The sequence below is a fragment of the Exiguobacterium sp. SH5S4 genome, from assembly GCF_004337045.1.
Classification (GTDB): Bacteria; Bacillota; Bacilli; order Exiguobacteriales; family Exiguobacteriaceae; genus Exiguobacterium; species Exiguobacterium aurantiacum_A.
On the sequence record NZ_SJUQ01000017.1, the window covers coordinates 1 to 55856 of the forward strand.

Annotated in this window: 63 protein-coding genes, 2 tRNA genes, 3 rRNA genes and 1 pseudogene (1 of these 69 running past the window's edge); 50 read left to right on the forward strand and 19 right to left on the reverse strand. The window is 47.3% G+C overall.

All coding sequences use genetic code 11. The features are described from left to right. The 5 genes from EVJ32_RS10230 to EVJ32_RS10250 form a co-directional block, all read left to right on the forward strand. A 23S ribosomal RNA gene (locus tag EVJ32_RS10230) occupies positions 1–123 on the forward strand; the annotation flags it as partial. 50 nt (positions 124–173) lie between these two features. Further along, positions 174–289: ribosomal RNA gene (rrf, locus tag EVJ32_RS10235) — 5S ribosomal RNA — on the forward strand. A gap of 117 nt (positions 290–406) precedes the next feature. Next, positions 407–522, forward strand: a 5S ribosomal RNA gene (gene rrf, locus EVJ32_RS10240). 106 nt (positions 523–628) lie between these two features. Further along, positions 629–1501: a GNAT family N-acetyltransferase gene (locus tag EVJ32_RS10245; RefSeq protein ID WP_131458168.1), complete on the forward strand. Its 873-nt coding sequence runs from the start codon at positions 629–631 to the stop codon at positions 1499–1501. Continuing rightward, positions 1494–2432 (forward strand): coiled-coil domain-containing protein, encoded by a 939-nt coding sequence (locus EVJ32_RS10250; protein WP_131458170.1) that lies wholly within the window; start codon positions 1494–1496, stop codon positions 2430–2432. The genes EVJ32_RS10245 and EVJ32_RS10250 overlap by 8 nt, the downstream gene beginning before the upstream one ends. Positions 2433–2441: 9 nt before the next feature. Here the strand turns inward: EVJ32_RS10250 and EVJ32_RS10255 are convergent, their stop codons facing one another. Further along, complete coding sequence (locus tag EVJ32_RS10255) at positions 2442–2819, reverse strand: HIT family protein (RefSeq protein ID WP_131458172.1); 378 nt, start codon at positions 2817–2819, stop codon at positions 2442–2444. Between the two features lie 51 nt (positions 2820–2870). On the opposite strand from EVJ32_RS10255, the gene EVJ32_RS10260 reads away from it, so the two are divergent. Continuing rightward, positions 2871–3515: a uridine kinase family protein gene (locus tag EVJ32_RS10260; RefSeq protein ID WP_131458174.1), complete on the forward strand. Its 645-nt coding sequence runs from the start codon at positions 2871–2873 to the stop codon at positions 3513–3515. On the opposite strand, the gene EVJ32_RS10265 is transcribed toward EVJ32_RS10260, so the two are convergent. Next, positions 3510–4292 (reverse strand): sporulation protein, encoded by a 783-nt coding sequence (locus EVJ32_RS10265; RefSeq protein WP_016509933.1) that lies wholly within the window; start codon positions 4290–4292, stop codon positions 3510–3512. The two genes, EVJ32_RS10260 and EVJ32_RS10265, sit on opposite strands and share 6 nt — an antisense overlap. Positions 4293–4433: 141 nt before the next feature. Between EVJ32_RS10265 and EVJ32_RS10270 the strand changes: the two genes are divergently transcribed. From EVJ32_RS10270 to EVJ32_RS16495, 9 genes are all read left to right on the forward strand, one after another. Then, positions 4434–4510, forward strand: a tRNA-Met gene (locus tag EVJ32_RS10270). A 25-nt stretch (positions 4511–4535) separates the two neighbouring features. Beyond that, positions 4536–4612 (forward strand) — tRNA-Met (locus EVJ32_RS10275). 105 nt (positions 4613–4717) lie between these two features. Then, positions 4718–5167: a tRNA (adenosine(37)-N6)-threonylcarbamoyltransferase complex ATPase subunit type 1 TsaE gene (gene tsaE, locus EVJ32_RS10280; protein ID WP_070328987.1), complete on the forward strand. Its 450-nt coding sequence runs from the start codon at positions 4718–4720 to the stop codon at positions 5165–5167. Continuing rightward, positions 5164–5820, forward strand: a complete 657-nt coding sequence (gene tsaB / locus EVJ32_RS10285; RefSeq protein WP_131458176.1) for a tRNA (adenosine(37)-N6)-threonylcarbamoyltransferase complex dimerization subunit type 1 TsaB — start codon at positions 5164–5166, stop codon at positions 5818–5820. The genes tsaE and tsaB overlap by 4 nt, the downstream gene beginning before the upstream one ends. Continuing rightward, positions 5813–6274: a ribosomal protein S18-alanine N-acetyltransferase gene (rimI, locus tag EVJ32_RS10290; protein WP_070328989.1), complete on the forward strand. Its 462-nt coding sequence runs from the start codon at positions 5813–5815 to the stop codon at positions 6272–6274. Before tsaB ends, rimI begins: the two co-directional genes overlap by 8 nt. Then, on the forward strand, positions 6271–7293 hold the full coding sequence (gene tsaD / locus EVJ32_RS10295) for a tRNA (adenosine(37)-N6)-threonylcarbamoyltransferase complex transferase subunit TsaD (protein WP_070328990.1): 1023 nt from the start codon (positions 6271–6273) through the stop codon (positions 7291–7293). Before rimI ends, tsaD begins: the two co-directional genes overlap by 4 nt. 13 nt (positions 7294–7306) lie before the next feature. After that, entirely contained in the window at positions 7307–7873 is a 567-nt protein-coding gene (locus EVJ32_RS10300) for a hypothetical protein (protein WP_131458178.1), read from the forward strand. 572 nt (positions 7874–8445) lie between these two features. Beyond that, a complete protein-coding gene (locus tag EVJ32_RS10305) occupies positions 8446–8952 on the forward strand; it encodes a hypothetical protein (RefSeq protein ID WP_131458180.1) in 507 nt (168 codons plus the stop codon). Positions 8953–9063: 111 nt separating this feature from the next. Further along, positions 9064–9420, forward strand: a complete 357-nt coding sequence (locus EVJ32_RS16495) for a DUF2599 domain-containing protein (RefSeq protein WP_370276258.1) — start codon at positions 9064–9066, stop codon at positions 9418–9420. Positions 9421–9800: 380 nt separating this feature from the next. On the opposite strand, the gene EVJ32_RS10315 is transcribed toward EVJ32_RS16495, so the two are convergent. After that, entirely contained in the window at positions 9801–10208 is a 408-nt protein-coding gene (locus EVJ32_RS10315) for a hypothetical protein (protein ID WP_233589699.1), read from the reverse strand. Next, on the reverse strand, positions 10205–12106 hold the full coding sequence (locus tag EVJ32_RS10320) for an ABC-F family ATP-binding cassette domain-containing protein (RefSeq protein ID WP_131458182.1): 1902 nt from the start codon (positions 12104–12106) through the stop codon (positions 10205–10207). Before EVJ32_RS10320 ends, EVJ32_RS10315 begins: the two co-directional genes overlap by 4 nt. A 149-nt stretch (positions 12107–12255) precedes the next feature. Here EVJ32_RS10320 and EVJ32_RS10325 point away from each other — a divergent pair, with 149 nt between their 5' ends. From EVJ32_RS10325 to EVJ32_RS10345, 5 genes are all read left to right on the forward strand, one after another. Further along, positions 12256–12912, forward strand: a complete 657-nt coding sequence (locus EVJ32_RS10325; RefSeq protein ID WP_131458184.1) for a redox-sensing transcriptional repressor Rex — start codon at positions 12256–12258, stop codon at positions 12910–12912. Continuing rightward, positions 12912–13130: a twin-arginine translocase TatA/TatE family subunit gene (locus EVJ32_RS10330; protein WP_016509907.1), complete on the forward strand. Its 219-nt coding sequence runs from the start codon at positions 12912–12914 to the stop codon at positions 13128–13130. The genes EVJ32_RS10325 and EVJ32_RS10330 overlap by 1 nt, the downstream gene beginning before the upstream one ends. 3 nt (positions 13131–13133) lie before the next feature. Continuing rightward, positions 13134–13922 carry a twin-arginine translocase subunit TatC gene (gene tatC / locus EVJ32_RS10335; RefSeq protein ID WP_131458186.1) on the forward strand — a complete coding sequence of 263 codons (789 nt, stop codon included), beginning with the start codon at positions 13134–13136 and terminating at the stop codon, positions 13920–13922. A gap of 266 nt (positions 13923–14188) precedes the next feature. Further along, a complete protein-coding gene (locus EVJ32_RS10340; protein ID WP_131458188.1) occupies positions 14189–14482 on the forward strand; it encodes a hypothetical protein in 294 nt (97 codons plus the stop codon). A 192-nt stretch (positions 14483–14674) separates the two neighbouring features. Then, positions 14675–16021, forward strand: a complete 1347-nt coding sequence (locus EVJ32_RS10345; protein ID WP_131458190.1) for an FAD-dependent oxidoreductase — start codon at positions 14675–14677, stop codon at positions 16019–16021. A gap of 41 nt (positions 16022–16062) precedes the next feature. On the opposite strand, the gene EVJ32_RS10350 is transcribed toward EVJ32_RS10345, so the two are convergent. Together EVJ32_RS10350 and EVJ32_RS10355 are read right to left on the reverse strand one after the other, a co-directional pair. After that, positions 16063–16245, reverse strand: a complete 183-nt coding sequence (locus tag EVJ32_RS10350) for a PspC domain-containing protein (RefSeq protein WP_035386443.1) — start codon at positions 16243–16245, stop codon at positions 16063–16065. A gap of 84 nt (positions 16246–16329) precedes the next feature. Further along, positions 16330–17265 (reverse strand): ABC transporter substrate-binding protein, encoded by a 936-nt coding sequence (locus tag EVJ32_RS10355; RefSeq protein WP_131458192.1) that lies wholly within the window; start codon positions 17263–17265, stop codon positions 16330–16332. Positions 17266–17390: 125 nt separating this feature from the next. On the opposite strand from EVJ32_RS10355, the gene EVJ32_RS10360 reads away from it, so the two are divergent. The 5 genes from EVJ32_RS10360 (at position 17391) to EVJ32_RS10380 (ending at position 21384) form a co-directional block, all read left to right on the forward strand. Further along, on the forward strand, positions 17391–18371 hold the full coding sequence (locus EVJ32_RS10360; protein WP_131458194.1) for a FecCD family ABC transporter permease: 981 nt from the start codon (positions 17391–17393) through the stop codon (positions 18369–18371). Then, the gene (locus EVJ32_RS10365) at positions 18368–19414 is read left to right on the forward strand and encodes a FecCD family ABC transporter permease (protein ID WP_131458196.1); all 1047 of its coding nucleotides are present in this window, start codon (positions 18368–18370) and stop codon (positions 19412–19414) included. Before EVJ32_RS10360 ends, EVJ32_RS10365 begins: the two co-directional genes overlap by 4 nt. Then, positions 19411–20214, forward strand: coding sequence for an ABC transporter ATP-binding protein (locus tag EVJ32_RS10370; RefSeq protein WP_131458198.1), 804 nt, complete (start codon positions 19411–19413; stop codon positions 20212–20214). The genes EVJ32_RS10365 and EVJ32_RS10370 overlap by 4 nt, the downstream gene beginning before the upstream one ends. Positions 20215–20311: 97 nt before the next feature. Then, a complete protein-coding gene (locus EVJ32_RS10375) occupies positions 20312–20785 on the forward strand; it encodes a hypothetical protein (protein WP_131458200.1) in 474 nt (157 codons plus the stop codon). A gap of 14 nt (positions 20786–20799) precedes the next feature. Beyond that, complete coding sequence (locus EVJ32_RS10380) at positions 20800–21384, forward strand: NADPH-dependent F420 reductase (RefSeq protein WP_236639505.1); 585 nt, start codon at positions 20800–20802, stop codon at positions 21382–21384. 38 nt (positions 21385–21422) lie between these two features. Here the strand turns inward: EVJ32_RS10380 and EVJ32_RS10385 are convergent, their stop codons facing one another. Beyond that, positions 21423–21758 (reverse strand): TM2 domain-containing protein, encoded by a 336-nt coding sequence (locus EVJ32_RS10385; RefSeq protein WP_131458205.1) that lies wholly within the window; start codon positions 21756–21758, stop codon positions 21423–21425. 117 nt (positions 21759–21875) lie between these two features. Between EVJ32_RS10385 and EVJ32_RS16295 the strand changes: the two genes are divergently transcribed. From EVJ32_RS16295 to bsh, 3 genes are all read left to right on the forward strand, one after another. Continuing rightward, positions 21876–22034, forward strand: coding sequence for a hypothetical protein (locus EVJ32_RS16295; RefSeq protein WP_016509914.1), 159 nt, complete (start codon positions 21876–21878; stop codon positions 22032–22034). A gap of 14 nt (positions 22035–22048) precedes the next feature. Then, positions 22049–22444, forward strand: coding sequence for a hypothetical protein (locus tag EVJ32_RS10390; protein WP_131458207.1), 396 nt, complete (start codon positions 22049–22051; stop codon positions 22442–22444). Positions 22445–22576: 132 nt separating this feature from the next. Beyond that, positions 22577–23551: a choloylglycine hydrolase gene (gene bsh, locus EVJ32_RS10395; protein ID WP_131458209.1), complete on the forward strand. Its 975-nt coding sequence runs from the start codon at positions 22577–22579 to the stop codon at positions 23549–23551. Positions 23552–23801: 250 nt separating this feature from the next. Here the strand turns inward: bsh and EVJ32_RS10400 are convergent, their stop codons facing one another. Next, on the reverse strand, positions 23802–24254 hold the full coding sequence (locus tag EVJ32_RS10400; protein ID WP_070329004.1) for a Dps family protein: 453 nt from the start codon (positions 24252–24254) through the stop codon (positions 23802–23804). 290 nt (positions 24255–24544) lie between these two features. Here EVJ32_RS10400 and EVJ32_RS10405 point away from each other — a divergent pair, with 290 nt between their 5' ends. From EVJ32_RS10405 to EVJ32_RS10445, 9 genes are all read left to right on the forward strand, one after another. Then, positions 24545–25192 carry a peroxiredoxin gene (locus tag EVJ32_RS10405; RefSeq protein WP_070329005.1) on the forward strand — a complete coding sequence of 216 codons (648 nt, stop codon included), beginning with the start codon at positions 24545–24547 and terminating at the stop codon, positions 25190–25192. A gap of 196 nt (positions 25193–25388) precedes the next feature. After that, the gene (locus EVJ32_RS10410; protein ID WP_131458211.1) at positions 25389–26582 is read left to right on the forward strand and encodes an NAD(P)/FAD-dependent oxidoreductase; all 1194 of its coding nucleotides are present in this window, start codon (positions 25389–25391) and stop codon (positions 26580–26582) included. Positions 26583–26593: 11 nt separating this feature from the next. After that, positions 26594–27157 carry a hypothetical protein gene (locus tag EVJ32_RS10415; protein WP_131458213.1) on the forward strand — a complete coding sequence of 188 codons (564 nt, stop codon included), beginning with the start codon at positions 26594–26596 and terminating at the stop codon, positions 27155–27157. A 15-nt stretch (positions 27158–27172) separates the two neighbouring features. Then, the gene (locus tag EVJ32_RS10420; protein ID WP_131458214.1) at positions 27173–28555 is read left to right on the forward strand and encodes an MBL fold metallo-hydrolase; all 1383 of its coding nucleotides are present in this window, start codon (positions 27173–27175) and stop codon (positions 28553–28555) included. Between the two features lie 82 nt (positions 28556–28637). Continuing rightward, entirely contained in the window at positions 28638–29420 is a 783-nt protein-coding gene (locus EVJ32_RS10425) for a sulfite exporter TauE/SafE family protein (protein ID WP_070329009.1), read from the forward strand. A 35-nt stretch (positions 29421–29455) separates the two neighbouring features. Next, positions 29456–30859, forward strand: a complete 1404-nt coding sequence (locus EVJ32_RS10430) for a cytochrome ubiquinol oxidase subunit I (protein WP_070329010.1) — start codon at positions 29456–29458, stop codon at positions 30857–30859. Beyond that, a complete protein-coding gene (locus EVJ32_RS10435; protein WP_070329011.1) occupies positions 30853–31884 on the forward strand; it encodes a cytochrome d ubiquinol oxidase subunit II in 1032 nt (343 codons plus the stop codon). The genes EVJ32_RS10430 and EVJ32_RS10435 overlap by 7 nt, the downstream gene beginning before the upstream one ends. Further along, a complete protein-coding gene (locus EVJ32_RS10440; RefSeq protein ID WP_083274130.1) occupies positions 31881–32936 on the forward strand; it encodes a sensor histidine kinase in 1056 nt (351 codons plus the stop codon). Before EVJ32_RS10435 ends, EVJ32_RS10440 begins: the two co-directional genes overlap by 4 nt. Continuing rightward, positions 32933–33577, forward strand: coding sequence for a response regulator (locus tag EVJ32_RS10445; RefSeq protein ID WP_070329012.1), 645 nt, complete (start codon positions 32933–32935; stop codon positions 33575–33577). Before EVJ32_RS10440 ends, EVJ32_RS10445 begins: the two co-directional genes overlap by 4 nt. Positions 33578–33593: 16 nt before the next feature. Here the strand turns inward: EVJ32_RS10445 and EVJ32_RS10450 are convergent, their stop codons facing one another. Then, positions 33594–34574, reverse strand: a complete 981-nt coding sequence (locus tag EVJ32_RS10450; protein WP_131458215.1) for an arsenic resistance protein — start codon at positions 34572–34574, stop codon at positions 33594–33596. A gap of 207 nt (positions 34575–34781) precedes the next feature. Here EVJ32_RS10450 and EVJ32_RS10455 point away from each other — a divergent pair, with 207 nt between their 5' ends. Further along, positions 34782–35426 carry a response regulator transcription factor gene (locus EVJ32_RS10455; RefSeq protein ID WP_131458217.1) on the forward strand — a complete coding sequence of 215 codons (645 nt, stop codon included), beginning with the start codon at positions 34782–34784 and terminating at the stop codon, positions 35424–35426. A 55-nt stretch (positions 35427–35481) separates the two neighbouring features. Here the strand turns inward: EVJ32_RS10455 and EVJ32_RS10460 are convergent, their stop codons facing one another. After that, positions 35482–35760, reverse strand: a complete 279-nt coding sequence (locus tag EVJ32_RS10460; RefSeq protein ID WP_131458219.1) for a hypothetical protein — start codon at positions 35758–35760, stop codon at positions 35482–35484. Between the two features lie 120 nt (positions 35761–35880). On the opposite strand from EVJ32_RS10460, the gene EVJ32_RS10465 reads away from it, so the two are divergent. Beyond that, complete coding sequence (locus EVJ32_RS10465; protein ID WP_131458221.1) at positions 35881–36258, forward strand: hypothetical protein; 378 nt, start codon at positions 35881–35883, stop codon at positions 36256–36258. Positions 36259–36510: 252 nt separating this feature from the next. Further along, a complete protein-coding gene (locus EVJ32_RS10470) occupies positions 36511–36831 on the forward strand; it encodes a hypothetical protein (protein WP_131458223.1) in 321 nt (106 codons plus the stop codon). A gap of 13 nt (positions 36832–36844) precedes the next feature. On the opposite strand, the gene EVJ32_RS10475 is transcribed toward EVJ32_RS10470, so the two are convergent. Further along, positions 36845–37054 (reverse strand): YdiK family protein, encoded by a 210-nt coding sequence (locus EVJ32_RS10475; RefSeq protein ID WP_070329018.1) that lies wholly within the window; start codon positions 37052–37054, stop codon positions 36845–36847. A 16-nt stretch (positions 37055–37070) separates the two neighbouring features. Continuing rightward, positions 37071–37766: a CPBP family intramembrane glutamic endopeptidase gene (locus tag EVJ32_RS10480; protein ID WP_236635546.1), complete on the reverse strand. Its 696-nt coding sequence runs from the start codon at positions 37764–37766 to the stop codon at positions 37071–37073. Positions 37767–37979: 213 nt separating this feature from the next. On the opposite strand from EVJ32_RS10480, the gene groES reads away from it, so the two are divergent. The 3 genes from groES to EVJ32_RS10495 all read left to right on the forward strand — a co-directional run bounded on the left by groES (position 37980) and on the right by EVJ32_RS10495 (position 40285). Then, positions 37980–38264 (forward strand): co-chaperone GroES, encoded by a 285-nt coding sequence (groES, locus tag EVJ32_RS10485; protein WP_016510840.1) that lies wholly within the window; start codon positions 37980–37982, stop codon positions 38262–38264. Between the two features lie 42 nt (positions 38265–38306). After that, positions 38307–39947: a chaperonin GroEL gene (gene groL, locus EVJ32_RS10490; protein ID WP_070329019.1), complete on the forward strand. Its 1641-nt coding sequence runs from the start codon at positions 38307–38309 to the stop codon at positions 39945–39947. Positions 39948–40039: 92 nt separating this feature from the next. Next, positions 40040–40285 (forward strand): hypothetical protein, encoded by a 246-nt coding sequence (locus EVJ32_RS10495; protein ID WP_131458225.1) that lies wholly within the window; start codon positions 40040–40042, stop codon positions 40283–40285. Positions 40286–40442: 157 nt separating this feature from the next. Here the strand turns inward: EVJ32_RS10495 and EVJ32_RS10500 are convergent, their stop codons facing one another. The 5 genes from EVJ32_RS10500 to EVJ32_RS10520 all read right to left on the reverse strand — a co-directional run bounded on the left by EVJ32_RS10500 (position 40443) and on the right by EVJ32_RS10520 (position 48646). Further along, entirely contained in the window at positions 40443–43553 is a 3111-nt protein-coding gene (locus EVJ32_RS10500) for a type I restriction endonuclease subunit R (protein WP_131458227.1), read from the reverse strand. 3 nt (positions 43554–43556) lie between these two features. After that, positions 43557–44792, reverse strand: coding sequence for a restriction endonuclease subunit S (locus EVJ32_RS10505; protein ID WP_131458229.1), 1236 nt, complete (start codon positions 44790–44792; stop codon positions 43557–43559). Then, positions 44782–46302, reverse strand: a complete 1521-nt coding sequence (locus tag EVJ32_RS10510; RefSeq protein ID WP_131458231.1) for a class I SAM-dependent DNA methyltransferase — start codon at positions 46300–46302, stop codon at positions 44782–44784. The genes EVJ32_RS10505 and EVJ32_RS10510 overlap by 11 nt, the downstream gene beginning before the upstream one ends. Positions 46303–46591: 289 nt before the next feature. Next, positions 46592–46744 carry a hypothetical protein gene (locus EVJ32_RS10515; protein WP_236639506.1) on the reverse strand — a complete coding sequence of 51 codons (153 nt, stop codon included), beginning with the start codon at positions 46742–46744 and terminating at the stop codon, positions 46592–46594. A gap of 18 nt (positions 46745–46762) precedes the next feature. After that, a complete protein-coding gene (locus EVJ32_RS10520) occupies positions 46763–48646 on the reverse strand; it encodes an N-6 DNA methylase (RefSeq protein ID WP_131458233.1) in 1884 nt (627 codons plus the stop codon). Positions 48647–48888: 242 nt separating this feature from the next. Here EVJ32_RS10520 and EVJ32_RS10525 point away from each other — a divergent pair, with 242 nt between their 5' ends. The 4 genes and pseudogenes from EVJ32_RS10525 to EVJ32_RS10540 all read left to right on the forward strand — a co-directional run bounded on the left by EVJ32_RS10525 (position 48889) and on the right by EVJ32_RS10540 (position 52197). Beyond that, on the forward strand, positions 48889–51042 hold the full coding sequence (locus tag EVJ32_RS10525; RefSeq protein ID WP_131458235.1) for an ATP-binding domain-containing protein: 2154 nt from the start codon (positions 48889–48891) through the stop codon (positions 51040–51042). A gap of 212 nt (positions 51043–51254) precedes the next feature. Then, positions 51255–51467, forward strand: a pseudogene (locus EVJ32_RS10530) (DNA/RNA helicase domain-containing protein); the annotation flags it as partial. Beyond that, complete coding sequence (locus tag EVJ32_RS10535; RefSeq protein ID WP_131458237.1) at positions 51464–51772, forward strand: nucleotide pyrophosphohydrolase; 309 nt, start codon at positions 51464–51466, stop codon at positions 51770–51772. The pseudogene EVJ32_RS10530 and the gene EVJ32_RS10535, both read left to right, overlap by 4 nt. A gap of 14 nt (positions 51773–51786) precedes the next feature. Continuing rightward, positions 51787–52197 (forward strand): hypothetical protein, encoded by a 411-nt coding sequence (locus EVJ32_RS10540; protein WP_131458239.1) that lies wholly within the window; start codon positions 51787–51789, stop codon positions 52195–52197. 60 nt (positions 52198–52257) lie between these two features. Here EVJ32_RS10540 and EVJ32_RS10545 read toward each other — a convergent pair whose 3' ends face one another. Beyond that, on the reverse strand, positions 52258–52839 hold the full coding sequence (locus EVJ32_RS10545; protein ID WP_131458241.1) for a cysteine hydrolase family protein: 582 nt from the start codon (positions 52837–52839) through the stop codon (positions 52258–52260). Between the two features lie 146 nt (positions 52840–52985). Between EVJ32_RS10545 and EVJ32_RS10550 the strand changes: the two genes are divergently transcribed. From EVJ32_RS10550 to EVJ32_RS10560, 3 genes are all read left to right on the forward strand, one after another. Then, on the forward strand, positions 52986–53408 hold the full coding sequence (locus tag EVJ32_RS10550) for an Lrp/AsnC family transcriptional regulator (protein WP_131458243.1): 423 nt from the start codon (positions 52986–52988) through the stop codon (positions 53406–53408). A gap of 90 nt (positions 53409–53498) precedes the next feature. Then, the gene (locus EVJ32_RS10555; RefSeq protein ID WP_131458245.1) at positions 53499–54128 is read left to right on the forward strand and encodes a DUF3841 domain-containing protein; all 630 of its coding nucleotides are present in this window, start codon (positions 53499–53501) and stop codon (positions 54126–54128) included. 473 nt (positions 54129–54601) lie between these two features. Beyond that, the gene (locus EVJ32_RS10560; RefSeq protein WP_131458247.1) at positions 54602–55642 is read left to right on the forward strand and encodes a flavin monoamine oxidase family protein; all 1041 of its coding nucleotides are present in this window, start codon (positions 54602–54604) and stop codon (positions 55640–55642) included. Positions 55643–55683: 41 nt separating this feature from the next. Here EVJ32_RS10560 and EVJ32_RS10565 read toward each other — a convergent pair whose 3' ends face one another. Beyond that, positions 55684–55856, reverse strand: the 3' portion of a protein-coding gene (locus EVJ32_RS10565) for a MarR family winged helix-turn-helix transcriptional regulator (RefSeq protein WP_236634146.1). Its footprint extends 259 nt past the window's final position; 173 of the gene's 432 nt are visible here — the last part of the coding sequence; the start codon falls outside the window, past its right edge — the gene reads right to left on this strand; it ends in the stop codon at positions 55684–55686.

Sequence of the window (55856 nt, forward strand, 5' to 3'; positions counted from 1 at the left end):
GATGAGATTTCCCTTTGAGCAATCAAGAAAGACCCCTCAGAGACGATGAGGTAGATAGGTCATGGGTGGAAGCACGGCGACGTGTGGAGCTGAATGATACTAATCGGTCGAGGCTTTGATCTAGAAACGGTTTGAACTTGATGAGTCTTCAGTTTTCAGGGAACAATCCCTTGTCTGGTGGCGATAGCGAAGCGGCCACACCCGTTCCCATGCCGAACACGGAAGTTAAGCGCTTCAGCGCCGAAAGTAGTTGGGGGTCTCCCCCTGTGAGGATAGGACGTTGCCAGGCCATATGAAGGACGACCAAGCACACGCTTGGTCGTTCTTTTGTTTCATGTATAATAAAACAAACTATTTTTAGAAAAAGCGTTGACTTTTTAATTAAACAGCGGTATTATAATACTTGTCTGGTGGCGATAGCGAAGCGGTCACACCCGTTCCCATGCCGAACACGGAAGTTAAGCGCTTCAGCGCCGAAAGTAGTTGGGGGTCTCCCCCTGTGAGGATAGGACGTTGCCGGGCCATATGAAGGACGATCAAGCACATGCTTGGTCGTCCTTTTTTGTCGTTCATTTGAAACTTTTAAAGTTTTCCTTTCGTATGAAGTAATGAAAGTGGGGGTAACTTTATGCAGATTCGCTATGCAACAGCCGAAGATAGCAAGATATTAACTGAGGTTTCACGAGCCAGTTTCAAACAAGAGGCAGACCGCCTGCGGTTACCTTATCGTGATTTAAACGTTGAGCCACCTGGCTATGATGATGAGGCGATGAGTCTCTATTTGATTGAACAGTTGCCATGTTATGTGATTGAGCTCGATGGACAAGTGGTCGGGGGAATCGTCCTCACCTTGACGGGACAGGATTACGGGCGGATTGACCGTATTTTTGTGCATCCGGAAAGACAGGGCCAAGGGCTTGGTAGGAGTGCCTTACACGCCATAGAACAGCTTCATCCGAAGGTGCGCATCTGGGAGCTCGAGACTTCAGCAGCACAACCTCACAATGTGGCATTTTACAGAGCCGCAGGTTTCAAAGCCGTCTTCGAATCAGATGAGGAAGTCTGTTTCGTTAAACGAGTGAAACTCGAAACGAATAACACAATTCCATTACGTTATGAAGAACGCTCAATCAATGGGGCTCAAGCTTACGGGATCGATGCGAGTCAAGTCGCAATCACGAATAGTAACGTCTCAGAACTTCGGGCGAGCAACTGCAACTTCGCACAAAGTCAATTTCGTAATATCAATTTCCGTGAGTCAGAATTTGATGACTTGAATCTATCTGGGTCACAATATCGCTTTGTAACCATGTATGAGTCGGGTCTTCCTACCATTTTCTTTCATACGGAGCTGACGAACGCGATATTTCAAAGCTGTCGACTCGATGGGATTGAAATCAAAAGTTCGTCAATCGACGGACTGACGATTGACGGTGTAAACGTGAAAAAGCTGCTAGAGCAACATAGGAAATTTACTGGAGGAATGGAAAAGGATGAATGATATCTATAAAAAACAACTCGACTTGCAACAAAGCCTCGCTGAGCGAGACCGATTAGCTCGTAAACTGAAGACTCTCGATAAACAAATTGCCGAACATGAGACTGTTCGAAAACAGTTGCTCAATACATTCACGAAAGAACAGCGTGATGTCTATGACTTAGAGACATTCTCGCTCGTCAATGCGTGGCGTAAGCTGCGTGGAACGTTTAGCGAGCAGCGCACGATTGAACTCGAAGAGGCGGCCCGGGCAGAATTCAAGCTGCGAGAACACGAGGCGATGATTGATGAGTTAGTGCTTGAGCGTCGTGATTTGTATGAAACCTTTAAGGCATATAACGGAATCGATGTAAAATGGGAAGCGTTTATAAAAGAAAAAGAAGGTCACCTGAAGCAGGATCGTGACGTAAGAGAAGCGTTATACCGTCTCACGAATCAACAGGTAGAGACGACCGAAGCGATCATTGAATATAAAGAAGCCATTGCAGCTGGAAAGGATGCGCGAGCTGCCATTTCAAAGACGCTCAAACATCTCGATAGTGCGAAGAGTTGGTCGACATATGACACGTTCTTCGGAGGAGGCTTGATTGCGACAGCGATGAAACATGACGCGATCGATGCTTCTGAACGGAAGATGCATGAACTCCAATCCGCACTTGAGCGTTTCGCGCGTGAATTGGCTGATGTGAAAGGAGTCGTCAGCGGCTTGCACATCGAACGTGGATCACTCATTCAGTTCGCTGATTACTTCCTCGATGATATCTTTTCTGAATGGACGATGCACGGACGAATCAATGATTCACTCGACAAGGTAAACGGACTCGATCGCGAGATCGCCAAACTGATTGAGAAAATGACGCGAGATGTCGAGCGTATGGAACGACAACTCGAAGACATGGAAGAGAAACGGAAACAGCTCATCATCACACGATGAGCTGTTTGATCATTTCGGCCGCTTCAGCCAGTGACGTAACCCTTTGCCGGCATGTGGTCTGTCTGCGTAGCGCGGGATGATGTGCAAGTGGGCATGTGGAACTGTCTGATTGGACGCTGTACCGACGTTCCAGCCAAGCGTATAGCCGTCAGGACCGTACGTCTCCTCGAGGAAAGACTTGGCGTCATGAAGCAAGGTGTATGTATCGCTCCATTCCGTCGGTGTTAACTCAAACGTTGTCGCCCGATGCTGTTTCGGGACGATGACACCAGAACCGACAAGGACGTCTTGTTCGCGGTCATGCATCAGAAAGTAGCACGAATCGTTCTCAGCGATGATGCGTTGGGACGGGTCGAGATGTGGACGACAAAATGGACAGTTCGACATTGGATTGGTACACTTCCTTTCTGTGTATAGTGTATCAAAGGGGGATTTATTATGGAGCGATTCATTGATCAAATCATCGATCAAATTGATCTGAACGAACGGACGCTCATCGGGATTTCGAGTCACGGGGGTGCCGGGAAGACGACGTTCGCCAAACAGTTACAAGCACGTCTAGGTGAGGTCAACTACATTAACACCGACCCGTATATCACGGACTCGACGCTTCGGAAAAGTGCGATGATCGACTATACGATCGATGGGAAGGTGCATCACTATAAGATGACGGCCTGTCATCCGGCGGCGCATCACTTGTTGTCGCTCGAGCGGGACGTCCGGATGGTACAGGAAGGGGTCGGGTTTTATACGATGGATGTTCCGTATCTCGAACGGACGTGGATCGATCCCGAGAAGCAGGTCACCATCGTCGAGGGAATGAGCGTCGCCTTTCTCGATCTAAAGTATATGGATATATCGGTCTACCTATATACAGATGGGGATACGGAGTTCGCCCGACGCGCTGCCCGTGACATAACGGAGCGAGGGATGGAGATGGAATACTTGAAAGCATCGCATGAAGAACGGCGTCTGCAATACGAGCTGTTCATGCATCCGTATCGCGACAACTTTCAAACGATCGTCTCGATCAGTGGTGACAGGTGGACGATTGAGAAAAGTCCATACAAAAACCGCTCATGAAGAGCGGTGGCTGCGTAGCGTATCTTGGATCCCGAGTCCGAGGCGGTCTTGTTCGTGCTCGAGTTGTTCCCAGGTGAGGGATCGGTGCCGGAGTTCGACGTCGGTCGCCATCGAGTCGAGCGTGCGCTGTCGTTCGATATTGTCGAGCCAGTAATAGACGTCGACCCCATTTTCATCCATGCGCCAGAATGATTTCACGACCTCGAACTCATCGGCCCAGTCGCCGACGGGCTTGAACCCATACTTCTCGACGAACGGATAAGGTCGTTCTTCACCGAGCGGGTCGATGACGTTGCGGACGAACATGAGCTCGAGTCCGGCATGCTCGGTCGCCTCGAGCAATCGTTTCAACTCAGGGAGTGGTTCGATCTCGATGTTTTCGACGACGTCGAACCATACGCGTTTACCATCGGTGTCCCAAACGGTCGCTTCGACACTGTAAGGGGCGCCCGATGTCGATGGGGCATACATCGTCAAGTCGAACGTGAACGGGATGTGTTCTTCTGCCCCGGGCTCAAGCACGGCCGTGAGGCGAATCGGGACTTCCTGAATGTCGGCCTCTCGGTTGAATTCGTTACCTTCAAGCGTGATGTCTTTGAACGTCGTCAGGAAGTTGAGCGTCAGTTCATGCAGACGGATCACTTTTGACGTCGGGTTCAAGACGCGAAGCGTCCCGTGAACGGTTTGCTTCGGCACGAACGGGATCGTATGGAAATAAACGGACGCATCTAACTCGGAAAAGAACCATTTTTTAAAGCGGTTGCCCCATTTCGACATGTCGGTCGCGCTCCTTTTCTGTTAATAAAGTTACACTCCTTTAAGTGTTCCCGATTCTAATTTCCAAAAAACATTAAGAAAAAGGTTGCATTTTATAACCGTCTCGCTTATTATAGAGGATGTCGAAACAATTCAAATCGTCGCGGGGTGGAGCAGTCTGGTAGCTCGTTGGGCTCATAACCCAAAGGTCGTTGGTTCAAATCCAGCCCCCGCAACCAATTTTTATTTAATTTCATATGTCGTCGCGGGGTGGAGCAGTCTGGTAGCTCGTTGGGCTCATAACCCAAAGGTCGTTGGTTCAAATCCAGCCCCCGCAACCAATTTTTAAATGAGATAGCGAAACGATGACGTTTCGTGTTTTTTTTTGCCTAAAATTGAGTGTACAATGAGTACGTATCGCTAGAATCGACTAAAGGAGAAACATCATGTATACATTGATTACCCATTCCGCGCCAGAGACGCAGGCCGTAGCGGAAAAGCTCGCCGCGCTCGTCAAAGCGGGAACGGTCATAACGCTTAACGGGGACCTCGGTGCCGGCAAGACGACGTTCACCCAAGGGTTCGCCAAAGGACTCGGCGTGACGCGTAACGTCAACAGCCCGACGTTCACCATCATGAAACAATACCAAGGGCGCTTGCCGCTCTACCATATGGACGTCTATCGTCTCGAGGACACCGGGGACGATATCGGTCTTGAAGAATACATCAATGGTGACGGCGTCGCCATCGTCGAATGGTCGAACTTGATCGAGTCGTCGCTACCGACCGAGCGCCTCGCGATCACGATCGAACGGACAGGCGACGAGGAACGTTCAATCACGTTCATACCGACTGGTGAAGCGTATGACACGCTCGTCAAGGAGGTGCTCGCATGAAGCAACTGATGATCGACACGGCGACGACACGTCTGTCCGTCGCCCTCAGTGAGAACGGAAGCATCCAGGCAGAAGCGACGGTCATGGTCTCGAAAAACCACGCCGTCACGCTCATGCCGATGATCGAACAGCTCATGGCGGCCGTCAAATGGACACCGACCGAGCTCGAACGCATCATCGTCACGACGGGACCTGGGTCTTACACCGGCATCCGCATCGGCGTGACGACGGCAAAGACACTCGCTTATACATTGAAACTCCCGCTCGTCGGCGTATCGGCGCTCCGTCTCATGGCGGCGGCCCCGAACACCGAACTTCCGGTCGTGTCACTCATTGACGCACGGCGCGGCAACGCCTATATCGGGCACTATCAACAAAACGCACAAGTCACGCCGGACCGTCACGCCTCGGTCGCCGATTGGCTACAAGCGAACATGACGGGACCGTTCGTCGTCGTTGGTGACGTCGAGCCGTTCCGTGACGTGCTTGCAGCATATGACTATACAGAAGCGCCGGCCGCCCACAGTTATGGTCGGGCCGGTGATCTCGTCGCTTTAGGTGAAGCGACGGCGGACGTGCACGCGTTCGAACCGGAATACCTTCGTCTCGCTGAGGCCGAGGCAAAATGGCTCGAGGGACAAAATAATGGCTGACATCAAAATCCGTCGGATGAACTGGCTCGATGTCGAAGAAGTCACGAAAGTTGAAGAGGCATCATTCGCCACCCCGTGGACGAAAGAAGCGTTCATGAACGAGATGCTCAAGAACGAGCAGGCGATTTATTTCGTCGCCGTCCATGAGCGCCGCATCATCGGGTTCATCGGCGTCTGGCAAATCGTCGACGAAGGGCATATCACGAACATCGCCGTCTTACCGGAATACCGGGGCCAAGGCGTCGGCAATATGCTCCTCACGCAGCTCGTCGAGTTCGCTCGTTCGAAGTCACTCGCCGCGCTCACGCTCGAGGTGCGCGTCTCAAACATCGGCGCCCAAAAATTATATGAACAGTTCGGCTTCGAGAACGCAGGTCGCCGGAAACGATACTATCAAGACAATAATGAAGACGCCTATATTTACTGGGCGAAGTTAGGAAGTGAATCACTATGAACACATCGCTCATTCTCGCGATCGAGTCAAGCTGTGATGAGACGTCAGTCGCCCTCATTCGTGACGGCAAGACGCTCTTATCGAACGTCGTCTCGTCGCAGATTGAAAGTCATAAACGGTTCGGCGGTGTCGTACCCGAGGTCGCCTCGCGTCACCACGTCGAGCGGATCACGTACGTCATCGATGACGCGCTTAGCGAAGCCGGTGTGACGATGGATGACGTCGACGCGGTCGCGGTCACGCAAGGACCAGGACTCGTCGGTGCCCTTCTCGTCGGGATCAGCGCGGCCAAAGCGCTCGCGTTCGCCCACAGTAAACCGCTCATCGGTGTCCATCACATCGCCGGACACATCTATGCGAATGAACTCGTCGAAGAGATGCAGTTCCCGCTCGTCTGTCTCGTCGTCTCAGGTGGCCACACCGAGCTTGTCTACATGCCGGAGCACGGTGTGTTCGAAGTCATCGGTGAGACACGTGACGATGCGGCTGGTGAGGCGTACGACAAAGTCGCCCGCACGCTCAGTCTCCCATATCCAGGTGGCCCGGCCATCGACCAGTTGGCAGCTAGCGGGGAAGACACGTATAAGTTCCCACGCGTCCGGCTCGAGGCCGGCAGTTTTGACTTCAGCTTCAGCGGACTCAAGTCGTCCGTCATCAACGCCGTCCATAACGCCGAACAACGCGGTGAGACGGTCGTACCAGAAAACTTGGCGGCGAGCTTCCAAGCGAGCGTCGTCGAGGTGCTAGTGGAGAAAGCGATCCGGGCCGTGAAAGAAAAAGGCGCGAAGCAACTGCTCGTCGCCGGTGGGGTCGCGGCGAACCGTGGGCTCCGGGCCGCCCTCAAGGAAGCGACGGAACGGGAAGGCATCCGTCTCGTCATCCCGCCGCTCAATCTGTGCGGGGACAACGCCGGCATGATCGGTGTGGCGGCGCATCACGCGTATGTGCGCGGCAAGCGCGATACACTGGCGATGAATGCGGTTCCTGGGTTATCCTTAGAAGAGAGCATGACAGTCTAGGGGGAACAGAGAGATGACGAAACGTATCATCATTGGAGGGCTCATCGTATTGCTCGTCGTTGCGACGTTTTTGCAAGTACGTGAGATCATCCGCGCTTATAATATCGCTTATGTAGAAGAAATCGTCCCAGAAGAGACGCGGGTCCGTTCGCTGACGGGCGCTGATACGCTCGAAGGCATCACCCGTGTGACCGGTGAGAACACACTCATCGAGACACTGTATGGTTATAAGAATCTAGAAGACCAAGACATCAAGAGCGTCATCGTCGTCGACCGTAACCTCGGCGTGCAGCCGAAAGCGAGCGACGCCTATTACGAGCTCTTCCCGGGCCGTGAGGCGACCGAGGAAGAAGCGGTCAAGTTCGATGCGCTCGTCAAAGAGTTCGACGAACAACAACTGTTCGCGCAAGTCATCTCGGCCCATGAGGCCCGTTATGTGACGAACCGCGAAGAGACGCTGACGTTTTATAAAGTGTTCGTCCGCGACGTCGATACGAACGAGTACGTGTTCTTTATCACGGAAGACGGCATCAAGCTCGACTTCCACACGCGCGGGTTCCAACCGTTGCGCTACTTCTAAAAAAGGCTCACAGAAACGGATATTGTCCGTCTCTGTGAGCCTTTTTCATTTGTCTTCGATGAAGAACGTGACGACGAGAAAAGAACTGCAACTACGGTAGACTTTATAGAAAATGCGCCAAGTGAGTATCGATAGTCAGCCGGCCAATAATATGTGCGCATGGATGGGACGCAATTCATAATCCATCAAGCGGATATTTTTAGTCTACTCCATTGATTTCACCTACTTTCTGTTGTTCGTTTACATAGTCTATCTGACAGTCGGATGAACCGGGCTCGTCACTTTATGGTGATCTTTTTAATAGTGGACTCTGGATGAAATTATAATCACAAAAATGGGAAATGGTTACTTTGAGGGCCATAAGCCTAGTATATTTTTCATGACCTAAGAAAATTGTTGTACTATTGTCCTTTTTGTTTTGATAAAAAAGACATCTAGAAAATTGATTAGCAATCTTGAATACTATTAGAGTGGTGGGAAAGACATGGGCAGAATAGAGAAAACAGATGATTGAACTGCCGATATTTGTCTTTTCCCAAAATATAAAGCTTATATAGTAGGGGGACACAACGTTGAGTAAAGGTTTTATAATGAAAGCATGTATGAGTAGTTTGGCTTTATTTACAATACTGGGGACAGCACATCCAGCTTACGCATCTACAGGGGGGAGCGAATCGAAATTGCGTCCAGACGCAGAAGTAGATTCGATTGAAGAGGATCGTTTAGTAAACGATACGGATCAGCTTAATGAAATTGAAGTATTTTTCACTAATCCATCAGTTACGATGACGAAAGAAAGTGATGAGTTTAGTATTATACATGAAGACTCAAATTTAGAATTCGATAAAACAGAAGAAGGGAAAGTGATTTTCAGAAACAAAGAAGAACAGTATTCTATTGAAAATGTGGCTTTAGTAGGAGGTGTCCAAATCCTCTACAACATTGAATCAACTGAGTCGCCAAAAGAATATGTCTTAGATTTAGACATTACTGAAGGTAGTCGAATTATTCACGAAGATGGAGAGTACAAAATTGTGAATGAAAAAGGTGAGGTAGAGGTCTTCATTGGCTCCCCTTAGGCGAAAGACAGTAATGGAAACGAAGTCGAAACATATTATGAGATTAAAGACCAACAGTTGATCCAACATATTGATTATGAAGGAACGGATTATCCTTTAGTCGCTGATCCATTGTTCTGCTCGGATACAATCGATAATACAGCGTCGAAGTATACGGACTCTAATACTTTTTCTGTATATCCACGGACATGTGCACGAACGTATATTACAGCTAGCTATACTTTGGGTGGCGCATTATTAGGCGTTTTTGGGTCAACTGCCATCGGAAAACAGATGTGGTCTGAAGTTGTAGCAGACGCTTCGTATCAAGCGACAAGTACGGCAAACCGCCCGAAGCTCAAAGATCAATTTATCTGTCATGCAGTTAACCCGACTACGATTTGGAAATCATCTTGGAATCTAGATACGAATCGACCGGATGTTTCATTGTTGGATACGTATAAAGCACTTTGTAATCCAGACTATTAAAGGCGAGGTAAACTATGAACATTCAATACTTTGAACCAGATTCGTTATTTTTCATTGTAATCGCGTTGCTAATCCTCTATCCAATCCTTCTTTTAGTAGGGGTGACTACGAGTAAAACAAATCTTATTGGAAAGATTATTTACGGTATTTCAGCATTCTTTTATGCTTACGTGATTTGGTATAGCTACAGCCTAGGCATTTACTTAGACGAGATGTCTGATCCGGCACAAGATGAAGTCATCTTTGGTAGTATAGGATATTTCCATTTAATTTTGTTGGCATTCCCCTACATCTTTTTAACGATGGGTTTTACGTTCAAACAGCATACTCGATCATAATAAAAGAGCGCCTTCCGCTATACGCGGATTGGCGCTCTTTCGTCAGTTTTTCGGTTGTCGATAATTATTTCGATACCACATATTCACCCGGCTCACGACGTAGACGATAAACGCGAGCACCCACATGAACAGCGTCTCTCGATAAAAGTGGCCCCAGACCGAGCCAGGCGCATAAAAGCTATGCACCGTGACATCGATCGGCCAAATGACAAGCCGGATGAACAGCGTGCTCATAAGGAGACCGCTGAACAGGCTGATGATGATACCGGACCATGTTTGGATGATAAACCCGACGACAATCGGCAGGAAGTAAAATAAAATGATTGGGACGTTCGTCGCCTCGCCACGGATGAGTTCCGAGATATACTCGGTCCCGCTCGGCACGATGTAGACGAATCCGGTCAGGAACGCATGCATCCAATCGATCCGCATGGCACGGGAACGCATCATGAATGGAGTTCCTCCCATTCTGCGAACAGTTCCGTGATCGACTCTTTCGTCGCGTCGGACTCGGTCGACAGTTCTTGGGCGCGAGCGAAGTCGTTGAACACGTCCGGTTCGCACAACAGCTGCTCGATTTCTTCTAGCCTCGCTTCGTGGCGCTCGATCGTCAGCTCGATCTCTTCGACCCGCTGCTTCAACCGGCGCTCTTCGCGCTGCTGTTCTTTGTCGGCGCGCTGCTTCTTGACGACGACTTGTTTCGTCTCCTCGCGGGCGAGCCGGGCGAGGTCCTCGAGCTCTTCTTTCTTCTCGACGTAGTACGAGTAGTCGCCGAGGTACTCATCGATGCCGTTCGGCGTGATCTCTAAGACACGCGTCGCGAGCCGGTCGATGAAGTAACGGTCGTGGGAGACGAACAAGATCGTCCCGGGATAGTCGACGAGCGCGTTCTCGAGGATCATCTTCGAGTCGAGGTCCAAGTGGTTCGTCGGCTCATCCAAGACGAGCAAGTTCGGTTGCTCGAGCTTGAGCTTGGCGAGCGTCAGCCGGGCCCGTTCGCCGCCGGATAGTTCTTGGACGCGTTTCATGACGTCGTCCCCGCTGAACAAGAACTGGCCGAGCAGACTGCGGACTTCTTGCTCGCGCATGAGCGGCCAGTCGTTCCAAATCTCATCGATGACGCGGTTCGTGTCCGACAAGTTCTGTTGTTCCTGGTCGTAGTAGCCGATCTCGACGCCGGTACCGTAGCGGATGTCACCGGTGAGGGGTGGTTGTTGTTTCGTCAACACTTTGAGGAGCGTCGATTTGCCGACCCCGTTCGGGCCGACGAGGGCGACCGACTCGCCGCGCTGCAGTTGGAAACGTAAGTGTTGTGCGATCGGTTCCTCGTAGCCGATGGCGAGGTCGCTGCCGCTCAACACATCGTTCCCGCTTTGACGTTTGATCGAGAACGACAACACCGCGCTCCGTTCGTCACCGTCCGGCACGTCCATACGGTCGATCTTCTCGAGCCGCTTGCGGACGCTTTGGGCGCGTTTCGTCGTCGTTGCCCGGGCGATGTTCCGTTGGATGAAGTCTTGCATCTTGGCGATCTCTTCTTGTTGCGACTCGAACTGCTTCTTCTCTTGCTCGTAAAGCGCGGCCTTCTGCTCGAGGAACTTTGTATAGTTCCCGACGAAGCGGCGGCTGCGGTTGCGTGACAGCTCGTAGACGACCGAGACGACGCGGTCGAGGAAGTAACGGTCGTGGGAGACGATGAGGACGGCACCTTTATAGCCGCTCAAATATTTCTCGAGCCAGCTGAGCGTCTCGATGTCTAAATGGTTCGTCGGCTCATCCAAGATGAGCAGGTCCGGGCTTTGCAGGAGCATCTTCGCTAAGGCAAGACGTGTCCGCTGTCCGCCTGAGAGCGTGTCGATCCGACGTTCGAAGTCGTCCGGGTAAAACCGCATCCCGTGCAAGATCGAGCGGATCGTCGCTTCATACTGATAGCCGCCGCGGTCTTTGAACGTGTGCTGCTCCTCGTCATACGCCGCGAGCAGACGCTCGTAGGCGGCCGGGTCGTTCAAGATCCGCTCCGAGCCCATGTCTTGCTCCATCTGGCGGAGCGTCTTCTCTTGTTCGATCAAATCGGTGAAGACGGTGAGCATCTCGTTCCACATCGTCTCGTTCGATTCTAACCCCGAGTCTTGGGCGAGATAGCCGATCGTCACGTCTTTTGGCTTCATGATGTCGCCCGAGTCATAATTGTACTCGCCGGCGATGACTTTTAACAGCGTCGACTTGCCGGCGCCGTTGCGGCCTACGAGGGCGACGCGTTCGCCTTCTTGGATTTCTAGTTTGACATTCTCTAAAATCGGCTCGACGCCGAACGATTTGGATAAGTTGTTGACTTGCAGTAGGATCAAGTGAAAAAACCCCTTTCTCTCTGTTTAGTATACTTTATTTCTTCCCCTTTTCAGGTATATTCATTGAGTGCTTATGTGAATTCGTTTACAATCAAGGTGTATGAAATCAGATTCGTTTGAAACGCGTCGTAAAAAGGAGGCTCTTTCCGTTGAGTCAAAACGAACCAAAGATTCCGCAAGCGACAGCCAAACGGTTGCCACTATACTATCGGTTTATCCAAAGCCTACATTCGTCAGGGAAACAGCGTGTGTCTTCTGCTGAACTGAGCGAGGCGGTCAAGGTCGATTCGGCAACGATTCGCCGTGACTTCTCATACTTCGGTGCGCTCGGTAAAAAGGGATATGGCTATAACGTACAGTATCTGTTAGACTTTTTCCGTAAGACGCTGAATCAAGACGAGATCACGAACGTCGCCTTGGTCGGGGTCGGTCATCTCGGGACAGCGTTCGTCAACTATAACTTCCTTAAAAACAATAACACACATATCGTCGTCGGGTTCGACGCAGACGAGACAAAAGTCGGCACGACGATGTCAGGTGTCCCGATTCATCACGTCGATGAGATGGAACAAATCATGAAGCAAAACAAAATCGATGTCGCCATCCTCACGGTCCCGTCCGCTTACGCGCAGCCGGTTGCCGATGACTTGGTCCGCTATGGCGTTCGAGGGATCTTGAACTTCACGCCGGCGCGATTGACTGTACCGGACACGGTCCGCGTCCATCATATCGACTTGTCGATCGAACTCCAGTCGCTCATTTACTTTATGCAACACTATCCATCCGCTGAGGGGGTCCATCAATAATGGAATTTCTACAATCATCACTCGTCGTCGGTATCCCAGGTGGCGTCAGTATTTTCGTCATCGCCATCATCGCGCTCATCCTCTTCGGGCCGAAGAAATTGCCAGAGTTCGGCCGGGCAGCGGGGCAGACGCTCCGTGAGTTCAAAAATGCCACGAACGGTATGATGAAAGAGCACGACGAGACCGACAAGAAAGAAATTGAGAAGAAAGAGCAGTAAGCCATGAGCCATCAACCTGATCAAGAACGGGCACTGTCCGATCACTTGACAGAGCTGCGGAGACGACTGATGCTGTCGGCATTTGTCGTCTTTGCCTTCTTTCTGATCGCTTTGCCGAGTGTCAAATACGTGCTCGCCTATCTGCAGGCGGACCTCGTCGAACGAGGGCTCGAGCTGAACGCCTTTGGGGTCGCGGACCCGCTCATGATTTACTTGAACTTGGCGCTCGTCATCGGGCTCGTCGCGTCTGGTCCATTTCTACTGTATCAACTGTGGGCGTTCGTCGCACCTGGTCTGCATCCGAATGAACGAAAATGGACGCTCGCCTATATCCCGGTCATCTTTATCTTGTTCCTCATCGGTCTCGCATTCGCCTACTATTGGTTGTTCCCGCTCGTCCTCGATATCTCGACGGACCTCGGGCAAGACCTCGGTCTGACGCAAATCATCGGGGCGACGAACTATTTCACGTTCCTGTTGCAACTGACAATCCCGTTCGGACTGTTGTTCCAGTTGCCGGTCGTGACGATGTTCTTGACGCGCATCGGTGTCGTGACGCCGTACTTCCTCTCAAAAATTCGGAAGTACGCCTACTTCGCCTTGTTCGTCATCGCGGCATTCATCACGCCGCCGGATTTGACGTCGCACCTCATGGTGTCGCTGCCGCTCTTCTTCCTATATGAGATCAGCTTATCGATCTCACGCATGACGTACCGCGGTGTGCTCCGACGTGAGAAAGAGGCGATGGTGAAAGAACAGATGGATTTGATGAAGCAAATGAATGAGAAGTGAACACTACGTCATGAGACGTGGTGTTTTTTTAATGCGAGTGCGCTAAACTGGAAGTATCTTGAAAAGGGGCTTGGCCATCGTGTTGATCGGACTGTTTCTCCTTGTCGGTTGGCACGTATCACGGTTGGCATAACGGTGCTTTTTGGTCGCAAACTGTCGTACTGAAACTACATGTTCAAAGTGATATTGGTCGTAAACGCTTTTTCTGCAACAAGGAAGTACATGCTCATATGAAACCAATCAAACACACGTCAGGGGGAGAAACGATGACTTGGGAGTACTACGGGGATGAGCTCATCATCATCGGTGTGTTGACGACAATTCTGTTGATTGCCGTGCTGAACTTTTGGAAGTCGCCATTCAAGCGGAGACTTGCCTTCTCGTTGACGCTGCTCGTCGTGGGATACGTGTCGTGTATCATCGGACTCGTCTTCGTCCGCGGGTGGGACGCCCTGGGCTGGATCTTGTACGGCTTTATATTGTATGTGATGGGTCTCGTCACATATATCGGTGTCGTCATCTACCACTGGATGAAAGCGAGACGCACGTCCAATTCATGATCAAAACCGTTCCTGCCGAGGAACGGTTTTTTGTCGTCACAACCGGCGTTCAAACTTTAGACATAATTACGTGAAAAACTGAGCAAAGGGATTGTCAAACCTTCTTGTGAAATAGTACACTAAGTTCAGAAAGCGAATGTGATATTTGTCACAAACACTAACTTGCCTACAACTCAAAGGAGAGACTACCATATGAAAATCGCAGTCATCGGATGTACACACGCAGGAACAGCAGCAGTCAAAGGCTTACTCGCCAAGCACGAGAATCTCGACATCACCGTGTATGAGCGGAACGACAACGTCAGTTTCCTCTCGTGTGGGATCGCCCTCCACGTCGGCGGCGTCGTCAAACGCGCTGAAGAATTGTTCTACTCATCACCGACCGAGCTCGAAGAACTCGGCGCGACGATGCGCATGAAGCATGACGTGTTGAACATCGATGCGGAAGCGAAGACGGTCCACGCCAAAAACCTCGAGACGGGTGAAGACGTATATGACACGTTCGACCGTTTGATCGTGACGACAGGATCTTGGCCGATCGTCCCGACGCTGCCTGGCATCGAGATGACTGGGATCGAACTTTGCAAAAACTATGGCCACGCTCAGCGCATCATCGAGCGGGCGAAGGGTGCGACAAATATCGCCGTCATCGGTGCCGGCTATATCGGCGTCGAGCTCGTCGAGGCGTTCGAAGTGTACGGCAAGCACGTCACGTTCATCGACAGTGCTGACCGCATCTTGAACAAGTACCTCGACAAGTCGTTCACGGACCAACTTGAAGCCGACATGACGTCACGCGGCATCGATCTCGAGCTCAGCCAAACGGTCGAAGCGTTCCGCGGGACAGACGGCAACGTCACGCACGTCGTGACCGACAAAGGTGAGTTCGAGGCCGACCTCGTCATTCTATGTGTCGGTTTCCGTCCGAACACGGGACTGCTCGCAGGACAAGTCGATATGCTCGGTAACGGTGCCATCATCGTCGACGAATATATGCGCACGAGCAACCCGGACGTCTTCGCAGCCGGTGACAGCTGTGCCGTCTACTACAACCCGGCGCGCACACACGCCTACATCCCGCTCGCGACGAACGCCGTCCGCATGGGTACGCTCGTCGCCGAGAACCTCGTCACGCCGCGTGTCCGTTACCAAGGTACGCAAGGAACGTCGGGTCTTCGTCTCTATGACTGGAACATCGCCTCGTCAGGCCTCACGGAAGAAGCGGCCGGATTGTTCGGCCTCGACGTCGAGAGTGTCGTGATCGAGGACGCGTACCGCCCTGAGTTCATGCCGACGGCGGAGCCGGTCCAGTTCAAACTTGTCTATGAAGTCGGCACACACCGTGTCGTCGGGGGACAAGTGCTCTCGAAAGCGGATATGACGCAAGCGGTCAACACGTTGTCGCTCGCGATCCAAAACGAGATGACGGTCGAAGAGCTCGCTTACGTCGACTTCTTCTTCCAACCGCACTACAACAAGCCGTGGCACTTCATCAACAGTGGGGCGCTCGCGGCGATGAAAGACAAAGTCAACGCATAACGCAAAAGATTCGAAAGCAGCCGCTTTCGAATCTTTTTTTTTCATAGGTAACGTGGCGCGTCCTGCATCGAGTTGGCGAGGATGATGTAGACGAGGATGTTTCCGGGCATGATAAGAAAGAGTAACCGAACGCCGAGCGAGGACATGCCGAAGTACTCGGCGATGCCGCCGCAGACACCGGCGAGAGAACGGTCGGTCGCGGATTTTCGAAGTGCACGTTGCATCAAGTAGACTCCCATCTCGAATTTGATATGTAAATTTTACCATATGTGTATTGAAAAAAGCGCGCCGATTTGGCGCGCTTGTGCTTATTTCAAGATGGTGACGAGTTCGTCGAGCACTTCGTTGGCTGACAAGACGCCGCCTGACGTGTTCCACGTATCGTCGCTCACTTCGGTCACTTTACCGGCCTTGACGGCTTTCAAGTCTTTCCAAAGCTGGTTTGACTGCCATTCTTCGGCCGTTTTCGATCCGTCCGCACCGCCATATGTGAAGTAGACGATATGGTCGCCGTCCATTTCCGGGATGCGTTCCATCGTGACTTCTTCAGCGAATTCCGTGCGGTCTTGTGACGCCGGGCGTTTGACGCCGACGTCGCCTAAGATGACGCCTGAGAAGCTGTCCGTGAAGTAGATGCGTGACGCGCCAGGAAGGAAACGTACGACCGACAATTCTTTGTTCACGGCGTCGCCGAGCTCAGTTTTCGTGTCTTCGACGTGTTGGTCGTAGTCAGCTAACACGTCTTTTCCTTTGTCTTCGAGATTGAGGGCGTTCGCGTAAAGCGCGAAGTTCTCTTGCCAGTCGCCTTTGAGCGTCTCTGACATGACCGTCGGTGCGATCGCGTTCAGCTTGTCATAGATGTTCTCTTGGCGAAGTTTCGTACCGATGATGAGGTCTGGCTCGAGTTTCGCGATCGCCTCGAGGTTGACCTCGCTCTCTGTCCCGACTTCTGTCACATCTGTCATCTCAGACTCGATGTGCGGGTACCACGGGTCACCGTTCCATGATTTGACGGCACCGACTTGTTTGACACCGAGGGCGATCAACGCCTCGGTCCCTTCGTTCGTCAAGACGACGACGCGTTTCGGTTCTGTTGGGACTTCAGCGGTGCCCATGGCGTGCTCGACCGTGCGTGTCGCTGCTTCTTCTGATTCGTTCGAGTTGGTCGCCTCTTCCGACCCGCCGCAAGCAGCGAGGACAACGGTCAGACAGAGCGTAAGTAACGCTAATCCAAGTTTTTTCATATGAATAAAGTCTCCTTTGTATAGTAAGTTTTCCTTCCCGACTATAAGTGATAATGATTATCACTGTCAACCCCTTTTTCTAACAGCGAGATTTTGCTATGGTAGGGGAGGAAAGAAGTGAGGAAATGATGAAACCGTGGATCAAACTATTTGCCTTGATCATTGCATTACCAATCTTGAGTTATATCAGTTTACGGGTCGGCGTCATCCCGGTCGGTCACGAAGACGTGCTCGGCTTAGGCGGTGACGTATCTTCAAAGGCGATGATCGCCTTAGAGGACAACCGGATTCCGCGGACCGCCGTCGCTCTCGTCGTCGGGAGTGTCCTCGGCTTGGCCGGACTCTTGTTTCAACTTGTGACGCGCAACCCGCTCGCGTCACCCGATATTTTGGCCGTCAACGCCGGGGCGAGTCTTGCCATAGTGCTCGTGACGTTGTTCGGGTTCAGCAGCATCGCCTCGTTCACGACGGCCGCACTCATTGGCGCTTTCATCGCCGGTGTCATCGTCTATCTCCTCAGCGCGAACGGTGGCAACGTCATGTATATGACGCTCGCCGGCGCATCGCTCGCGGCGCTGTTCAGCTCGTTCACCCAATCGATTATCGCGTATGAGGAAGGGGCGCTCGACGAAGTGCTATTTTGGCTGACCGGGTCGGTCGCGGGACGATCGCTGACGCTCGTGACGACGCTCTTGCCATGGATGATTGGCGCGACCGTGCTCGTCATCTTCATCAGTAAAGAACTTGAGACGTTGTCGCTCGGTGATCAAGTCGCCCGTTCGCTCGGTCAAAACGTCGGGGTTGTGAAGTTCGTCGCCGTGACGCTCGCCGTCATCTTGTCGGCGTTCGGTGTCGCGCTGGCCGGTCCGATCGCTTTTGTCGGATTGCTCGCCCCGCACCTCGCTAGGTACATGTTCGGTACGGCGTTTTTCGCGAGGTTGCTCGGGAGCGCCCTGCTCGGAAGTGTACTGTTGCTCGCGGCCGATATTTTCGGACGTATCATTTTATTCCCCCGCGAAGTCACGGTCGGTGTCGTGCTCGCCGTCATCGGTGGAGCTTTCTTCATCTATCTCGTCAGTGCTAGACAAGGAGTCTTTAAGTCATGAAATCATACAGTTTTCGAAAAGGACCGTTCTCGTTCACGCTCAGGAGGCGTGAAGTCGTCTTGGCGGTTGCTTTACTTATCGGTCTCATCATTGCCATTTATTTAGGTCTCGCCATCGGAGAAACGTTTTTGACGCCGTGGTCACTCGGGGCACTCTTCGCTGGATCGGGTGACGCGTTCGCGGAGCTCATCGTCTACGAGTTCCGGATGCCGCGCGTGCTCATGGCGATCACCGCCGGGGCCTGTCTCGCCGTCAGCGGGCATTTGTTACAGTTGACCATCAAGAACGAACTCGCCTCACCCGAGATTTTCGGGATCGTCGGTGGGGCCGGGGTGGCGACGGCGACGTTCTTTACCGTCTTCACCGACGAGCGGACGAATCAGTTGTCCGTCCCGCTCGCCTATATCCCGTTCGCCTCGTTTGCCGGGGCACTCGTGGTCGGGGCGTTTCTGTTTTATTTATTGAAGCGCGGCGTCCCGCCGGTCCGACTCGCACTCATCGGGATCGGGATCAGCATCTTCTCGCAAGGGCTCGTCCAGTTCATGATGCTCGCCTCGAACGTTTATCGGAAGAACGATATTCAACAATGGTTGACCGGTACGGTGTACGCAGCGACGTGGAAGCAACTGACGATCATGGTCCCGCTCGCGATCCTGTTTTTACTTGCCGCTTTCTTGATTGAACGGCACGTCCGGCCGCTCCACATCAGTGAGGCGGTTGCGACGAGCATCGGGGTGCCGGTGCGCGGGATCCAACGGGGGACGCTCTTGTTGTCGTGTTTACTCGCCGGCATCGGTGTCGCCTTCGTCGGCGCCATCGGCTTCGTCGGACTGATGGCACCGCACATCGCCCGTCAAGGATTGAAACTGCCTTATGTTTGGGCGACGCTCCTCGTCGGGGCGACGATCGTCGTGTTGGCGGACGCGATCGGGCGGACGATCTTTTATCCGTATGAGCTCCGGACCGGTGTGATGACAGCCGTCATCGGTGCGCCGTACTTCTTCTATTTACTTCGCCGTATGATGAAAGGAAGCATGAGATGAATACATTTGATTTACAGCAAGTCGCCATCGGCTATGAACAGAAGACGGTGCTCGACGATTTGACGTTCTCGATCCCACACGGAAAGATCACCGTGCTCATCGGCGCGAACGGGTGCGGGAAGTCGACGCTTTTATCGACGCTCGCCAGGCAGCGCAACGCTTTAGCAGGCACGGTCTCGTTCCGCGATAAGCCGCTCGACGCTTACCGGGCGAAGGAAGCGGCCCGGCTCATGGCGTTCATGCCGCAAGTGAACGTCGCTCCGGACGGCCTGACCCTCGAACAGCTCGTCCGCTTCGGCCGTTACCCGTACCAGACGTTCTTCAAGCGCTATTCGGAAGACGATGAGCGCGCCGTCGAGCGGGCGCTCGCCTTCACAGACACGGTCTCGCTTCGAGACACGCTCGTCAGCAACTTGTCGGGTGGGCAGAAGCAGCGCGTCTGGATCGCCCTCGCCTTGGCCCAAGAGTCGGAGACGATCCTTCTCGATGAGCCGACGACATATCTCGACATGTCGCACCAAATCGAGATCCTCGACTTAATGTACCGGTTGAACCGGTTGGAAGGCAAGACGATCATCATGGTGCTCCACGACTTGCATCTCGCTTGTCGTTACGCTGATCACGTCATCGCACTCGCGGGCGGCAACGTCTACCGTCAAGGCGATCCGAACGACGTCGTCGATGAGACGTTCATGAACGACGTCTTCGGCTTAAAAGTCGTCGTCACGAAAGACCCGCTGTACGGGACGCCGCTCTGTATCCCGTACTCGCATTATGAATTGAATGAGAAACATCCTTGAATGCCTAGTCTTCGGACTAGGTTTTTTTTCGTCTGAACCCGGGGAAGAACTAAAGGAAAGCTGATGTGTCCCTGTATGTGTAAAAGGAGGAGCCAACATGAGTAAGAAGGAAAAACAGCCGTACCATATCGTTACGTTCACGTTTCCAGAAGAGTCGATTTCGTATCAGGCGTTCAGCAAGTTGAAAAAATATCACGCCGACGGGCTTATCGGGTTCGAACAACTCGTCGTCATCAAGCGTGAGGACAACGGGGCGTTTTCATTTGAGGACGCGGTGCAGCTGAAACCGGTGACGAAGTCGACGAAAGGCGCGTTGATCGGGATGGCGGTTGGGATTCTCGGGGGTCCGTTCGGGATTCTGTTCGGGACGCTCACCGGCGGACTGATCGGTGGGACGAAAGATTTGAAGCACGTCCAAAGCATTCAAGAGACGTTCAAACGGACCGTCGGCAACATCGAGCCCGGGCAGACCGGTGTGATGGGGATCGGGGAAGAGTTTGACCATTCGGTGCTCGATGGGCTCGCGAGCGAACTCGGTGGGACGATTACGCGGACGGACGAAGAATTATAAGGGGGACTCGATACATGAAGATCGGGATATTAGGAGCCGGCAAGGTCGGGCGTACGCTCGGCCGCAAGTTCGAGGACGTCGGCTATGACGTGTTATACGGGACTCGGACGGAACGAGAGGGAACGATGTCGCTCCAAGAAGTGGCGTCAAACAGTGACGTTCTGTTACTGACGACACCGTTCGCGGCGGCGATCGATTTGATTCAGTCACTCCGGGATTTGGACGATAAGATTGTTATCGACGTGACGAACCCGATCGCGAAAGAGTTTGACGCGATTGAGCGGCCGGAAGGGAAGTCGGGGGCCGAACATCTGCAGGACTTGGCCCCGCACGTCCGTATCGTCAAGGCGTTCAATCAGACCGGGGTCGAGACCTTGGAGAATCCGAACAAGTCGATGATGTTCATCGCCGGGGACGATCAGGAGGCGGTTCGGGCCGTTCAAGGCTTGGCCTCGAAGATCGGCTTCGACGCGCATACGCTCCACCACTTGAAGCTTGCCCGTGAACTCGAGTCGCTCGCCTGGTTATGGATTCATTACGCGACGAAAGAGCGGCAACATCGCAATTTCGCGTTCTACTTAAAAGAGAATAGTTTCTAACCAAAAGACGGCCGCGCGCTTGCGTGGCCGTCTGATCGTTAAAAGGCTACTTGTTGCTCGGTGCGAGTTTTCAACGAAGCGATCGTTTCACTTTCGATTGCCTCGACTTCACGTTGCTGCCAACCAGGCATGAGGAACGCGTCGACGAGTGCCCAAATGCCTGTGATGATAGCACCGAAACCAATCGTCAAAACGACCATCAAGAGCATGGCAATGCCTGTTCCTGTTTTCTTGAAATAGAAGCGGTGAGCGCCTAAAGCGCCGAGGAAGAGCCAAAGCAAATACGCAACGACGAGATTGCGTTTCTTTTTCTCGACTTCGCTGTTGACGAGGAGCATTTCCTCAGTCGTTAAATCGGTACGTGAATAATTCATGGTGTGGTGTGCCTTCTTTCCAAAAATTGATATAATAAATGCATTCTTTATTGTACCGGGAAACGGATGAATTCCCATGAATTTCTATTTATTTTTTTAGAAGAGAGGAAGAACCAAATGGGCTTTGCCATTTTGACGTTCATCGTCGCGTTTATTCACATCATCGCGGGAGCGGTCGTGTTACATAAGTATCCGCAATATAAATCGATTGCCATCAGCGTGATTGTCCTTGGCTTCATGTATGGACTATTGACGGTCGGGTTTATCGTGTTATGAAGAAGCGTTCGGTAATGCTTCGTGTTCGGGAGAAGTTTTCGAACCAAGACGTACTGAAACTAGGGACGGGCGTTATGCTCGGGATGGTCGTAGTGGAACTCCTGCTCGGGGACGTGCCTCAAAGTACTTTGATGTCGTTCGCGTTAGTTTTTTATTATTGGCGCCATGACGTGGCGTATTCACAGGGTGACGCGACGGGGAAAGCCATCGGGGAACAAGCAAGTACGTTCACGCTTCGCGTCGTGATTGTCGCGTTGATGATCGGGTTCTTCATCTCGTTTCGGGTCGAGACAATCGACTATTCGTTGCGCGCGCTCATGCATTACGGACTGGCGCTCGTCTTCGGATTAAAGGGCTTTGGTCTCTGGTTTTTTCAAGACCTGGAACCTTCTGTCGAACGTCACGTATAACATAGCGAGCGAGACCGGTAAAGCGACAGCTTGACCGGTCTTTTGTCGTCAGGATCTGTGGTTGAAGTCCCCGGATAACGTGAATAGACCAAAGAGTGTCGTTGTCTGTTTTTGAACGGAAGGAGTCCTGTTATGTGTACAGCCATCACGTATTCGACAAAAGACCACTATTTCGGACGCAATCTTGACCTGAACGTCTCTTATCACGAGCAAGTGACGATCACGCCCAGGAACTATCCCTTTAAATATAGACGAGTCGACGATGCCCCTCATCATTACGCGATGATCGGGATGGCGACAATCGTCGACGACTATCCGCTCTATTATGATGCGACAAATGAATCGGGTCTCAGTATGGCCGGTCTTAATTTTCCGGGCAACGCCGACTTCAAACCGGAGGCGAGCGGGTTAGACAATGTGTCTCCGTTCGAGTTCATCCCTTGGATACTCGGACAGTGTGCCACGGTGGGCGAGGTGAAGCAACGACTCGAGACGATCAACTTAGTCAACATCGATTTCAGCGACGTACTTCGGCTTCACCCGCTCCATTGGCTGATTGCCGACCAACAGCAGTCGATCGTCGTGGAACCACTTAAAAATAGATTGCGTGTGTACGACAATCCGGTCGGCGTGTTGACGAACAATCCGTCGTTCGACTATCAACTGTTCAATTTGAACGACTACCGTCATGTGTCGACGAAGCTACCGGACAACACGTTTGCGAAAGCACTCGAGCTCGAACCGTATTGCCTCGGCTTAGGCGGTCATGGGTTACCCGGGGACTTATCGTCGACGTCGCGATTCGTACGAGCGACGTTCGCCAAATTCAACTCGGTCTCCGGGCAGGCCGAGTCCGAGAGCGTCAGCCAGTTCTTCAAGCTGTTGGACACCGTGATGCAGACACGGGGGCTGAACGAGGCAGCAGATGGGACGTTCGAATATACGACCTACTCGTCTTGCTGCAATATGGACCGAGGCATCTACTACTATCAAACGTATGAGAACAGCCAGATCACGGCCGTGTCGCTGTTCAATGAAGACTTAGACGGGACGCGGCTGATTGTTTACCCGCTCGTCACCGGGCAACAGATTCATTACGCGAACTGACAACAAGCCCTCTTGCCCAGCAGAAAGCTGAAGCGAGAGAGCTTGTGTGTTATAGAGCGGAGGTTTATCGTTCGTGTTGCCAATTTTCGTATAGACGCTCAGTCTCTTATGTTTTTACACAGTCGTCGTTTGCTTCTGTGTACCATTTTTATGTCTACGCTGCCTCAAATGTATTCTGAGTGCACGATAGTCTTTTATGTTCACCTATCTAGTTATTAAAAACAGTATCATTCTACCAAATAGTAAATCATCATAACTTCGTTTTTTTGCCTAGTGCTGTAGAGAGCATCCAGATTTCTTTTTCAAGTTGTTCGATGTGTGATACAAAAGTATCCTCGATGGCTTCATCTCCATCTTCGAATTGCTCCATGGCTTCTTGCATCTCTTTACGAATCGCTTTAAAGTCCTCGATTATTTCTTCAATCATCATATCCGTAGAATTATTACGGTCACCTTCATTTAACGTTGCATGATCAAGGTATTCTCTCATCGTTGCGTAAGGTGTTCCATCATTCATAAGAAGACGCTCAGCCACGTCATCATAAAGTTCAGCGGTTAATTTGTATAGTTCCTCCAACTTTTCATGATATGTGAAAAAGTGTGGGCCGCTAATATACCAATGGTAGTTGTGTAATTTGACATAGAGTAGTCCGTAGTTCGCAACTTCTTTGTTCAGTGTGTCCAATGCAATCTGACTTGCCATCATAAATTCCTCCAATGCATTTTTATCCATCTCTTAACAAACACATTTAAAAAAGCTGTCATCTCGATTATTATGCGATTTAAACATTCAAGGGCAACGAGAGTGTTACACATAAAAAACGAATTTCTGACAACTCTTTGGTACCCATTATATCCATATCGATAACGGCTTGGCTCAACATATGCAAAGGTCTACGTGACAATTGAGGGAATACCCCTATATACGAAGAAGTGATTATCGATAATAATTATCATGTAATATAAATTATCAAGTAGGAGGAATTATCATTTATGAATGAAACAATTATTAAACCAATGCCTCGCATCGGTGAACAAGCTCCAGCATTTGAAGCGAAAACCACGCATGGGACGCTCACGAATAAAGACTTTGAAGGAAGATGGTGGATTCTTTTCTCACACCCATCTGACTTCACTCCTGTTTGTACATCAGAATTTATTGCTTTTCAAGAAATCTACCCTGAACTTAAAGCTCGCAATACTGACTTGATCGGTCTCAGTGTTGATAGTGTGTCATCTCATATTGCTTGGGTTTTGAATGTAAAAGAGAAGTTCGGTGTCGAATTGACGTTCCCGATCATTGCAGACCTTGATCAAAAAGTCGCAACGGACTACGGGATGTTGATGCCAGAAGGCGGGACAACGGAGGCGTCACGAGCGGTCTTTATCATTGATCCGAATCAAACAGTACGTACAATCATCTACTATCCTTTGAGCTTAGGACGCAATATGCAAGAAATTTTGCGTGCGCTCGACGGACTTCAAACTGCGGACGAACATATGGTTTCAATCCCTGCAAACTGGGTGAAAGGTGATAAAGTCATTGTCAAACCGCCTAAGACACAGAAAGAAGCTGAAGAACGGGCAAAAGACCCACGATACGAGTGTGTAGATTGGTATTTCTGTAAAAAGGAAATTTAAAGTTATAAACGAGCCATACCTTCCTCAGAATTCTCTGATAAGGGTATGGCTCGTGTCGAATTGAGGGAATCCCCCTATGTGTCTTGCATGCGCTTTCAACTAAGATAGTAATGTGATAAATCTCATGGTTGATTGTTGTAGTTTGTTCAAAAGAGATGATATCAATCAGAGAGAAAAACAAAAGAGGGGGAGTTCCATGAAAACGCGTTTTCGAGTCGTTATTATTGGCGCTGGGACAGGAGGAATCAGTGTCGCTGCGCGTCTGTTGAGAGAACGAAAGAGCTTGAACGGAGAGGTGTTATTAATCGATCCGGCTGAAAAACATTATTATCAACCGCTCTGGACACTTGTGGGAGCTGGTGCTGCCCAGAAGTCAGAATCAGAACGTGATATGGAAACGTTGATTCCAGAAGGGGCTGAGTGGTTACAAGATAGAGTGACCACGTTCTTACCTAATGAGCAACAAGTAGAGACATCTAAACACGGGAAGATACAATACGATTATTTAGTCGTATCGCCGGGGATTGAAATTGATTGGGAAAAAATCAAGGGTTTGAAAGAATCACTAGGCACGAATGGAGTTTGTAGCAACTACTCGTTTGAACATGTGGATTACACATGGGAAACGTTACGTCAGTTCAAAGGCGGAACGGCCCTTTTTACGCATCCTGCATCTCCGGTGAAATGCGGGGGGGCGCCGCAAAAAATTATGTATCTCGTCGAGGACCATTTACAGAAAAAAGGACTTCGTGATCAGAGTGAAATCATTTTTGGTTCGGCAAATCCAGCAATATTTGATGTTGAAAAATATCGCAACGCGTTGGAGAAGGTAGTTGATCGAAAAGACATCGAAACACATTTTCGTGTCAATTTAATAGAGATTCGTGCTGAAGAAAAGATCGCTGTATTCGAAGATTTAGACGGAGATCGTGGATTCGAAATTCGCTATGACATGATTCATGTCACACCACCGATGCGTTCACCACAATTCATTCGAAACAGTCCCTTAAGTGACGCAGGAGGATGGGTCAATGTTGATAAACATACCCTCCAACATCAATCGTTCAATACCGTTTTTGGGATTGGAGACTGTACAAACCTTCCCACATCGAAAACAGGGGCGGCGATTCGTAAGCAGGCCCCGGTCGTTGTGGCGAATTTGCTGTCACTTATCGACAACATGCCCGTGGTGGCTTCTTATGATGGTTACTCTTCGTGTCCGATTGTCACAGGATATAACAAGTTAATCCTCGCTGAATTTGATTATGAGAAGGTTCCCCAAGAGTCGATGCCGTTCAATCAAGCAAAAGAGCGACATAGTATGTACATCTTGAAAAAAGATTTCCTTCCGATCATGTATTGGAACGGCATGTTAAAAGGGACGATGTGAGGGGGAGTAATATGAATTCTACAGTTCACGGAGAACAAACTCTCGAGAGCGTCTTGACTCAGCAAGATGTCGAAAAAGCATTAGTTTCGCTTGCCGCCCGCTTGCCGGAGATTGAACGATCACTTCGAAGAGTAGAGGACGCGATTGATTTTGGGCACGCCAGTTTAATGGATCAAGCCGTACGGGAAAAGCTTGACGTGTTAATGGATACGTCAAATCTGAATATCGATACATGGACAAGTGCGATAAAGCTGACAGAAAAACTTCCTTTATTATTGACGCTTATAGAACAAATGGAACAATTATTTATGTTTATGAAAGACGCTTATGAAGATGAATCGACGCGAGATATCGTCGCGGATCGCCTTGAAGGCTATACGAAGCCGTTGGTCGAGAAAGCAACTGAAACTAAAAGTATTGCAGAAGAGGTTCGCCGACGGGCCATGAATGACACAAAACCGATTTCGCTCTTTATGATGATGAAATGGTTGAAAGAACCTTCAGTACAACAAGGGCTACGATATATCCAAGCCACAATTGAAGTCATGTCAGAAAAAACGATAAACAAAAAATAAGGAGGATACGCACACATGTTACTACGTTATTTTTACGATGAAAAATTGGCACATGCGTCATATTTAGTAGGTTGTCAAAAAACAGGAGAGGCTATCGTGGTCGATCCGATGCGAAACATTACGCCTTATCTTGAAACGGCGAAAAAGGAAGGTCTTCACATCGTAGGAGCTTTAGAAACGCATATCCATGCGGATTTCGTCGCTGGATCACGTGAACTCGCAGCTGAGACTAGTGCCACTATGTACATCTCGGATGAAGGTGATGAGAATTGGAAATACGAAAATTTAGATGGTATTACAGCTCAGCTCTTGAAGGATGGGGACTCTTTCCCGATTGGTAATTTAAAGTTTGAGGTCATGCATACACCTGGACACACGCCGGAAAGTATCTCGTTCCTGCTTACCGACCAAGGTGGCGGCGCGGATAAACCGATGGGGATTTTCACGGGAGATTTTGTGTTCGTAGGAGATGTGGGGCGACCGGATCTATTGGAAAAAGCAGCAGGGATTGTAGGCACTTCTGAATCTGGCGCGAAGGCGATGTATCAATCAATCGAGAAATTTAAACAACTACCGGATTACCTTCAAGTCTGGCCGGCCCATGGCGCTGGAAGTGCTTGTGGTAAATCACTTGGGGCTGTTCCTTCTTCGACAGTCGGGTATGAGAAAGAGTTCAACTGGGCGATGCGTTTTAGTGATGAAGCGAGCTTTATGAAGGCATTGCTCGAGGGGCAACCGGAACCGCCGCGATACTTTGCCGTCATGAAGCGCGTGAACAAAGTCGGCGTACCGCTTGTTCATGAGTTGCCAGCTGTCAAGAAAATGGAGGGAGACATAATTGCAAACTACGTGTCAAATGGGCATCTTGTAGTCGACACACGTCCATCCGATCCATTCAAAGTGCAACATTTGGAAAAAACAGTAAATGTGCCATTTGACGCATCTTTTACAAATTGGATGGGATGGATTGTCGACTATGATACACCTTTCTATCTTATTGCGGAAGACGAGGAAATCGAGGCAATCAAAATCGCGCTTCGCTCGATTGGAATCGATAATTTAGCTGGATATGCGATACCTGAAGACGTCAAGTTCAATGATGTATATGAAGAGATTGAACCGAAGGATGTCCGAGAGTATCTTCAGCAGGGGGCTCATTTGATTGATGTCCGAAACTTGACAGAGTGGGAGGCTGGTCATATTGAAGACGCACAACACATCATGCTTGGCTCATTAAATCGTCGCATCGAGGAAATCCCTCAAGCTGAACAAGTGATCGTGCAGTGCCAGTCCGGGGCACGCTCAGCAATCGGGACGTCGATTTTACGCCGTCATGGCATTAACGCTATCAATATGATTGGTGGATACAACCGATACGAAAGCGAAGTCGTCAAATAAGAAACAGAAGGGCCCACCGGACGCGAGTTTCTGCGTCCGGTCTGTTTTAGTATGAAAAAAATTATAAGGAAAAGGATGATGGATGTTGGATTGGTTATGGTTTGTGACGATTTTTATGATCGGTTTTATCGGCTCGTTTATTTCAGGAATGGTAGGCGTCGGTGGGTCCATTATCAAATATCCGATGCTTCTCTATATTCCACCGGCTCTAGGATTTGCTGCATTAAGTGCGCATGAAGTATCCGGAATCAGTGCGATTCAAGTCTTTTTTGCGACAATCGCTGGAGTTTTTGCATATCGAAAAGGTGGATATTTAAATAAGCCGCTCATTTTATATATGGGGAGTAGTATCCTCATCGGCGGACTGATTGGTGGATTTGGATCAACGTATATGTCTGAAAATGGTATTAATATCGTCTATGCCGTATTGGCAACATTAGCTGTCATTATGATGTTTCTTCCGAAAAAAGGGGACGAATCTAAGAAAGCTGATGAGATTGAGTTCAATCGACCACTGGCCGCCTCGCTTGCATTTGTGACAGGGTTGGCGTCTGGTATCGTCGGAGCGGCTGGGGCTTTTATTCTTGTTCCAATCATGTTGCTCGTCTTAAAAATTCCGACACGTGTGACAATTGCGACATCTTTGGCCATCACATTCATTTCATCGATTGGATCGACAGTCGGAAAAGTGGCGACGGGACAAGTGTTATACGAACCTGCGGCTGTCATGATTGTTGCTAGTGTAATCGCGTCGCCACTTGGAGCGAAGCTCGGTCAAAAAATGAACACAAAAATCCTCCAATGGATTCTTTCATTACTTATTTTAGCGACCGCAATCAAAATTTGGTCGGACTTGCTCGCATGATGAGAAGCATATAATAAAGAAGGGGAGTATGAAATATGTTCAACGATCCGGTTTTCATGAGTCGGTCTTTAACTGGATTGACGCTCGGGTTCCACGTAATCTTCGCGACACTCGGTGTAGGGATTCCTTTGTTGATTTTGTTGGCAGAATTTATCGGGATTCGTCGGAGTGATGAAAAGTATTTATTGCTCGCAAGACGTTGGTCACGAGGATATGTCGTGACAGTGGCGGTAGGCGTCGTTACAGGAACAGCAATCGGCCTTCAACTTTCTCTTCTATGGCCAAGCTTCATGCGTTTAGCTGGTCAGACGGTTGCCCTGCCCCTTTTCATGGAAACATTCGCCTTCTTTTTTGAGGCAATCTTTTTAGGGATCTATCTGTATACATGGGGGCGTTTTAAAAACCCATGGTATCATCTATTGCTAGGGATACCGGTCGCCTTTGGGGCAATCATGTCAGCTTTTTTTATTACTGCGACAAATGCATTCATGAATCAACCGATCGGGTTTGACTTAGTCGACGGTAAGCTAGCGAATGTCAATCCGATTGAAGCAATTTTTAATCCGGCGATGCCGACGAAGATGGCGCATGTCATCACATCGGCTATCCTTACAGCCGCTTTTGTTCTTGCTTCTATCGCAGCGTTTCATCTGTTGCGCCGTAACGACTTATCTCATGAAGGGGTTCACTATCATCGTCGTGCGCTTCGATTGACGATGACTGTCGCTTTAATTTTTGCTATGGCGACGGCGATTATTGGTGACTTCTCTGGAAAATACTTAGCAAAATATCAACCAGAAAAACTCGCAGCGGCAGAATGGCATTTTGAGACTTCCTCTGAGGCGGAACTGATTCTTGGAGGGTGGTTAGAGCAAGATGGGGAAGGTGGATATGAAGTCCGTGGTGCGATCAAGGTCCCTTACGCCTTGTCCATTTTAGCAGGAGGACTTCCAAGCTACGAAGTGACTGGTCTCGACGAGTTTTCTATTGAAGATCAGCCTCCTTTATACGTCCACTACTTATTCGATGGAATGGTCGGAATCGGAATGCTCCTTGCTTTGATTGCGTTTCTATTCGTGCTCGGGAATTATATTCGTCGTCTTGATTCGTTTCACCCTTGGATGCTCCGTGCAATTTTGATAGGTGGACCGCTCTCTATGCTCGCAATTGAGTTAGGTTGGTTCTTTGCTGAGATCGGAAGACAGCCATGGATTCTATACGGGCTCATGCGTACAGGTGAAGCGGCGACAACTTCTAGTTCGGTCGGCTGGATGTTTATCCTATTCTTGATTCTTTATGCCATATTAGGTACCGTTACAGTTTCTGTTTTGATTAAGATGTTCAAAAAGAACCCGATTCAAAAAGAATTAGACCGGAACGAGAAGACGGGTGAATCTTTCTTTGAGGAATCATCAAATGAAGGGGGGACCTCATCATGATTGAAATGATTGGAATTACAGTGCTGTGGACGTTTCTATATGGATATTTGATTGTGGCTTCGATTGATTTTGGGGCAGGGTTCTTCGCCTTCTACAGCAAAATCAAGAATCGAGAAAAACAAGTCAATACATTGATTCAACGTTATCTCTCTCCGACATGGGAAGTGACGAATGTCTTCTTCGTTTTCTTTTTCGTTGGGATTGTCGGTTTTTTTCCGGATACGGCTTATTATTATGGTAGCGCCCTCTTAGTACCGGCTTCGATTGTGTTAATTCTTTTGGCGGTAAGAGGTAGCTTTTATGCGTTTGCGAATTATGGTTCAAAAGAAAGTACACTCTATGTGTTTTTATATGGCGCGACGGGGCTGTTTATCCCGGCCGCGATGTCGACCGTTTTAACGGTCAGTCAAGGTGGGTTTATTGAAGAAGTAGAAAACCAGGTCGTGTTTAAACCAATCGAGTTATTCACAAGCCTTTATTCTTGGTCTGTCGTTTTAATGGCCGTTGTATCGGTTCTTTACATCAGCTCTATGTTCTTACTCTATTATGCGCATCGCGCAGAGAATGTAGAAGTGGAGAATTTAGTGCGTGGCTGGGCTAAACTTTGGAGCATTCCGACAATAATCGCTTCTGTTTTTGTGTTCATCGGATTGAAGTCCCATGCACCTTGGCACTTCGAACAGATTATGGATACGAATGGGATTGCATTTCTCGCGAGCTTCATCTTTTTCTTGGCCGCCCTTTATTTTAGTTTTTCAAGAAAAAAGTATGGTCTTGGTTTTTTAGCGGTCATGGCACAGTATGCTGCGGCATGGTTTGGATATGGAGCCACGCATCTCCCTTACATCTTGTATCCATATATAAATATTCAAGACGGCGTGGTCAATGAAGCGATGGCGGTCACATTAATTATTGCATTTATCGCAGGTCTCGCCTTACTTGTTCCTGCTTTATATTTGTTGCTTCGTTTGTTCTTGTTTGACCAAACTTACGTGAAGGGAATGAATCGAGGTGGAAAAGCATGAGTGGAGAGGAGCACCTCTTGTTCGGTGATAACAGATTGAAAAGACTAGAGAGACAAATATTTGACGTTATAAAAGATGGGATCATTGTAATGGATGCTAGTCGCATTATTTTAGAAATGAATGAAGCCGCCTCGATGCTCACTGGCTGGGTGGTTGGAGAAGATGTACCTTATTGCTCTTTTTGTCAAAATAGAGAAGTGGTGGCAGGTGAACAGCGCTGTTACCTGATGGAGCATAAACAGTCACCATATCTGACATCAGAGATGCCAATATATTCGGGGAAAATGTTAGATGTAGAAATGAGTACAGCTCAGATTTTAGAAGATCCTCTAACTGGAACGATGGCATATGTACTTGTCTTGAGAGATTTGACAGAGCGAAGAAAGCGCGAAGCACACGAAATGAGAGAGCGGATGATGAGGGAGTTAATTCGTGCAAGAGAGGAAGAGCACGAGCGTCTTGCGAAAGAACTTCATGACGGCGTAGGTCAGTCATTATTCACGATTTCATTAGCTTTGGGGTCATTACGGGCAGATGTCCAAGACCCTGAGCGACGTGCTTATATCGCCTCTGTACTTGACGAGGTGGCGCGCCTCATCGATAATGTCAAAAATTATTCTCGCCAGCTGAGACCGATTGAAATCGATCGATTTGGCCTTGTATCTGCCTTGAACGTATTGGTCGATAGTTTTATGACGCAATATAAGTATACAGACTTTCGATTACAAACTTTTACGAATCGACGCTACGATAACATCATCGAGATTAACCTTTACCGAATCGTGCAAGAAGCACTTGTGAACTGTGTGAAATATGCGGATGCGAAGACGGTTGAAATCAAAGTGTTTGAACAGGATGGATGGATTAATTTGTTGGTAAAAGATGATGGTAAGGGTTTCGATACAAAAGATACTGCGTATATAAGTGGTCTAGGACTGCGTCACATGGAAGAACGTTCAAAGGCGCTAAATGGCACATTTACATTAGTGAGCATTCCAGGGCATGGAACAGAGATTGCGGTATCGGTGCCGATCGAGAGGCGTACATTATGAATCGCATAAGAGTGTTGATTGTGGACGACCATGAACTCGTCCGGAAAGGACTCCGATTAATGTTTCGGTCGTATGAAGAAATCGATGTGGTCGGAGAAGCAGAAGACGGGACGAAGGCGATTCAATCAGCAATTCAGTTCAGTCCCGACATTGTTCTTCTTGATATCACAATGGGTAGCGGACTAGATGGATTTTTAGTATTCCAGGCACTAAAAGAGGAAGCACCTGAAGTGAAAGTCATATTTTTGACGATGCACGACGAAGAGGCCTACATCAGACGTGCGATCGAGCTTGGTGTTCCCGGATATATGTCAAAAAACAGTGACCCGGGACGTCTTGTAGAAGGAATCAGACAAGTCCATCAAGGGAACCGTTTTTATAGGGGACTTGCCCCAGAAGAAGTATTAAAGCAGATGTTCAACCAATCAAAGTCATCAGAGCAATCTGTTCTGACGAGACGAGAGCTAGAAATCGTTCGGCTCTCGTCTCTCGGATACAGCAATATCGAGATTGGCAGGCAGTTAAATATTAGCTCGAAAACAGTGGAGAACCACAAAGGGAGAGTCATGAACAAACTTCAAATCCGACATCGGCACGAGCTCGTGCAGTTTGCAATCAAGAATCGAATGATTGACCTTTGATTAAATGAAGTAATGGTCAGGAAATCATCTCCTTTTTTTCTGTCGAATCTTTGAACCATCTGTTTAGTGCGATGGAACTGTAAAGCGGAATGGATTGCTGTTGAACGATAAAAGCCAATGTGACGAGAAGTGCCGCCTCCGCACCGAACGAGGTTGCGGCGAGACCGATTGAAATCGATAAATTTCGTAACACGGTCCCGTTGACGAGAGCGATGCCATCGGCTCGGCTCAATCGCTTCACGGCGACCCATGTGCTGATCACGTAATTCAGTCCGTAGAATAGAATGAGTGCGCCGAGTGCCTGAACTAAAAGAGCAGGATTTTCCAAAATCGTTGTGGCACGCATACTGACGCTCGCAAATACGACAAATAACATCGCCCATACACTGAGAGGGGCGAAATTCGGCTTAATTGTGCGTTTAAATGTCTGTTCATCGGTCCAGTGCAAAATCAAGACATAAGTGACTTGACCAAGAATCATCGGGACGAGGATGATAAGAACAATTGTTTGAAACGTGGCAAGAAGATTGATCTCCACGAGCTGTCCGACCATGCCATATAAGTACCAAGGGGTTAACAAGGAACCGACTAAAAGACCGATAATCGTCAGCTTGATGGCGACAGAGACGTTGCCTTTTTGAAGCATCGTCCAAGAAATCGTCATTCCGCTTGTGGGTAATAGAGCCGACAAGGCAAGACCTGCAAACAAGAGAGGCTCGTCTACTAGCAACGTGTGTCCGATGACATACGCGATGGCTGGGATTACGATAAAGTTTAAGAGTAGGGAGTAACCGACGACGTTATTCCCTCGTCGTGATGTGAGCTCGCTCCATTTGAAACCTACCATCGTCGCATAAATCATGAGGATGGTCGCAATCAAAATAAAAGGCTGCAACGCTCTCGTATCGATGAGGCTACCGATGGTGAAGCCGAGAAACAGGACAATTGGGACGCTGAGTGTCAAAAATTTTTGGGGGAGTACATATAGATTACGCATACAAACATCTCCTTGTCCGTCGTTAGAGAATTTATCGCTAACTGACGTGGGTTTTGATAAACTGAAATATACGATTTAGGGTATCTGAAGTCAACTGATGAAAAACAAGGAAACGACAAAGAATGGCTTTATATCAATGAATCATAGTTAGAAGTTGAGGGGAATTCCCTACATCGGGAACGGTTAATCTAGGGAGAAGGAGGAGTCATGGAAGTAATAACGGTGTTAATCGTAGATGACCATGCGCTCGTTCGACGAGGGCTCAAGTTAATGTTACAGACTGCACATGGGATCAACGTCGTCGGTGAAGCCGCAGACGGGGCAGAAGCAATCCGATTGGCGATTCAAAAAAGGCCGACCGTCACGTTGCTGGATATTACGATGCCTGCAGGGTTGGATGGGTTTTTGACCGCTACTGCTTTGCAGAACGAACATCCGGATGGAGAAATCATTCTGTTGACGATGCATGATGAGGAGGCTTACGTGAAGCGGGCGTTAGAAATTGGTGTGCGTGGATTTTTGTCAAAAAACACGGATCCCGATGAAATGGTGGAAGCAATCCGAAGTGTGGCAAAAGGACGGCGTGTGTATCGTACTTATTTGAAGGATGAGGTTATTCGTGGCATGATTCAGCAAAGCAAGAAGAAAGATGCATCGATTTTATCACGTCGTGAAGAGGAGATCGCTCGTTGTACTGCCCTTGGCTACTCTCTTTCGGAGATTGGGGAGCGGTTAAACATCAGTCCGAAGACGGTTGAGAATCACCGAGGGCGAATCATGCAAAAGCTGCAACTCAATCATCGACATGAGCTCGTCCAGTATGTCTTGAAAAATCGACTGATGGACGAATAAATCGTCGAATTAACAGTCTAAACAAACACGACACTCTCACGAATGAGAGCGTCGATCAGAGGACATTGTTATAGAGCGGGGCTTCAGCGCCTGTGCTGATGACTTTCAAATGACGCTCGTCTTTCATATAGACGCTTTTATACGCCACACGTTCATCTTCATAGAACAGAATGACGCGGTTGCCGTCGTTGTCTGTCTCGACTTTCGGTTCATATTGTGCGACATCAATCGTCTCTTCGAGCACGCTATACTCTTCGTATGTTGACAGGTCGTCTGCGTTTGAACAGGCGACGAGAAATAGGGAAGCGACCATCGCGAGAAGTGCTTTCTTCATCGTATCTCTCCTTATTTGATAGTCCGTCTATCAAATATAACGTAGATTGACGTCTTTTTCAAAAGTGAATGAAACTTTGATCATTTTTCTTCGTATAGATTGAACAGAGGAGGGGAAATGATGAGCGGACGTAACATGGCAGTAGCGGTGAGTGTTGGTTTAGTGGCCGCAGCGGTTCTATTCGGTGTGTCCTCGTATCTGTTGTTTCTCATCGCGAGTGTGCTGTTTTATCGGTGGCACCGACGAAAAGTCGGGCAGTATCCGACCTCGATCAGAGAACGTTTGTTTTGGCGTTCGAGTGAGAAGACATGGCTTGTCGCAATCATCGTGTTCATTGTGATCTTCTTAATCGGGTTTGGTGCGACGCGCGTGACGCAATCGATACAACAGCTCGCACTGACCGCGTTGACGTATTTGTTTGCGACAAAAGGACTGTTCTTGATGAATGAGATACATATGTATGAGCAAGCGGTTGAACAGGAGCAGGATGAGAGGTAAGGCATCTAGCTGTGACAAAGACGAGATGACAGAACGGGTACGACAATAGGCTGAAGCGGACATTCGACGCCGCTCCATCGTGAGATCGAGTGCGAGTTGTAAGAAAGCTCTTATTTCATTTCACTTTATAATGAAGAACGGAAGGACGTCTGTATCGTGAGGAGGGACTTAATGAGGGAAAAAATATTGTTTGCGTTTCTGCTCTTTAACGCAATCGTATTTGTATTGGGATGGTGGAATGGGGAGTTCATCATGATCACGTGGACAGCGTTCGGTGTTGTCGTGCACACGTATTATCATGAGCAACTCGAACGGCTCGACGCCGAGACAATCATATCGCTACAACGGACGGTCGATTCGAAGTTGGTGTCGTCGCTCTCGTTCGTGACGATTTTCGTATTTTTTGTCGTCGTCTGGTTCTTTGATGAGATGACCGTTCCGTTACTTGATACGCTGTACGTCATCGTCGGACTGGTGATGGTACGACGGGGTCTTTTGCTTCGACGCGCCATACTCGATGAAATGATTGATACGACAAATATTGTTTACATGAAGAAAAGCCCGAGCTCCTAAGCCCGGGCTTTCGTTATGCAGATTTGTCTGACCCGTCTTTTTTCTCTTTCCGAGCGAGCGTCAAGATTTGGTACACCTTGAAGAAGTCGTAAGCGGCTACGGCGATGATGAAGTACGTCCAGAAGCTGAAGCCATACTCCTGCACCGAGTAGTAGGCGAGGACCGTAAACAGAATCCCGAATGAGAGACTGAACAAAAACATGACTTTTAAGTGTCGCGGCATATGTGCCACCTCATTTCTACATTAAAAATAGTACGACCATGACGAGCGCATTGTTGAACGCGTGAATCGCGATCGGGACGATCAAGCGACGCGTCTTAGCGTAAGCGACCGTGAAGGCGAAGCTCATCGCCACATAGACAAGGATCTTGTTGTCGCCGTGGATGAGTGCGAACAAGAGTGAACTGACCGCAAACGCGATCCAAAACCCGAAGCGGGCGCTCAAGTTCCCGAACAGGATGTGGCGGAACAAAATCTCTTCCATGATCGGTCCGAGCAAGACGACTGAGAGCGTCATGACTGGGACGAGACGGACGATATCAGCGATTTGCTCGGTGTTTTGTGACCCTACGAGATCACCTGATATCGCGGTCTCAATCAGGTTGGCGACGATGACGAGCCCGTACTGCATCAAAATCCCGAGCCCGATCCATTTGACCGTGTCGTTCAAGTTCGACTGGATGCCTTGTTGCTTATACAGCTTCAAGTCCGGCCAAAGCAAGAAGAACGAGATGACAATCGTTAAACTGAAGCCGATTGCGAACCAAAGGCCGGTCGACAGCGGGGTGATCCACTCGGGACGGACTCCACTAATGAGCAGCGGGAAGAACTGCACGAACGCGTAGAGGAGAATTGGGATGATGTGCCGGATCCGAATGTTAGGCGCCATCGAAAACCGGGTATTTATCGATTGGTTTGAGTTTAATGTGGCCAATTCAACACTTCCTTATTCACAAGAGTTAAGCGTTCCTTTTGACCATTGTATCAAATAAGGTCTCTTGACCGCGAGTGGAAGCGTTTTTCGATGTTCCCGCTTGCATTTTTCATCGTCTCATACTACACTAAACAGTGTTAGCACTCCATTTTGATGAGTGCTAAAACTTACGATACAACGATACATCATTCATATTCGGAGGAGGTTTTTTCAATGTTAAAACCACTAGGAGATCGCGTTATCATCGAAGTCGTGGAGAAAGAAGAAAAGACGATCGGAGGCATCGTGCTTCCTGACACGGCGAAAGAAAAGCCGCAACAAGGGAAGGTCCTCGCAGTCGGCACAGGCCGTGTGACAGACCAAGGCGAGCGGATCGCTCTCGACGTCAAAGAAAATGATTTGGTCATCTACTCGAAATACGCGGGTACCGAAGTGAAGCATGATGGAAAAGAATACTTAATCGTTCGTGAGAGCGACATTCTAGCAATCGTAGGCTAAGACTCACCATTCTTCAAAACTTTTTTTAGGGGGAAATGAACAATGGCAAAAGAAATTAAATTCTCAGAAGACGCACGTCACGCGATGCTTCGCGGCGTCGACGCACTCGCTGACGCGGTAAAAGTAACGATCGGACCGAAAGGACGTAACGTCGTCCTCGAGAAGAAGTTCGGCTCACCACTCATCACGAATGACGGTGTGACGATCGCGAAAGAAATCGAACTTGAAGACCACTTCGAAAACATGGGCGCGAAGCTCGTCGCCGAAGTCGCGTCGAAGACGAACGAAGTCGCAGGGGACGGTACGACGACAGCGACAGTCCTCGCTCAAGCGATGATCCGTGAAGGTCTCAAAAACGTCACAGCGGGCGCGAACCCGATGATCCTTCGTAAAGGCATCGACAAAGCGGTCCGCCGTGCGCTCGAAGAACTCAAAGCGATCTCGAAACCGATCGCGTCGAAAGAAGCGATCGCGCAAGTCGCGGCCATCTCGGCTGCTGACGAAGAAGTCGGCGAATTGATCGCTGAAGCGATGGAACGTGTCGGTAACGACGGCGTTATCACGATCGAAGAATCACGCGGCTTCACGACGGAACTCGACGTCGTTGAAGGCATGCAGTTCGACCGCGGATACTTATCACCATACATGATCTCCGACTCAGACAAGATGGAAGCGGTGCTCGACAACCCGTTCATCTTGATCACAGATAAGAAGATCTCGAACATCCAAGAGATCATCCCAGTGCTCGAGCAAGTCGTGCAACAAGGGAAACCGATCTTGATCGTCGCTGAAGACATCGAAGGCGATGCGCTCGCGACACTCGTCTTGAACAAGCTCCGTGGTACGTTCAACGCGGTCGCGGTCAAAGCACCAGGATTCGGCGACCGTCGTAAAGCGATGCTCGAAGACCTTGCGACGCTCACAGGCGGCCAAGTCATCACAGAAGACCTCGGTCTCGAGCTCAAGTCGGCGTCACTCCAACAGCTCGGACGCGCGTCGAAAGTCGTCGTCACGAAAGACACGACAACGATCGTCGAAGGTGCTGGAGACGAAGCGACGATCAAATCGCGCGTTCAAACGATCCGTAACCAAATCGAAGAGACATCGTCTGACTTCGACCGTGAGAAACTTCAAGAGCGTCTCGCGAAACTCGCAGGCGGCGTAGCCGTCGTCAAAGTTGGCGCAGCGACAGAAACAGAACTCAAAGAGCGCAAGCTCCGCATCGAAGACGCGCTCAACGCGACACGTGCAGCGGTCGAAGAAGGCATCGTCGCAGGTGGCGGTACAGCCTACATCAACGTCATCCCAGCGGTTCGCGCACTTCTTTCTGAAGTGACAGCGGATGAGGCGACAGGTGTCAAACTCGTCCTCCGTGCGCTTGAGTCACCGGTCCGTCAAATCGCGGAAAACGCGGGTGAAGAAGGTTCGGTCATCGTCGAGAAGCTCAAGAACGAGTCGGTCGGCATCGGCTACAACGCCGCGACTGGCGAGTACGTCGACATGATCGCATACGGTATCGTCGATCCGGCGAAAGTGACGCGCTCAGCGCTTCAAAACGCGGCATCAGTATCAGCTATGTTCCTCACAACGGAAGCGGTCATCGCAGACAAGCCAGAACCAGCAGGCGCTGGCGGCGGCATGCCTGACATGGGCGGCATGGGCGGCATGGGCGGCATGATGTAAGTCATATGTTTGAATTCATCAAACTGTGGTTTTAAATAAAAAAGTAGGGAATTACTATAAAAAAAGATTTTATTTTAAAGGAGTGAAATTTTATGGGTGGTGGACGATTCAGTGATAGTAAAAGGGTAAAAGATGGTTCTAGATTTAAGAAACTTTCGCCTACTGCATCGCTTTTGCGAGAGGTAAAGGACTCGGGTGGAGTAGATGCTATGAAGGAACATTATTTTACTCAAGGTGCTGAATTTGCAGTTAACGAACTAAAAATGGAAATTACAGCATTAAGAAGAGATTTGAATTTGAAGCCTAACCTTAAAAAAGTAGTAGATAACGAGTTCTAAGATATTAAATATCTGTTCTAGTAGTTTCATTTCACTCACATAAAATATATTCTAGAGACAAAAAGAAGTAATCCCATTACCGAATTCCGGTGACGGGATTACTTTTTCATTTGAAATTTTCAAACCCGGTATTTATGTCTCAGTTTCGTTAAATATCTTATAACTCCAAAGCTATTTGCTCTGACATGAGTTCTGCCTGCTCAAGAACAGTATCAATCGCTTGTTTACTGATTTCCGGTGGATACCCATATTTCTTCAGTAAGCGTTTGACGATAACCCGCATTTTCGCGCGCGCCGAGTCACGTAAATTCCAGTCGATACTCATATTTTCTTTAATGGATTTTGTAAGTTCGTGGGCAATCATTTTCAACGTGTCATCACCTAAGACTTGTTCCGCCGTCTCGTGTGAAGCCAGCGCATCGTAAAAAGCAATTTCTTCTTTGATCATTCCTTGTTGTTCGCCTCGTTTGAAAGCTTCATCCATTTCTTTAGCTAATTCAATTAATTCCTCAATAACTTTAGAGGTTTCAATTGTACGCTTATTATATTTATTCAGGGCATTTGACAACATATCTGAGAACTTACGCGCTTTGATTAAGTTACTGCGCTGAACACTTTTTACCTTACCATTTAGTAAGCGATTCAATAACTCGACTGCCAAGTTCTTTTCTGGCAACGCGCGAACATCTTCTAAAAACTGATCTGATAGAATCGAAATATCTGGATTCTCTAGACCGAGTTCTTTGTAGATATCAATGACTTCTTCAGAAATAACCGATTTTGAAATCAACTGATTAATTTGTGCGTCCATTTGTGTAGCTGTTTTTTTCTTGCTGCCATCACCAATGGTTTTCACTATACTTGCTTTGACGGCCTTGAAAAAACCAATTTCATCATTCAACTCTTCAGCTTCTTGCATCGTTGCACATAAAGCATAGGCTTTCGATAGCTCTGTAACTGTATCTAAAAATCGTTTCTTTTCTTCTTCACCTAAACCGATTACATAATCCATCGTCGTCACAATCGCTTTAATACGTTGTGATGACTTTTCTGACATAAAGCCTGAATAATCATGTCCATACAACATTTCTAAAATGAGTTGATGTTTCTCTAACATGACATCAACTGCAAGTGATGTATCGACACCGGCTGTTTCACGGTCGTTGTCTGTATACTGTTTCAATGCCTCTTTTAAATTATCTGCCACACCAATGTAGTCGACGACTAATCCACCCGGTTTATCTTTAAACACCCGGTTTACTCGAGCTATCGCTTGCATTAAATTATGACCTTTCATCGGTTTATCAACATACATTGTATTCATAGAAGGGACATCAAACCCTGTTAACCACATATCCCTTACAATGACGATTTTTAGGGGGTCCATATTGTCTTTCATGCGACGTGCTAAAAATTCACGACGTTTTTTATTGCCGATGAATGGTTGCCATTCGACAGGATCACTCGAAGAACCGGTCATCACGATTTTGATGACACCTTTGTCATCGTCATCTGAATGCCATTCTGGGCGAATCTTGATAATTTCTTTATAGAGATCAATCGCGATACGACGTGACATGACAACAATCATGGATTTACCAAACATCGCTTTTTCACGCTCTTCATAATGGTGTACTACATCTTGCGCCATTTTCTCGACACGTGAACCAGCTCCAGCGATTGCTTCTAAACGTGACCATTTTGATTTTAACTTTTCTTTTATTGAGGATTCTTGATCTTCTGTAATATCCTCATAATCATCATCAATTGCCAATCCTTCTGGTAACTCCAAAGGAATGACCCTCGACTCATAGAAAATTTTCACCGTTGCCCCATCCTCGACGGCTTGCGACATATCATAAATATCGATGTATTCACCAAAAACGGCCGGTGTGTTTCGATCCGTCGATTCTACAGGTGTTCCTGTAAATCCAATAAATGAAGCGTTCGGCAAAGCATCGCGGACATACTTGGCATAACCATATTTCACTTCACCTTCACGGTCTTTCTGTTGTGACAACGCTGCACCAAAACCATATTGGGAACGGTGCGCTTCATCAGCCATGACAATGACATTTTTACGTTCTGTCAAACATGGCATTTCACCCGTTTCTACATCGGGAGAAAATTTCTGTAACGTTGTAAAGATGATGCCCCCGGATTCAACGTTTAGTAACTCACGCAACGAATCACTCGACTGAGCTTGGTTAGGGGACTGACGGAGTATTTCTTTTGACAAAGAGAACGTCTTATACAGCTGATCATCCAAATCATTGCGGTCTGTTAAAATCACGATTGTTGGATTGTTCATTGTTTTAATCAGTTTTCCAGCATAAAATACCATCGATAAACTTTTTCCTGAGCCCTGTGTGTGCCAGATAACACCAATCTTGCGATCTCCGGTATTTCCAGTCGCTTCTTGTGCTTTTTCAACAGCTTTATTCACAGCATGATATTGATGATATGCCGCCAAGATTTTAAACGTATCTTCTCCATCGGATTGAAAGAGTATAAAATTTTGAATGATATCTAAGAGTCGATGGGGCGCCAACAGTCCATTCAACATCACTTCAAGTTGTGGCTCTGCGGGACTTGCTAACGAAATGCCATCGACCGTACGCCACTTCATAAATCGCTCTTCATTTGCTGTTAGAGAGCCCACACGTGCGTTGATGCCGTCGCTTGTAATTAAGAACGCGTTATAACGGAACAGGGTAGGGATTGCTTGTTTGTATGTTTGAATTTGATTATAGGCATCTGAAATATCGATATCTTCGTTAGTCGCATTTTTTAATTCTATAACAACAACAGGTAAACCGTTCACAAACACGATTACATCGGGACGTTTATTTGCTTGTCCTTCGATAACCGTGAACTGATTGACTGCCACAAAATCATTATTTTGTGGATGTTCAAAATCAAAAACATAAACAGACACTGTTGGGTTATACCCATCCGTTCCTTGAACTTGAATCTCAATCCCATCTGTCGCAAGTTGATGGAACTGTTTATTATTTAAAATTAAATTTGGTGATGCATTTGCTACAATTTTTTGAACAGCTGCTTCAATCACTTGAACATCAAGTGTTGGATTAATTTTTTTTAAAGAATCATGTAAACGATTGACTAAAACAACATCTTGAAAACTATTGCGTTCAGGACAATTTCCATCAGGTCCTATATCGGGACCTTCTACGATATCGTAGCCTAGGTATTCTAGCCATTCAAGAGTTGCAACTTCTAACTCTGATTCATTATATTTAAACACCGATTACACCTCCAAGCCATCAAAGATTTCTATTTCACCTGATAAAAATTTAGGGAGAAAGGTGTCGCGAAGTTGAGTTAAGTATTGATTTTCTTTATCTAAAGAAAATATTTGTTGTGTAAATGATAATGCTAGACTTTCATAATTTTTCAATATTAAATAGGGTGGGATTATCATTTGTTTTTTCATGAAATGCGTTACTTTTATGCTCGGTTGAACAGAACCAATATTATAAGTTATTAAGTCGTTTTTTATACTACGCATATATTCGTAAATATATAGTTTGGAAATATCTTTACTTCTGAGGGTTACTAAATTTTGTGCAACACAGCCTTTATCATAATAAAATAATTTTAACTCTCCTATACTTCCGACAGTAGAAATTAGTGTATCCATTAATTCAGGGTGTCCTTTTCTAAACCAAGTTTTATAAGTGTCGGCAGAAACAAACTTTCGACAATTTGTATAATCTATCACTCTTGAATTTCCTGCTAAGGCTTTTACATCAATGATCGGAAATTTGAAGGTTTCCTCTGTAAGTGGTGGAGTTTTCCCCCGGTTATCTATTACATTCACTGTATTTCCCAAAGTATCTACACTCCAATATTTTGGTATCTCCCCTAACTCACTTTCAACCATTTCGCCACCACTTGATTTATAAGGCTTTCCTTCTTCATTTAGAAATTCAAAATCTATAAACCAGTGTTTAAAAAGAGTTTGAGAGAGGTGTTCAAGGTTACTTATAATTGCTTTGTTATTTTGAATTTTACTATCCAGGTCACTAAGAAAATTTATTATTTTCAATTGATATTCTTTGTTATATAAAGGAACTTTATATTGCATAATGGCACTTTTATCTCCACGAGGCATTTTTGTTCCTTTAGAAGTTTGTACCATGAAATTGAAAAAACCATCTTGTGATAAAACATAGTACAGATATTCTGGTATTATTTTTTCCTCGTCCGCTTGAAAAATAAGTACATCAGGTGATGAGCCACCGCTTTTATTACTAAACCAAATTTTCTTGAAATAAGGACGGATGTTTGAAATTAATACATCTCCATTTTCAAACTTATTCACGTTTCCGTTTTTGGGAATATCACTTAAACCACCAATCCCTTGTTTCTCGGGAAGCATATTATTGGTGGAAACATAATTTTCTCTCTTTAATTCTTTAGTAGCAATTTTTTCTTTTCTGTATTTACAAATATCAGAAAGATAACACTCTTTAAACTCCATACCCGATCCCACCTAACGCTTTCCGAATCTGTTCTTCCAACTCTTTAGATTTTGCAAACTGCTCTGCTAGTTCACTTGTTAATCGTCCCATTTTTTCTTCAAATACTTCGCCATCATCTTCTTGAGCAACTAATCCTACATAACGTCCAGGAGTTAAGATATAGTGGTGTTCACGTACTTCCCCAATAGTCGCTTCTTTACAAAAACCTAGTTCATCTGCGTATTCCTGATCATTTGTCCCACGCCATGCATGGAACGTCTCTGCAATTTTTTCGATATCTTCTTTACTGAATTCTTTATGCGTACGATCTGCCATGAATCCGAGATGACGCGCATCGATAAAAAGAATTTTATTATTCCGTTCACGTTTACCTGTTTTCGCTTTATTTTTTGATACGAACCAGAGACAGACGGGAATTTGCGTCGAATAGAATAACTGACCTGGCAAGGTAACGATACATTCCACTAAGTCATTTTCAACTAAGTTTTTGCGGATTTCACCTTCACCACCTGAGTTTGAAGACATCGATCCATTCGCTAACACAAAACCTGCTGTCCCGGCGGGTGCCAGTTTTGAAATCATATGTTGTACCCAGGCAAAGTTGGCATTATTTTGTGGTGGAATTCCATAGTGCCAACGCATATCATCTTGTAATTTATCTCCACCCCAGTCTTTAGTATTAAATGGCGGGTTTGCGAGAATAAAGTCAGCTTTTAGCCCTTTGTGTAAATCACTTGAAAATGTATCGGCGTGGTATGGTCCGATATTATTATCAATTCCACGAATCGCTAAATTCATTTTACAGAGTTTCCAGGTTGTTGGATTCGATTCTTGACCGTAGATTGATAAATTATCAATCCGCCCTTGGTGTTCTTTAACGAACTTTGATGATTGAACGAACATTCCACCAGAACCGCATGCTGGATCATAAACACGTCCTTGATAGGGTTCTAACATCTCAACTAATAAACTAACAACAGAAGAAGGTGTATAAAATTCTCCGCTATTCTTTCCTTCTGCACTAGCGAAGTTGCTTAAAAAATATTCATAAACGCGTCCGATAATATCCTTTTCGCGACTGTCTTCATCACCGACTTTGAAGGAGAATAAATCAATTGTCTCGCCCAAACGTGTTTTATCTAGTTCTGGTCGTGCAAACGATTTTGGTAATACACCGACTAACGACGGGTTTTCTTTTTCGATTGCCACCATCGCAGCATCAATGAGCTGTCCGATTTCAGGTTTTTTAGCGTTGTCTTTGATAAATGACCAGCGTGCCTCTTGCGGTACGAAAAAGATATTATCTGCAACATATTCATCACGATCTTCTTCGTCTGCCCATTCATCTTCTTTTAATTCTGTGTGTTTCTCTTCAAAAGCATCGGACACGTATTTTAAAAACAATAGTCCGAGGACGACGTTTTTATACTCACCTGAATCCATAGACCCACGTAATTTATCTGCCATCTTCCATAGTTTTTCTTCAAATCCTAAGTTTGCTGTTGCCATAGTATTTCCCCCTATAAAAACTAAAATATATTTCTGAAAGAATGATGTTATGTTTTGATGGAAACCATAACTTGATTGCGTTAACAGTATAAAATATTTAAATGATAGAGCCACGAACATTATTTGATAGGATTCTGTTTAACCTCTGATGTGTACCGGGTAGATTGATGATAAAATTCATTCTGCTTTATCATTTGCAAATAGCCTTTACAGGTAGAAGTTTTCTTTTTTCAACACGGACACCTTCAAGGTATTGATACAAGTCCACTCTTTTAATAAAAACTGGTGCTCACTTTTTAGTACCCGGCATAGTATTAATTTGGTTCATCATATCAATTGAGGTGGCAGTCTCTGGTGCTACTAAATAGCGGGCCACACTGACTTCTTTTCCTTTACCGACATGCCTATACCATATAACAACTTTCCAGTAGGTCCAATTCATCGTAGTCTCCTCCTTGTTTTATTCAATCTTTTCAAATGTGTCTATTATTCCACAGGCGCTATATGCTTCATTTTTTAAAGTGGTGTAGTTCTGTAGTGCTTGTTTTAGCATGTGTTCGTATGTTTCTTTTGCTTCTTTGTACTTTGCCGCTGTGCTTTTTTGGACGGACAAACTTGGAGCAATAATTTCTAGGTTAGATAAATCTTTTGGGTTTAAAACAGGAGTCAACGCACCACCCATAATATTTTGAATCGAGTACTGGCCGACCGGACTTTCTAGGTAAGTTTGTAGATAATAAGGGTCTATTTTGTCTTCATGAGGGCGAAACCCTAAGAAATTTTGCGAAAGTAAAATTGTCCCTTTGTGTGCCGGCACTACAGCAATTTTAATATTTTGTCCTCTTGAAGAAATAATTAGATCTCCTTCTTGGACCTGATATTGATCAGCTTTTGATGATGAGGACAGAGTGACTGTAGTCATGCCATTGAACAGAATTTTTCCGTCTTGAACATCAGACATTTTAATGATCTTATATATGCCATGTTCGTCATCAGATATATTTTTTGTAGAAATATTTATCCCTCTAAATACAGTTCCAAGGGAATGGATCGATTGTTTACTAAGAGACTCATCCTGGAATTTTTCGAAATCTATGCGATACACATTTCCTTCAAGGCTAATTTGTTTATCTCTTAAATATCGTTCGACTGCAAGGCTACTCTGCAATTCATTAGTTGGGACTAGTTTGCTGAAATATTCTATATTGGCTGTGCTATTTAATGCTTTATGAATTCGAGCAATGTGATCATCGATCAAATACTTCGACGTACCTTTCTTTTCGAATAATTTACTTGCGTTTATGAACTGAACTTTTCCGGCTTTTTCTTGCGGTTTGTTTTTGTTGAGAATGAGTAACGAAATCGGAATTGCCGTGTTGTGCAAAAGATTGTCTGATAATGAAATGACTGCTTCGATCTGATCGGTATCTAGAAGTCTTTGTCGTATTTCTTGATCAACCCCACCTCTAAATAAGGTGCCATTCGTGACGATTAGAATCACACGTCCTTTTCCGCTAGAAGAAGAAATTGCATGTTGGATGAAAGCCATGTCAGCATTTGATTTTGTTATTTTCCCCAACACAAATCGTCTGTAAGGATCATCATTCAATTTTGCGTAATCCCGTTCTTGTAGTTTATGGCTAAAAGGTATTGCCATTGCGATGTAGTCAAACTTCTTCGTTTCATTATTTTCGACGAACCAAGGTTCTGATAGGGTGTTGCCCAAAGCAAACGTGTCAATCGAGATATCGGATAATAATAAAGCTAGTTTTCCGATAGCCCAGCTTTCTGAATTAAGTTCTTGTCCATATAACTTCAGCGCTTTATCAGGATTTTGTTTTGATGCTTCGATGATAGTTCCACCATATCCCGCTACACCATCATAGAATGAGGAGTTTTCATTGATATCCAACAATTTTACTAAAAGGCGATTTAGAAATTCCGGTGTAGTATGTTCTGCCCCCACAGAAGAACGCCCTCCGTACGTCGAGTGTTTAATTTGATTTACTGTCTCCGAATAATCGATATCCTCCAACTTATTTATAGCTACTAAGATTTCAAACAGCACTCGTTCATCAAGTTGACTCCAAGAAATCTTTAGACTTGTATAAACCCCTTTTAGTGCTGGGAAAGTTTCTTCAATCAACTGAAATGCGTTACGCAAATTTTTTATCGTATTAGAAGAATCTTTAATCAAATAATCTAATTTCACTTTGTTAGGCACTTGATTTTCTCTATTAACGGATAAATATTTAATACTATAAACTGCTAATACTAAAGAAGGGGGGATATTTTTTCCGTCTACTACTAAACGATTTATAGATTTGTAAAGCGAATGTTCCATAAAAAAACTCCTGTCCGTTTTGTTTGTAACCACAGTATATAACTATAATAGAGTAAAGTAAACACTTAAATTTAGTAACTTAATTACTAAATTTAAGTAACCCTTATTTCTGATAGGAGAACAAAGGTTATACTGAGTAGTGGTTGTTTTTAATTTTGATTCAAGGATTTACCTCGTTCGTTAAAACAGAGACACCTTAGAAGGGCTCTATTTGGTAAAATGAGGATATAAAACTACTAGGGGTGCAAAGGACGAAGGCAGTATTAGATAATGAACAACGTCGACTCGATGAGTTTTGTCTGGTCATCGAATCGCATTTGCATGGCAAACCACATGGTGAGAAGCCAGGACTTGAATCAAGCGACTATGAAATGATTGACATGCGTGGGCATTCACGGCAGTCAGAAAGTGCGCAGGAACGCCAAAGATACGAAGACGCTTTGAACGAGCTGTATTCTTTCACATTTGTGGTTGAGGACGAAGGCGAAGAAGAGACGTATCCGGTTGGGAAATTCGGTGTGGCCCATCCGCGCTCGCCTGAGATTCCACTCGTCCTTGATTGGCGGAGTGAAATGGCGATGCGTGCTTCCATGTTCAACGGGGAGACGATTGAGATGCCGGGCGGTCACATCATCGGGATGACGCAGCTCGAACTTGACCGGAAACAACGACGCGTCGTGCAGGCGAGTCATCGTCGTGACACAAAACGACGTCCTGCGTCACTGACGAAACGATTTACAGAACAAATCAAGGCGAAGTTTAAAAAGCCTTCGCCTGTAACAGATGTGCCACAAGAGAACTTCATGGAGCGGGAACTGACAAAAAAACAAAAAGATCGCTCGATCGACGGGTTCATCGCGACGCGCCAAGCCGAACAGAACCACATCATCCAAGCACCGGCCAATACATATATGATTGTCCAAGGCGCGGCTGGGACCGGGAAATCGTTGACGGCGTTGCACCGGATGTCTTACTTACAGTATCAAGATGAACGTCGGAAGATGATTTATTTGGCTCCTAATGAGGCGACGATTCATCAACTGTTGAAGGACGCGGAACACTTACAAATTCAATCGGTGTCAACGATGGCATTTGATGAATGGTTAAAGACGGTGTCCTCCAAAGACTTTTCAGCGAGTATCGTTCACGAACTTCTTCCGTTATACCAAGGACGAGATTTATTCGAATGGGCTGAAGCGGCGATCGAAGAATGGTACGAGGACGTCGCTGTATTGCTTAGACGATACGAACCGATTAAGGGTTTAGAGGAATTACATGAACGGGCACTGGCTATTTGGTTCGGCCAAGAGCGTCCTGGACGCGCACAAACGGAACGGATTTTACAAATGATCCGCAGTGAATCGGAACGAACATCTATCTTGAACAAAGAGAAGTATAAGAACGAACTGATTACGGATATGCAGAGATGGAGCGGGGATTTAGATTCGACGAAAACTCGTACGCTTGAACAGTTAATGCAAGAAAATATGAAGCGGCAATTGGCCCGTGAAAAACGAGAGTATCTACAAATCGTCGACTTCTGGAAGAAGACGACGAAGCTTGAGGCTGCCACAATTTGGTCGATCATGAAACAACCAGGTCGTCTCGTTTATCTCAAAAAAACGCAACCAGAAGAACTATTGGAAATGTGGCATAAGTTAAAACGTCCGACTGAGCTCGACCGCTTCTTCTGGATGTATCTTCATTATGAGACGAACGGATACCCAGACAAATGGAGTCATCTCTTTGTCGATGAGGGACAGACGCTTCGACCGCTCGACATTTTCGTGCTCGAGAAGTTGTGCTATGGAATGACGGTGTTTGGTGACACGCTCCAAAGCTATCGATCGCTTGAGATGGAATCGTGGGACCCGATTGTTTCGGATGTGACTTCGAATTGGGAAATCGAGTACTTAACAAAAACATTCCGGACAGCGAAGCCGATTGTTGATTTAGCTAAAAAGATATTATACGATGCGGATCACGACACGAGTTGGATTGACCCGTTCGAACGAAAAGGAGAACCAATTGAATATTTAAGAACGAAGAAGAGTCGTGAGTTAAAAGATGTATTGGAAAGATGGGAGACAGAACAGTATTCAATTTGTATCATTGCTCCGACGATGGAACGAGCTATGTTTTTACACTCGAAATTAACGGTACCAACACAACTCATTCAGTCTGAGACGACAAAAGTAGGCGATGGGATTGCTGTCTCTACAATCGATTACTTACGTGGAATGGAATTCGATGCCGTCTTATTGATGGATGTCGACGAGGAGAACTATCGACAGATTCCACAAGAGGCTAGACGATTATACGTGTCATTGACTCGAGCGTTGCATGAGGTTGTCATTCATACAAAAGAAGACTATTCATTGTTAATTGATGCCTAATATTAATTTGATGAATTCGTGAAGCTCTGTCGGTTTTGGCGGAGCTTTTTTTGTTTTACAACTTTATTTTTTCATTTGAACCTTGCCCGTTATTTTATCTCCTTAATCTATAGAAATTCGGTATAGTAGGTGGAACGATTATTCAAGGTTTTGATTTGAACTAAGTCGGCGTCGTGTTAGGTCCTTCGGTGACGTAAGATGAAACGAAGGATTGCTTGGTGATCGACACGAATCTTTATAAAGATACGGGTGCCTATGCTGGGATTAAAGGAGTCGAGAACGTCGAATTAGCAAAAGAACAAATCGTGCTGAACTCCATCAATGTGTTGATGAAGCGGGGCGTCCGAGGACTTTATTTGTATGCGAGCGACGAAGTACTCAGAGAGAGATTGCTACACATTCAAAGAGAGAAGGTACAGACATGAACGAAGTACAACGATTGATGGACAAAGTGATTGAATTCCGTGACGAACGCGATTGGGCGTTCCACCATAACCCGAAAGACTTGGCGTTATCATTATCACTCGAGGCGAGCGAAATGTTGGAGTTGTTCCAATGGGTGTCGAGCGAAGAAGCACTCGAGACGAAACACGTCGAGATGAAAGAAGAGCTCGCGGATGTCCTCATCTACGCGCTCACGTTCGCTCATGCGGCAGGGATTGATGTGTCGCAGGCGATTGAAGAGAAGCTCGAGAAAAACGCGATGAAATATCCGAGTCCGCAAAAATGAGTGGGGAGCTCGTAATGAATATCCCATCCGATCAATTTATGATTCCTTGCCATTTAATCGGAAAGAATTTCTCACCTCGCGTCGCATCAGAAAAAACAGGCATTCAATTTTATACCCAGACCGAAGTCGGGGAGATGGAGCGCATAGGAAAACGGATTGCTACGCACGGCGATGCGTCGTTTGAACCACCACTGGAATTTCAACAAATGGAAAATCCGTATATAGGTCTCTTTTGGATGGTGGACACCCTTACGGAACATATCGATACCCTTCGTTCTTGTGGAGCCGATAATATCTATATAGATTTAGGTGTCGTCTATCACGTTGATGTGAAACTAGAGTTTGAACCAGATTTCTTAATGAAACTTGCGAACTTAAAGATTCCATTTTTAATTAGTGGCTATAAAGAAGAAACTGGTGAATAACGTTACAGGAACTATTTTGATGAGACGGTATTAACATCAAGAAAAAAGCAGTACGGCCCGTTACAAGGCCTGTACTGCTTTCGTCTGAATCATCGCGATGACCTCATCCGTCGTGTGGATGGTCGCGAACTCCTCGTTCAAGTTGGCGAGAGAGACGTCATGAATGACATCCGCTGGAATCAACGAACCGCTTATTGAACGACGGTCGAACGTCGCCGTCGCATCGGATACGACAATCGGTCCGAATCCGAGATTGCCGGCCATACGGGCCGTTGTCTCGACACAGTGGTTGGTGATCAATCCTGTGACGATGATGGATTTGACTTGATGCGCTTCTAGAAGCTCTTGCAGATTTGTGCCGATAAAGGCGCTGTTGGCCTGCTTGGTGAGGATGGTGTCCTGTTCGCGTGGCCGAATGAAATCTTGGAACAAATGGCCGTCCTTCTTGAAATAAAATAAGGATTCAGGTATTTGCGAGACGTGTTGGACATAGATGATCGGTTGATCGGCTTTCTCCCAAGTGGTGATGAGTCGTGCAATGTTATCTTCACACATCTGATTGTTCCGATTGCCCCAACTCGAATCGTGGAACGCTTGTTGGACGTCGATAATTAATAATGGTACGACTGTGTTTTGCTTCATGTCTGTTTCCCCCTTGTTAACGTTATGTTAAGTGTAACGGGGAGGGAGATTTGATTACATACGAGATAAACGGAGTTATGCGTGTGATACCTTAAAAAGAACGGAAGATTGGACACGCAACTTACGATTTGAAAGTGAGGACTCAAATGGACGAAATTGATCGACATATCGTCAGCTTGATGCAGGAGAATGCCCGGATTTCTGTCACGGAGCTCGGGAAACGAATCGGGCTATCGACGCCTGCTGCGAATGAACGATTGAAGCGACTCGAAGAACGCGGAGTCATCACCGGGTATCGTGCCGTGATCAATCCTGAAACGTTAGGAAAGCATGTGACGGCCTTCATTTTGTACGACACGACACGTTGCGAGGCGTTCCGAGAGTTTTGTCGACAACAACCGAGTGTGATGGAATGTCATCGTCTCGCGGGAAAGTACAGCTACTTGGTCAAAGTGGTGACGGAAAACGTGCGCACGCTTGAGATGTTCATCGATGAATCGATGGCGTACGGGCAACCGTCGTCACTCATCAATTTGTCGTCGCCGGTTCCGTTTAAACCGATCGAGTGAGTAGAGAACATATGAAAATTTTGCAAATGTCTTCGATAAATGTTTTTTATATAGTTGAGTAATAGATGACACAAAAAGGATTTGAGAATAATGGGGATTTATTATACATGTCAGCATGAGGACGCATGGAAAGTCGCATTGGAACGCGGCTATTTGGCGGCTAATTCAGATTATGTGATGTTTAAAGATGGTGTTTCAGAAATGTTCGAACCAGCATACGGTTGGATGGTCGATCAGTACGAACGACGAATCGGAATTTCGTTAAATGGCAACTATCCAATATGGTGTTGGGATGTGTTTCCTGAAGGTACTTTAGATGGATACGTCAATCCTGGAGAGCAAGGCGTTGTTCTGACTGTCGAGTTACCAGATGAGCACGTGTTGTCTTCAGAAGCGTTATACTGGGACGTCGTCACAATGCAAGGTTCGCTTCACGACAGAGTTGAGGATTATGACTCGGGTGTAGAGCTTACTCTCGCGGAAAAAAAGAAAGCGTGGGAGAAAATATTTGATAAAGACTGGTGCTATGCTCATGCAATGCCGACACGAATGCCAGAATATCAACATGTGATTCATCGAATTGAACTCCATCAAGTTCGAGCCGTTATACCGTTCACAGGTCGAGGTGACGACTGGATAGACCGATTGAAACATGTCGGTTGGCGTTTCGGGTATCGAGTTGGTTGGAACAAATCGATTCCATTCCATTACCAAGGATAAGCCGGTCTGAAAGACATTGCTTGAGTGCGAGGAGTTTAAATAAATGATGCAACAAGAACGTTTTACTTAATTGAACAGAAGACGTTTTGCTGGGTTATTTGATTTCATCGAGCGAAATATACCCCGGTTTTGTCCGTCTCCGTCTGACGTCTGAATCGAAATAATGAAACGGTGTATACATTCCTATTGGGACATAGTACGAAGCAAATATCTTCAAGTAGAGTGGTAGTGGAAGCAAGTCAGCCAATATTAAAACCATCAACGGGGTTACAATAATAAATAGTGCAAATGTCATCGTCAATTCAGTTTTGATAAACCGATACAATAAACGCATCAACCAGATGAACGGGAAATAGAGATAATAAAACAAACGCTGCACTTGAACCTTCCTTTCCTGAGCGGTGCGCTCAAGTCATATAGATGTATCTTTTTCAGTATAATGGGAGCACCACGTATAGAGAAGGAGTATTTATATGACCAAATCGATCGCCATCATCGGGGCGGGCGTCAGCGGCCTGTACGCCGCCTCGCTCCTCATCGAAAAAGGCTATGACGTCACCGTATTTGAATCACGCGATCGCATCGGGGGACGGGTGTTGAGCCAAAACGGATTTGACCTCGGTCCGACATGGTATTGGCCGGATACCGAGAAGACGATCACGCAACTCGTCGATCGGCTCGGACTTCCGGTGTTCCCGCAACATACGACCGGTGACTTGATGCTCGAGCGGAAAGTTGGCGTGATTGAGCGCCACACGTTGCCACCCGAACAGACCGTTCTGTCGATGCGACTTGAGGGCGGTATGGCGACACTGACTACAGCGCTCGCTGCCAGACTTCCAGAAGGGACAATCGAACTCGAGACGACCGTCACGTCGATTCACCAGACAGAAGACGGGGTATCGGTCGCAGTCGAAGCAGGATCGGCAAAAACGTTCCATCACGTCATCCTAGCCATCCCGCCACGGCTCGTCTCACGCATCTCGTTTCAACCGGAACTGTCTGAAGCGACGAAGGTGAAGCTGTCGTCTACCCCGACGTGGATGGCCGGACAGGCGAAAGTGGTCGCCGTGTATGACCGACCGTTTTGGCGAGATGCCGGCTTATCCGGGCTCGGCATGAGTTGGTCCGGCGTGTTGCAGGAGATTCATGACGCGTCAGCGCCGGGAGGGTACGGGGCACTGTTCGGTTTCTTCCGATTATCACCTTTTGAGCGGGCCGCGCTAGACCGGGACGAGCTCAATCGTCTCGTCGTCGAGCAACTCGTCCGACTGTTCGGGGAAGAGGCGCGTCATCCGCGTGACGTCTTGTACGTGGATTGGTCAAGTGACCGCGACACGGCAAGTTCGCAAGATGCCCAACCGTTGAGTGACTTCCCTGTCTATGGACCGATTACGTTCGACACCGCTTGGGAAGAAAAGCTCTCACTTGCTGGGACCGAGACGGATTCCATGTTCGGCGGTCATATCGAAGGGGCACTTCGTTCTGCAATCCGGGTCGTCGAGCAACTCTAACCAAAAATGCGTATCCTCCCAAGTCGGGACGATACGCATTTTTATTTGAACTTCTGAATCATCAACGCGAGCGCGCGATTGATCATCTTCATCTCGTCATCCTCGAGCACGGAGAACATCTCTTCGGCGAGCTGTTCTTCGATTCGATCGACTTGTTTCGAGTAGTCGAGGCCGACCGGACCGAGCCGGATGAAGCTCTCACGCAAGTTGTCCG

Excerpts from the sequence above, each read along its gene's own strand:
- EVJ32_RS10245 (WP_131458168.1), top strand. The coding sequence starts at position 629 with ATGCAGATTCGCTATGCAACAGCCGAAGATAGCAAGATATTAACTGAG.
- EVJ32_RS10250 (WP_131458170.1), top strand. The coding sequence starts at position 1,494 with ATGAATGATATCTATAAAAAACAACTCGACTTGCAACAAAGCCTCGCT.
- EVJ32_RS10255 (WP_131458172.1), bottom strand. The coding sequence starts at position 2,819 with ATGTCGAACTGTCCATTTTGTCGTCCACATCTCGACCCGTCCCAACGC.
- EVJ32_RS10260 (WP_131458174.1), top strand. The coding sequence starts at position 2,871 with ATGGAGCGATTCATTGATCAAATCATCGATCAAATTGATCTGAACGAA.
- EVJ32_RS10265 (WP_016509933.1), bottom strand. The coding sequence starts at position 4,292 with ATGTCGAAATGGGGCAACCGCTTTAAAAAATGGTTCTTTTCCGAGTTA.
- tsaE (WP_070328987.1), top strand. The coding sequence starts at position 4,718 with ATGTATACATTGATTACCCATTCCGCGCCAGAGACGCAGGCCGTAGCG.
- tsaB (WP_131458176.1), top strand. The coding sequence starts at position 5,164 with ATGAAGCAACTGATGATCGACACGGCGACGACACGTCTGTCCGTCGCC.
- rimI (WP_070328989.1), top strand. The coding sequence starts at position 5,813 with ATGGCTGACATCAAAATCCGTCGGATGAACTGGCTCGATGTCGAAGAA.
- tsaD (WP_070328990.1), top strand. The coding sequence starts at position 6,271 with ATGAACACATCGCTCATTCTCGCGATCGAGTCAAGCTGTGATGAGACG.
- EVJ32_RS10300 (WP_131458178.1), top strand. The coding sequence starts at position 7,307 with ATGACGAAACGTATCATCATTGGAGGGCTCATCGTATTGCTCGTCGTT.
- EVJ32_RS10315 (WP_233589699.1), bottom strand. The coding sequence starts at position 10,208 with ATGATGCGTTCCCGTGCCATGCGGATCGATTGGATGCATGCGTTCCTG.
- EVJ32_RS10330 (WP_016509907.1), top strand. The coding sequence starts at position 12,912 with ATGGAATTTCTACAATCATCACTCGTCGTCGGTATCCCAGGTGGCGTC.
- tatC (WP_131458186.1), top strand. The coding sequence starts at position 13,134 with ATGAGCCATCAACCTGATCAAGAACGGGCACTGTCCGATCACTTGACA.
- EVJ32_RS10340 (WP_131458188.1), top strand. The coding sequence starts at position 14,189 with ATGACTTGGGAGTACTACGGGGATGAGCTCATCATCATCGGTGTGTTG.
- EVJ32_RS10345 (WP_131458190.1), top strand. The coding sequence starts at position 14,675 with ATGAAAATCGCAGTCATCGGATGTACACACGCAGGAACAGCAGCAGTC.
- EVJ32_RS10350 (WP_035386443.1), bottom strand. The coding sequence starts at position 16,245 with ATGCAACGTGCACTTCGAAAATCCGCGACCGACCGTTCTCTCGCCGGT.
- EVJ32_RS10355 (WP_131458192.1), bottom strand. The coding sequence starts at position 17,265 with ATGAAAAAACTTGGATTAGCGTTACTTACGCTCTGTCTGACCGTTGTC.
- EVJ32_RS10360 (WP_131458194.1), top strand. The coding sequence starts at position 17,391 with ATGATGAAACCGTGGATCAAACTATTTGCCTTGATCATTGCATTACCA.
- EVJ32_RS10365 (WP_131458196.1), top strand. The coding sequence starts at position 18,368 with ATGAAATCATACAGTTTTCGAAAAGGACCGTTCTCGTTCACGCTCAGG.
- EVJ32_RS10370 (WP_131458198.1), top strand. The coding sequence starts at position 19,411 with ATGAATACATTTGATTTACAGCAAGTCGCCATCGGCTATGAACAGAAG.
- EVJ32_RS10375 (WP_131458200.1), top strand. The coding sequence starts at position 20,312 with ATGAGTAAGAAGGAAAAACAGCCGTACCATATCGTTACGTTCACGTTT.
- EVJ32_RS10380 (WP_236639505.1), top strand. The coding sequence starts at position 20,800 with ATGAAGATCGGGATATTAGGAGCCGGCAAGGTCGGGCGTACGCTCGGC.
- EVJ32_RS10385 (WP_131458205.1), bottom strand. The coding sequence starts at position 21,758 with ATGAATTATTCACGTACCGATTTAACGACTGAGGAAATGCTCCTCGTC.
- EVJ32_RS16295 (WP_016509914.1), top strand. The coding sequence starts at position 21,876 with ATGGGCTTTGCCATTTTGACGTTCATCGTCGCGTTTATTCACATCATC.
- EVJ32_RS10390 (WP_131458207.1), top strand. The coding sequence starts at position 22,049 with ATGCTTCGTGTTCGGGAGAAGTTTTCGAACCAAGACGTACTGAAACTA.
- bsh (WP_131458209.1), top strand. The coding sequence starts at position 22,577 with ATGTGTACAGCCATCACGTATTCGACAAAAGACCACTATTTCGGACGC.
- EVJ32_RS10400 (WP_070329004.1), bottom strand. The coding sequence starts at position 24,254 with ATGGCAAGTCAGATTGCATTGGACACACTGAACAAAGAAGTTGCGAAC.
- EVJ32_RS10405 (WP_070329005.1), top strand. The coding sequence starts at position 24,545 with ATGAATGAAACAATTATTAAACCAATGCCTCGCATCGGTGAACAAGCT.
- EVJ32_RS10410 (WP_131458211.1), top strand. The coding sequence starts at position 25,389 with ATGAAAACGCGTTTTCGAGTCGTTATTATTGGCGCTGGGACAGGAGGA.
- EVJ32_RS10415 (WP_131458213.1), top strand. The coding sequence starts at position 26,594 with ATGAATTCTACAGTTCACGGAGAACAAACTCTCGAGAGCGTCTTGACT.
- EVJ32_RS10420 (WP_131458214.1), top strand. The coding sequence starts at position 27,173 with ATGTTACTACGTTATTTTTACGATGAAAAATTGGCACATGCGTCATAT.
- EVJ32_RS10425 (WP_070329009.1), top strand. The coding sequence starts at position 28,638 with ATGTTGGATTGGTTATGGTTTGTGACGATTTTTATGATCGGTTTTATC.
- EVJ32_RS10430 (WP_070329010.1), top strand. The coding sequence starts at position 29,456 with ATGTTCAACGATCCGGTTTTCATGAGTCGGTCTTTAACTGGATTGACG.
- EVJ32_RS10440 (WP_083274130.1), top strand. The coding sequence starts at position 31,881 with ATGAGTGGAGAGGAGCACCTCTTGTTCGGTGATAACAGATTGAAAAGA.
- EVJ32_RS10445 (WP_070329012.1), top strand. The coding sequence starts at position 32,933 with ATGAATCGCATAAGAGTGTTGATTGTGGACGACCATGAACTCGTCCGG.
- EVJ32_RS10450 (WP_131458215.1), bottom strand. The coding sequence starts at position 34,574 with ATGCGTAATCTATATGTACTCCCCCAAAAATTTTTGACACTCAGCGTC.
- EVJ32_RS10455 (WP_131458217.1), top strand. The coding sequence starts at position 34,782 with ATGGAAGTAATAACGGTGTTAATCGTAGATGACCATGCGCTCGTTCGA.
- EVJ32_RS10460 (WP_131458219.1), bottom strand. The coding sequence starts at position 35,760 with ATGAAGAAAGCACTTCTCGCGATGGTCGCTTCCCTATTTCTCGTCGCC.
- EVJ32_RS10465 (WP_131458221.1), top strand. The coding sequence starts at position 35,881 with ATGAGCGGACGTAACATGGCAGTAGCGGTGAGTGTTGGTTTAGTGGCC.
- EVJ32_RS10470 (WP_131458223.1), top strand. The coding sequence starts at position 36,511 with ATGATCACGTGGACAGCGTTCGGTGTTGTCGTGCACACGTATTATCAT.
- EVJ32_RS10475 (WP_070329018.1), bottom strand. The coding sequence starts at position 37,054 with ATGCCGCGACACTTAAAAGTCATGTTTTTGTTCAGTCTCTCATTCGGG.
- groES (WP_016510840.1), top strand. The coding sequence starts at position 37,980 with ATGTTAAAACCACTAGGAGATCGCGTTATCATCGAAGTCGTGGAGAAA.
- groL (WP_070329019.1), top strand. The coding sequence starts at position 38,307 with ATGGCAAAAGAAATTAAATTCTCAGAAGACGCACGTCACGCGATGCTT.
- EVJ32_RS10495 (WP_131458225.1), top strand. The coding sequence starts at position 40,040 with ATGGGTGGTGGACGATTCAGTGATAGTAAAAGGGTAAAAGATGGTTCT.
- EVJ32_RS10505 (WP_131458229.1), bottom strand. The coding sequence starts at position 44,792 with ATGGAGTTTAAAGAGTGTTATCTTTCTGATATTTGTAAATACAGAAAA.
- EVJ32_RS10510 (WP_131458231.1), bottom strand. The coding sequence starts at position 46,302 with ATGGCAACAGCAAACTTAGGATTTGAAGAAAAACTATGGAAGATGGCA.
- EVJ32_RS10515 (WP_236639506.1), bottom strand. The coding sequence starts at position 46,744 with ATGAATTGGACCTACTGGAAAGTTGTTATATGGTATAGGCATGTCGGT.
- EVJ32_RS10520 (WP_131458233.1), bottom strand. The coding sequence starts at position 48,646 with ATGGAACATTCGCTTTACAAATCTATAAATCGTTTAGTAGTAGACGGA.
- EVJ32_RS10535 (WP_131458237.1), top strand. The coding sequence starts at position 51,464 with ATGAACGAAGTACAACGATTGATGGACAAAGTGATTGAATTCCGTGAC.
- EVJ32_RS10540 (WP_131458239.1), top strand. The coding sequence starts at position 51,787 with ATGAATATCCCATCCGATCAATTTATGATTCCTTGCCATTTAATCGGA.
- EVJ32_RS10545 (WP_131458241.1), bottom strand. The coding sequence starts at position 52,839 with ATGAAGCAAAACACAGTCGTACCATTATTAATTATCGACGTCCAACAA.
- EVJ32_RS10550 (WP_131458243.1), top strand. The coding sequence starts at position 52,986 with ATGGACGAAATTGATCGACATATCGTCAGCTTGATGCAGGAGAATGCC.
- EVJ32_RS10555 (WP_131458245.1), top strand. The coding sequence starts at position 53,499 with ATGGGGATTTATTATACATGTCAGCATGAGGACGCATGGAAAGTCGCA.
- EVJ32_RS10560 (WP_131458247.1), top strand. The coding sequence starts at position 54,602 with ATGACCAAATCGATCGCCATCATCGGGGCGGGCGTCAGCGGCCTGTAC.